This is a genomic window from Marinobacter sp. CP1 (assembly GCF_001266795.1).
Classification (GTDB): Bacteria; Pseudomonadota; Gammaproteobacteria; order Pseudomonadales; family Oleiphilaceae; genus Marinobacter; species Marinobacter flavimaris.
This window is the reverse complement of sequence record NZ_CP011929.1, coordinates 3,373,501-3,429,719: the sequence shown is the minus strand read 5'-3', so window position 1 is coordinate 3,429,719 and position 56,219 is coordinate 3,373,501. Positions and strand designations below refer to the sequence as shown.

52 protein-coding genes and 1 pseudogene (2 of these 53 only partly in view) are annotated in these 56,219 nt (G+C 58.0%); 19 read left to right on the top strand and 34 right to left on the bottom strand.

The genetic code is table 11. The features are described 5' to 3' along the window. A protein-coding gene (locus tag ACP86_RS15840) for an SGNH/GDSL hydrolase family protein (protein ID WP_053114728.1) crosses the window boundary here: on the top strand, window positions 1-167 show its final stretch. 559 nt of this gene lie to the left of the window's left edge; 167 of the gene's 726 nt are visible here — the last part of the coding sequence; its start codon lies off the left edge, out of view; it ends in the stop codon at window positions 165-167. Between the two features lie 15 nt (window positions 168-182). Here ACP86_RS15840 and ACP86_RS15835 read toward each other — a convergent pair whose 3' ends face one another. Then, window positions 183-1,841 (bottom strand): acetolactate synthase large subunit, encoded by a 1,659-nt coding sequence (locus tag ACP86_RS15835; protein WP_053114727.1) that lies wholly within the window; start codon window positions 1,839-1,841, stop codon window positions 183-185. A gap of 58 nt (window positions 1,842-1,899) precedes the next feature. After that, on the bottom strand, window positions 1,900-3,513 hold the full coding sequence (locus tag ACP86_RS15830) for an FAD-dependent oxidoreductase (RefSeq protein ID WP_053114726.1): 1,614 nt from the start codon (window positions 3,511-3,513) through the stop codon (window positions 1,900-1,902). Between the two features lie 88 nt (window positions 3,514-3,601). On the opposite strand from ACP86_RS15830, the gene ACP86_RS15825 reads away from it, so the two are divergent. From ACP86_RS15825 to ACP86_RS15810, 4 genes are all read left to right on the top strand, one after another. Beyond that, the gene (locus tag ACP86_RS15825; protein WP_053114725.1) at window positions 3,602-4,612 is read left to right on the top strand and encodes an AraC family transcriptional regulator; all 1,011 of its coding nucleotides are present in this window, start codon (window positions 3,602-3,604) and stop codon (window positions 4,610-4,612) included. A gap of 107 nt (window positions 4,613-4,719) precedes the next feature. After that, entirely contained in the window at window positions 4,720-5,328 is a 609-nt protein-coding gene (locus tag ACP86_RS15820) for a sigma-70 family RNA polymerase sigma factor (protein ID WP_053114724.1), read from the top strand. Continuing rightward, window positions 5,325-6,053, top strand: a complete 729-nt coding sequence (locus tag ACP86_RS15815) for an anti-sigma factor domain-containing protein (RefSeq protein ID WP_053114723.1) — start codon at window positions 5,325-5,327, stop codon at window positions 6,051-6,053. The genes ACP86_RS15820 and ACP86_RS15815 overlap by 4 nt, the downstream gene beginning before the upstream one ends. A 118-nt stretch (window positions 6,054-6,171) precedes the next feature. Then, window positions 6,172-6,600: a hypothetical protein gene (locus tag ACP86_RS15810; RefSeq protein ID WP_053114722.1), complete on the top strand. Its 429-nt coding sequence runs from the start codon at window positions 6,172-6,174 to the stop codon at window positions 6,598-6,600. Window positions 6,601-6,682: 82 nt separating this feature from the next. Here the strand turns inward: ACP86_RS15810 and ACP86_RS15805 are convergent, their stop codons facing one another. The 3 genes from ACP86_RS15805 to ACP86_RS15795 form a co-directional block, all read right to left on the bottom strand. Then, a complete protein-coding gene (locus tag ACP86_RS15805) occupies window positions 6,683-6,919 on the bottom strand; it encodes a hypothetical protein (RefSeq protein ID WP_053114721.1) in 237 nt (78 codons plus the stop codon). Between the two features lie 89 nt (window positions 6,920-7,008). Further along, complete coding sequence (locus ACP86_RS15800) at window positions 7,009-8,442, bottom strand: fibronectin type III domain-containing protein (RefSeq protein WP_227507734.1); 1,434 nt, start codon at window positions 8,440-8,442, stop codon at window positions 7,009-7,011. Between the two features lie 363 nt (window positions 8,443-8,805). After that, window positions 8,806-10,089: an NAD(P)/FAD-dependent oxidoreductase gene (locus ACP86_RS15795; protein ID WP_053114719.1), complete on the bottom strand. Its 1,284-nt coding sequence runs from the start codon at window positions 10,087-10,089 to the stop codon at window positions 8,806-8,808. 181 nt (window positions 10,090-10,270) lie between these two features. Here ACP86_RS15795 and ACP86_RS15790 point away from each other — a divergent pair, with 181 nt between their 5' ends. Then, window positions 10,271-11,788, top strand: coding sequence for an aldehyde dehydrogenase (locus ACP86_RS15790; protein ID WP_053114718.1), 1,518 nt, complete (start codon window positions 10,271-10,273; stop codon window positions 11,786-11,788). Window positions 11,789-11,863: 75 nt separating this feature from the next. Here ACP86_RS15790 and ACP86_RS15785 read toward each other — a convergent pair whose 3' ends face one another. Further along, window positions 11,864-13,240, bottom strand: a complete 1,377-nt coding sequence (locus ACP86_RS15785) for a glutamine synthetase family protein (protein WP_413771716.1) — start codon at window positions 13,238-13,240, stop codon at window positions 11,864-11,866. Window positions 13,241-13,573: 333 nt separating this feature from the next. Here ACP86_RS15785 and ACP86_RS15780 point away from each other — a divergent pair, with 333 nt between their 5' ends. Genes ACP86_RS15780 through ACP86_RS15765 form a run of 4 tightly spaced genes read left to right on the top strand, consistent with a single transcriptional unit; the run spans window position 13,574 to window position 17,556 of the window. After that, window positions 13,574-14,680 carry a polyamine ABC transporter substrate-binding protein gene (locus ACP86_RS15780; protein ID WP_053114716.1) on the top strand — a complete coding sequence of 369 codons (1,107 nt, stop codon included), beginning with the start codon at window positions 13,574-13,576 and terminating at the stop codon, window positions 14,678-14,680. Window positions 14,681-14,683: 3 nt separating this feature from the next. Continuing rightward, window positions 14,684-15,802, top strand: coding sequence for a polyamine ABC transporter ATP-binding protein (gene potA, locus ACP86_RS15775; RefSeq protein WP_053114715.1), 1,119 nt, complete (start codon window positions 14,684-14,686; stop codon window positions 15,800-15,802). A 4-nt stretch (window positions 15,803-15,806) separates the two neighbouring features. Next, the gene (locus ACP86_RS15770; protein ID WP_053114714.1) at window positions 15,807-16,736 is read left to right on the top strand and encodes an ABC transporter permease subunit; all 930 of its coding nucleotides are present in this window, start codon (window positions 15,807-15,809) and stop codon (window positions 16,734-16,736) included. Next, window positions 16,729-17,556 carry an ABC transporter permease subunit gene (locus ACP86_RS15765; RefSeq protein ID WP_053114713.1) on the top strand — a complete coding sequence of 276 codons (828 nt, stop codon included), beginning with the start codon at window positions 16,729-16,731 and terminating at the stop codon, window positions 17,554-17,556. The genes ACP86_RS15770 and ACP86_RS15765 overlap by 8 nt, the downstream gene beginning before the upstream one ends. A 23-nt stretch (window positions 17,557-17,579) precedes the next feature. On the opposite strand, the gene ACP86_RS15760 is transcribed toward ACP86_RS15765, so the two are convergent. Next, window positions 17,580-18,470: a LysR family transcriptional regulator gene (locus tag ACP86_RS15760; protein WP_053114712.1), complete on the bottom strand. Its 891-nt coding sequence runs from the start codon at window positions 18,468-18,470 to the stop codon at window positions 17,580-17,582. A gap of 106 nt (window positions 18,471-18,576) precedes the next feature. On the opposite strand from ACP86_RS15760, the gene ACP86_RS15755 reads away from it, so the two are divergent. Next, window positions 18,577-19,350, top strand: a complete 774-nt coding sequence (locus ACP86_RS15755; RefSeq protein ID WP_053114711.1) for a DODA-type extradiol aromatic ring-opening family dioxygenase — start codon at window positions 18,577-18,579, stop codon at window positions 19,348-19,350. Window positions 19,351-19,362: 12 nt separating this feature from the next. Here ACP86_RS15755 and ACP86_RS15750 read toward each other — a convergent pair whose 3' ends face one another. Next, a complete protein-coding gene (locus ACP86_RS15750) occupies window positions 19,363-22,467 on the bottom strand; it encodes an efflux RND transporter permease subunit (RefSeq protein WP_053114710.1) in 3,105 nt (1,034 codons plus the stop codon). Then, a pseudogene (locus ACP86_RS15745) lies at window positions 22,464-23,393 on the bottom strand (efflux RND transporter periplasmic adaptor subunit); the annotation flags it as partial. The pseudogene ACP86_RS15745 and the gene ACP86_RS15750, both read right to left, overlap by 4 nt. A gap of 108 nt (window positions 23,394-23,501) precedes the next feature. Between ACP86_RS15745 and ACP86_RS15740 the strand changes: the two are divergent. After that, window positions 23,502-24,029: a hypothetical protein gene (locus ACP86_RS15740; protein ID WP_008175906.1), complete on the top strand. Its 528-nt coding sequence runs from the start codon at window positions 23,502-23,504 to the stop codon at window positions 24,027-24,029. Window positions 24,030-24,110: 81 nt separating this feature from the next. Here ACP86_RS15740 and ACP86_RS15735 read toward each other — a convergent pair whose 3' ends face one another. The 11 genes from ACP86_RS15735 to ACP86_RS15685 form a co-directional block, all read right to left on the bottom strand. Beyond that, window positions 24,111-25,106: a branched-chain amino acid ABC transporter permease gene (locus ACP86_RS15735; RefSeq protein WP_008175909.1), complete on the bottom strand. Its 996-nt coding sequence runs from the start codon at window positions 25,104-25,106 to the stop codon at window positions 24,111-24,113. A gap of 2 nt (window positions 25,107-25,108) precedes the next feature. Continuing rightward, a complete protein-coding gene (locus ACP86_RS15730) occupies window positions 25,109-25,996 on the bottom strand; it encodes a branched-chain amino acid ABC transporter permease (RefSeq protein ID WP_053114709.1) in 888 nt (295 codons plus the stop codon). Window positions 25,997-26,102: 106 nt separating this feature from the next. Then, a complete protein-coding gene (locus tag ACP86_RS15725) occupies window positions 26,103-27,314 on the bottom strand; it encodes an ABC transporter substrate-binding protein (RefSeq protein WP_008175914.1) in 1,212 nt (403 codons plus the stop codon). A 72-nt stretch (window positions 27,315-27,386) separates the two neighbouring features. After that, window positions 27,387-28,109, bottom strand: coding sequence for an ABC transporter ATP-binding protein (locus ACP86_RS15720; RefSeq protein ID WP_008175916.1), 723 nt, complete (start codon window positions 28,107-28,109; stop codon window positions 27,387-27,389). Next, window positions 28,106-28,909: an ABC transporter ATP-binding protein gene (locus ACP86_RS15715; protein WP_008175919.1), complete on the bottom strand. Its 804-nt coding sequence runs from the start codon at window positions 28,907-28,909 to the stop codon at window positions 28,106-28,108. Before ACP86_RS15715 ends, ACP86_RS15720 begins: the two co-directional genes overlap by 4 nt. A gap of 78 nt (window positions 28,910-28,987) precedes the next feature. Then, the gene (locus ACP86_RS15710; protein WP_008175921.1) at window positions 28,988-29,791 is read right to left on the bottom strand and encodes an alpha/beta fold hydrolase; all 804 of its coding nucleotides are present in this window, start codon (window positions 29,789-29,791) and stop codon (window positions 28,988-28,990) included. A 4-nt stretch (window positions 29,792-29,795) separates the two neighbouring features. Continuing rightward, window positions 29,796-30,212, bottom strand: a complete 417-nt coding sequence (locus ACP86_RS15705; protein WP_008175922.1) for a PaaI family thioesterase — start codon at window positions 30,210-30,212, stop codon at window positions 29,796-29,798. Beyond that, the gene (locus tag ACP86_RS15700; protein WP_014576407.1) at window positions 30,209-31,858 is read right to left on the bottom strand and encodes an AMP-binding protein; all 1,650 of its coding nucleotides are present in this window, start codon (window positions 31,856-31,858) and stop codon (window positions 30,209-30,211) included. Before ACP86_RS15700 ends, ACP86_RS15705 begins: the two co-directional genes overlap by 4 nt. A 173-nt stretch (window positions 31,859-32,031) precedes the next feature. Continuing rightward, a complete protein-coding gene (locus tag ACP86_RS15695; RefSeq protein ID WP_014576406.1) occupies window positions 32,032-33,093 on the bottom strand; it encodes a proline racemase family protein in 1,062 nt (353 codons plus the stop codon). After that, a complete protein-coding gene (locus tag ACP86_RS15690; protein WP_053114708.1) occupies window positions 33,093-34,235 on the bottom strand; it encodes a zinc-binding dehydrogenase in 1,143 nt (380 codons plus the stop codon). Before ACP86_RS15690 ends, ACP86_RS15695 begins: the two co-directional genes overlap by 1 nt. A 100-nt stretch (window positions 34,236-34,335) precedes the next feature. Beyond that, complete coding sequence (locus ACP86_RS15685; protein ID WP_008175930.1) at window positions 34,336-35,439, bottom strand: AI-2E family transporter; 1,104 nt, start codon at window positions 35,437-35,439, stop codon at window positions 34,336-34,338. Here ACP86_RS15685 and ACP86_RS23505 point away from each other — a divergent pair. Further along, entirely contained in the window at window positions 35,438-35,563 is a 126-nt protein-coding gene (locus ACP86_RS23505; RefSeq protein ID WP_264752422.1) for a hypothetical protein, read from the top strand. The genes ACP86_RS15685 and ACP86_RS23505 overlap by 2 nt on opposite strands. An 18-nt stretch (window positions 35,564-35,581) precedes the next feature. On the opposite strand, the gene ACP86_RS15680 is transcribed toward ACP86_RS23505, so the two are convergent. Then, window positions 35,582-36,280, bottom strand: a complete 699-nt coding sequence (locus ACP86_RS15680; protein ID WP_053114707.1) for a DUF3592 domain-containing protein — start codon at window positions 36,278-36,280, stop codon at window positions 35,582-35,584. 211 nt (window positions 36,281-36,491) lie between these two features. On the opposite strand from ACP86_RS15680, the gene ACP86_RS15675 reads away from it, so the two are divergent. Next, a complete protein-coding gene (locus tag ACP86_RS15675; protein WP_053114706.1) occupies window positions 36,492-37,343 on the top strand; it encodes a formylglycine-generating enzyme family protein in 852 nt (283 codons plus the stop codon). Here ACP86_RS15675 and ACP86_RS15670 read toward each other — a convergent pair. The 9 genes from ACP86_RS15670 to ACP86_RS15630 all read right to left on the bottom strand — a co-directional run bounded on the left by ACP86_RS15670 (window position 37,340) and on the right by ACP86_RS15630 (window position 49,022). Then, a complete protein-coding gene (locus ACP86_RS15670) occupies window positions 37,340-40,009 on the bottom strand; it encodes a LysM peptidoglycan-binding domain-containing protein (RefSeq protein WP_053114705.1) in 2,670 nt (889 codons plus the stop codon). The genes ACP86_RS15675 and ACP86_RS15670 overlap by 4 nt on opposite strands. Beyond that, on the bottom strand, window positions 39,996-40,856 hold the full coding sequence (locus tag ACP86_RS15665; RefSeq protein ID WP_053114704.1) for a DUF4123 domain-containing protein: 861 nt from the start codon (window positions 40,854-40,856) through the stop codon (window positions 39,996-39,998). Before ACP86_RS15665 ends, ACP86_RS15670 begins: the two co-directional genes overlap by 14 nt. After that, complete coding sequence (locus tag ACP86_RS15660; RefSeq protein WP_176443090.1) at window positions 40,825-42,939, bottom strand: type VI secretion system Vgr family protein; 2,115 nt, start codon at window positions 42,937-42,939, stop codon at window positions 40,825-40,827. Before ACP86_RS15660 ends, ACP86_RS15665 begins: the two co-directional genes overlap by 32 nt. Before the next feature lie 132 nt (window positions 42,940-43,071). Further along, on the bottom strand, window positions 43,072-43,404 hold the full coding sequence (locus tag ACP86_RS15655; RefSeq protein WP_053114703.1) for a hypothetical protein: 333 nt from the start codon (window positions 43,402-43,404) through the stop codon (window positions 43,072-43,074). 3 nt (window positions 43,405-43,407) lie between these two features. After that, on the bottom strand, window positions 43,408-44,295 hold the full coding sequence (gene mmsB / locus ACP86_RS15650) for a 3-hydroxyisobutyrate dehydrogenase (RefSeq protein ID WP_053114702.1): 888 nt from the start codon (window positions 44,293-44,295) through the stop codon (window positions 43,408-43,410). A 27-nt stretch (window positions 44,296-44,322) separates the two neighbouring features. Further along, window positions 44,323-45,393, bottom strand: a complete 1,071-nt coding sequence (locus ACP86_RS15645; protein WP_053114701.1) for an enoyl-CoA hydratase/isomerase family protein — start codon at window positions 45,391-45,393, stop codon at window positions 44,323-44,325. Window positions 45,394-45,426: 33 nt separating this feature from the next. After that, window positions 45,427-46,206 carry an enoyl-CoA hydratase gene (locus tag ACP86_RS15640; protein ID WP_008175944.1) on the bottom strand — a complete coding sequence of 260 codons (780 nt, stop codon included), beginning with the start codon at window positions 46,204-46,206 and terminating at the stop codon, window positions 45,427-45,429. A gap of 62 nt (window positions 46,207-46,268) precedes the next feature. Beyond that, window positions 46,269-47,435, bottom strand: coding sequence for an acyl-CoA dehydrogenase family protein (locus ACP86_RS15635; protein WP_053114700.1), 1,167 nt, complete (start codon window positions 47,433-47,435; stop codon window positions 46,269-46,271). Between the two features lie 93 nt (window positions 47,436-47,528). After that, on the bottom strand, window positions 47,529-49,022 hold the full coding sequence (locus ACP86_RS15630) for a CoA-acylating methylmalonate-semialdehyde dehydrogenase (RefSeq protein ID WP_008175948.1): 1,494 nt from the start codon (window positions 49,020-49,022) through the stop codon (window positions 47,529-47,531). 162 nt (window positions 49,023-49,184) lie between these two features. Between ACP86_RS15630 and ACP86_RS15625 the strand changes: the two genes are divergently transcribed. The 3 genes from ACP86_RS15625 (at window position 49,185) to ACP86_RS15615 (ending at window position 51,540) form a co-directional block, all read left to right on the top strand. After that, a complete protein-coding gene (locus ACP86_RS15625) occupies window positions 49,185-50,060 on the top strand; it encodes an AraC family transcriptional regulator (protein ID WP_053114699.1) in 876 nt (291 codons plus the stop codon). 103 nt (window positions 50,061-50,163) lie between these two features. After that, window positions 50,164-50,592 (top strand): SRPBCC family protein, encoded by a 429-nt coding sequence (locus ACP86_RS15620; protein WP_008175952.1) that lies wholly within the window; start codon window positions 50,164-50,166, stop codon window positions 50,590-50,592. A 147-nt stretch (window positions 50,593-50,739) separates the two neighbouring features. Beyond that, on the top strand, window positions 50,740-51,540 hold the full coding sequence (locus tag ACP86_RS15615; protein ID WP_008175954.1) for an MBL fold metallo-hydrolase: 801 nt from the start codon (window positions 50,740-50,742) through the stop codon (window positions 51,538-51,540). Here the strand turns inward: ACP86_RS15615 and ACP86_RS15610 are convergent. After that, the gene (locus ACP86_RS15610) at window positions 51,537-52,160 is read right to left on the bottom strand and encodes a tetratricopeptide repeat protein (protein WP_227507733.1); all 624 of its coding nucleotides are present in this window, start codon (window positions 52,158-52,160) and stop codon (window positions 51,537-51,539) included. The genes ACP86_RS15615 and ACP86_RS15610 overlap by 4 nt on opposite strands. 204 nt (window positions 52,161-52,364) lie before the next feature. Here ACP86_RS15610 and ACP86_RS15605 point away from each other — a divergent pair, with 204 nt between their 5' ends. Beyond that, on the top strand, window positions 52,365-53,090 hold the full coding sequence (locus ACP86_RS15605) for a YebC/PmpR family DNA-binding transcriptional regulator (RefSeq protein ID WP_008175958.1): 726 nt from the start codon (window positions 52,365-52,367) through the stop codon (window positions 53,088-53,090). Window positions 53,091-53,127: 37 nt separating this feature from the next. After that, window positions 53,128-53,874: a glutamine amidotransferase gene (locus ACP86_RS15600; RefSeq protein ID WP_008175960.1), complete on the top strand. Its 747-nt coding sequence runs from the start codon at window positions 53,128-53,130 to the stop codon at window positions 53,872-53,874. 21 nt (window positions 53,875-53,895) lie between these two features. Here the strand turns inward: ACP86_RS15600 and ACP86_RS15595 are convergent, their stop codons facing one another. The 3 genes in view from ACP86_RS15595 to ACP86_RS15585 are tightly spaced (at most 10 nt apart) and all read right to left on the bottom strand, a layout consistent with a single transcriptional unit that may run on beyond the window. Beyond that, window positions 53,896-54,246 (bottom strand): FHA domain-containing protein, encoded by a 351-nt coding sequence (locus ACP86_RS15595; RefSeq protein WP_008175962.1) that lies wholly within the window; start codon window positions 54,244-54,246, stop codon window positions 53,896-53,898. 10 nt (window positions 54,247-54,256) lie between these two features. Next, the gene (locus ACP86_RS15590; protein ID WP_008175964.1) at window positions 54,257-55,012 is read right to left on the bottom strand and encodes a protein phosphatase 2C domain-containing protein; all 756 of its coding nucleotides are present in this window, start codon (window positions 55,010-55,012) and stop codon (window positions 54,257-54,259) included. Then, window positions 55,012-56,219: the 3' portion of a serine/threonine-protein kinase gene (locus ACP86_RS15585; RefSeq protein ID WP_053114697.1), read on the bottom strand. The gene runs 445 nt beyond the window's last position; only the last 1,208 of its 1,653 coding nucleotides appear in the window; its start codon lies off the right edge, out of view; it ends in the stop codon at window positions 55,012-55,014. The genes ACP86_RS15590 and ACP86_RS15585 overlap by 1 nt, the downstream gene beginning before the upstream one ends.

The following is a 56,219-nucleotide window of genomic DNA, read 5'->3' as shown; positions in this document are numbered from 1 at the left end:
TCCGGCTGGCGCGCCAGTTTCCTGAAGACTTCCGTTACGTGAACTACCCGGTGGTTACCGATCCTGAGCTTCTTGCCAGGGATGGCTATCACCCCGGCCAGAAGGGCTACCGCTATATTGCCGAGGCACTGGCAGACAGGGTCAGCCCCACCAATCGGTCAGGCTAACCCTTCCTTCCCGCCTCAGGGCGCCAGCTTGCGCTTCAGCGCCTTGGAAACCGACAGCGGCAGGCTCGGCAGTGAGCGCAGCATCCAAGGCAGTATCCGGCGCTTTACCCCGCTCAGGGATTCCGGGATCACGGCTTCAATAAGGTGTGGGCCCGGCATTCTCTGGGCGTATTCCAGGGCTTTTGCCATTTCCTCAGCGGTGTGCACCCGCACGCCGTGAACGCCCATGCCGTTGGCCATTTCCGCAAAGTTGATCACCGGGCCCCGCAGGTCCAGCTGGGACTTGGCCTTCTCTCCGGCCTCTTCGGCACCGACCCGCTCCAGCTCGATGTTGAGCACGGAGTAGGAGGCGTTGTTGAAGATGATGGAGGTTACATTCAGCTGTTCCCGGGCCATGGTCCACAGGGCCTGAATGGTGTACATGGCGGTGCCATCGCCGATCAGGGCGATAACCGGCCGGTCCGGATAGGCTACGGCAGCACCCACTGCATTGGGCAAGCCCTGGCCGATGGCGCCGCCGGTGAGGGTAATCATGTCGTGGCGGGGTGCACCGGCGGTCATGACCGAAAGCATCAGGCTGGAGGTGATGCCCTCGTCCACGATGATGGCGTTCTCGGGCATCAACTCGCCTACCGCTTTGCAGACTTTCTCGGCAGTCAGCTTGCCCCGTGGCCGGCCCGGTCGCTTCTCGGGCTGGAGCTTCGGCTGCGCCTGGCTGGCACCAACGGCGGCGTTGAGTTTGTTAAGGCTGGCCAGAATATCCTGGTCCGGGGCGGCCAGGGTGTGTACCTGGCAGGTATCCGGCACCAGGTAGCTCTTCTTGCCGGGATAGGCGAAGAAGGAAACCGGCGCCTTCGAATCCACCAGGATCAGCTGTTCGATGTCGGTCAGCTGCACCGTGGCGAGTTCCGCCAGGTAGGCGATCCGTTCGATGTAAGGCAGGCCGGCACCCCGCTCCATGCGGGTGGGGAAGGTTTCCGCCAGCAGGGTAACGCCGCTGTGGGCGGCCAGTTTGGCGGCCGCCAACATGCTGGGCTCTCGCAGGGAATGGCCGCCCATCAACAGGGCGGTTTTCTTGCCGGAGCGGATAGCCTTGGCAATGGCTTCCACGGTGGCATCGTCTGCCGGCTCCGGTGTCGGCGGTGCCATGGGCGCACTGGGCACACCGCCCTCGCCCCAGGACACATCGGCCGGCAGAATCAATGTAGCTACCTGCCCGGGTGCCGTACGGGCCGCCGCGATGGCTTCGGCGGCATCCTGGCAGAGGGTTTCCGTGCTCTTGGCGGTGCGCACAAACCCCGGGGACACGTTGCGGGCTACGGTCTCGATATCCGACTGCAACTGGGCATCGTACTTCACGTGGTAGGTGGCGTGGTCGCCCACAATGTTCAGCACCGGCACCTTGCCCTTGCGGGCGTTGTGCAGGTTGGCCAGGCCGTTGCCCAGCCCGCAGCCCAGGTGCAACAGCGTGGCGGCAGGTTTGTCGGCCATGCGGGCGTAGCCGTCAGCGGCGCCGGTGGCCACACCCTCGAACAGGGCAAGCACCGCCCGCATTTTGGGCTCGTCATCCAGGGCGGCCACAAAATGCATCTCGCTGGTGCCGGGGTTGCTGAAGCAGACCTCAACGCCGGCATCCACCAGGGTTTTCATCAGGGCTTGAGCGCCGTTTGTCATTGTTGTTCTCCAAGCTTTCCGGGTTCGGGGTTTTGGTTATGTGTTTTGCCCACAGGATTCAGCCTCCGGCCACGATGGCCCGCACCGCCGCCCGGGCTGTCATGATGCAGCCGGGCAGGAAGGTACCTTCCAGGGAACGTTTTCCGTTCGCACCGCCGCCACCAAAGCCTGCCGCCTCGCCGACACAATAGAGGCCGTCAACCGGCTGCCCGTGGGCGCCCAGGACTCGACTCTGCAGATCGGTTTGCAGGCCACCCAGGCTTTTGCGGGTAATCAGCTGCATGCGGATGGCGATAAAGGGGCCAGCGCCGGATTTCTGCAGCGGGGCCGGCTTGCAGGTGCGCAGGCGGTCCGGCTTCCATTCCCGGGCATGCTGGATCATCCGGATCTGGGGGTCGTCGTGAAGGCTGGTGCCTGCCGCGAAGTTGGCATCAAAGGCATCCGCGGTGGCCTTGAGTGTTGCCGGGTTGATGTCGTTCGAGCAGGTCAGCGCGTTCATCTTGCCGGCCAGATCCGTGAGGCTGTCGGCGACCAGGAAATCCCGGCTTTCATGCTGCATCTGCCGAATCAGGGCGTGGTTGCCCAGCAACAGCTCTTTCACAAACTGGGGGAACTGTTTATCCCGGATGCGGGCATTATGCTCGGAGCCCGAGATGGCAAATTCCTTGGCAGCGATGCGCCAGTTGAGCAGGTGCCAGGTCCAGGGTTTTTCCTGTTCGGCCACACGCTGGCACAGCCAGTGGGTATCGAAGCCGGTCACAAGGGGTTCCGGGCCAATCCGCTCGCCACAGTGGTTCAGCCACAGGGCCGACTTGCAGGGAATGGTGGACAGGCCGTGGCCCGGAAAATGGGGGTACGGATGCGGGAAGCCGGCCGCGTAGTTCCACATTTCGCCGGCGTGGGTAATCCGGCCTCCGAGGGTGTCGGCCACCCAGTGATGCATGCGGCCATCGGCATAGGGGTGGGCACCATTCAGCATGCGGGTGGGTTGCGGGCGATCAACCGGCCAGTTCGCGCGGCATTCCTTGTGGCTGCCGTTGATGCCGCCAGTGGCCAGCACCACGGCCGACGCCGCGAAGCGAACTTCCTCTCCCGTGGCCTCGTTGATAGCCAGGGCGCCGCTGACTTTTCCCGCTTCGTGGTCCAGTTCGGTAATGCGATGCTGGTGCAGCAGCGTGAGCTTGCCGCTGGTGTTCTCCCGGTGCAGCGCGGTCATCAGGCAGCGGACCAGTTCCCGGGCGGTGCCCCACACCACATGGTACCGGGGCAAACGATTCCCATCGCCGAAACGGCCGCGCTCAACCCAGTTCACGGCGGGCAGAAATTTGATGCCTTCGTTGCTGAGCCAGTCGTAAACCTCGGAGCGTGAATGCTCAACGTAGTAACGGGCCCATTGCAGGGGCAATTCATCGTCGGGGGCCAGCTCGCCAAAGCTCAGCCAGTCTTCCAGGGCAATCTCTGGTGTGTCTGCAATCTTCATACGCTTCTGCAGCGGCGTGCCCACCAGCATCATGCCACCAAAGGCCCAAAGCGCCAGGCCACCCATCCGTTCTTCGGTGTCCCGGTCTGCCAGGGTTACGGACTTGCCGGCGCGCAATCCTTCCAGAGCCGCGACAATACCGGCCAGCCCGCCGCCGACCACCAGAATGTCTGAGGAAATCACCTTGGCCATATCGCATCCGACCCGATTGCAATGAGTTGTCAGGTTTAAAGATATACCGGTACCATGGCTTTAAAATTGACTTTAGAGGCCAACAAAATTGACATTAGAGGCCACGGTTTCCATTGGCTGGGTTAACACCGTCATCGGTGCTGCCGAGAGGCTGTCTTTAAGCGCCAACCAACTGCTGGCAGAAGCCGGCATTCCGGAAGCCGCCTGCGAACTGGAACGCTGGCCGATCGACGATATTACCCGGCTCTGGCACGCCGCCGAACGCTGCACCGGCGACCCGGGCTTTGGTTTGAAGGTGGGAGCGGAGTTCTCCCCGATGAGCATCAGTGGCGTGGGGTTTGCGCTGCAATCTGCCGCAACCCTGCGGGAGGCCATCGTGATGGTGCAGCGTTTTCAGCGGCTGATCTCCGATGGCGGGCGGTTCCAGATTGTTGCCGGCAACACAGCCACCTGGCTGGTCTACCACCCCAGGCAGGGGCAGCTGGCCTTCAGCCCGCACCAGATCGAAGCGGTGCTGGCCTCGGTAGTGGGGTTCGGAAGCTGGGTTACCGGCACCCGGATGCAACCATCCCGGGTGCAGTTCAGCCAAGCCCGGTTGGGGCCGATGGCCGGTTACCAGACCGTATTCAATTGCCCGGTGGAGTTCGAGCAGGCGTTCAGCGGTGTACAGATCGACAACGCCGTTCTGGACCAGCCCCTGCCCCAGGCGGACCCCCAGCTTGCCCAGGTGCACGAGCGCTACACCAATGCCCGCCTTGCCGCCCTCTCCATCAACAGTGCCTCAGTGCCGGAAATACGCCGATGGCTGAACGCCCGGATAGGACCGGTTCTGCCCCGCCGGGCAGACGCAGCCGAAGCCCTGGGCATCAGCGAACGCAGCCTGGCCCGGCGGCTCCGGGAACAGGGCCAGACCTTTGATGGGCTGGTTGACGACGTACGCCGTGAAAAAGCCCTACAGGCGGTCGCCGATTCCAGCGCCTCCCTACCTGAAATCGCCGAAGCGCTGGGGTTTGCCGAGGTCAGCACGTTTTACAGGGCATTCCGGCGTTGGACGGGCATGCCACCGGTGCGGTGGCGCAAGCAGCAGTATTCGGGCTGACTGCGGCCCAAACTGACATGCAGGGCAACACCGCCAGCGTAATTTCATGTTGAGCATTAGCAGTCCAAGCAGTAACCTGCTGATCAGACATTAGAGCCTGAGGCCCCATGAAGCCTGACCCCGATCAGCTCCCAGACAATGCCAATGATGCGCAGAGTTTTCAGGCGCCCCCAGACACCCCGGAGCGTATTGCTGAGCTGATTCACCGCGTGGCTCAGAAAGACCGCCAGGCTTTCGCCCTCCTCTACCAGGCAACTGCCCCGAAACTTCTGGGCACCGTGTTGCGTATCCTCAGAGACAGAGGGTGGGCAGACGATGTTATCCAGGACAGTTATCTCAAGATCTGGCAAAAAGCCGAGCAGTTTCAGGACGGCAAATCCTCGCCAATCACCTGGCTGGTATCGATTGCCCGCAATAGTGCCATTGATGAGCTGCGCAAACACCCCGCCGGACGCACCACGAACAGCGACGAGCTGGATGAGATGCCAGGCCGGCAGACATCGGCGCAGGAACAGCTGGAAGACCAGCGGGCGGCAAATCAACTGAATCACTGCATCGACCAACTGGAAAAAGACCGACAGGACATGGTGCGCCTGGCCTACCTTAACGGATGGTCCCGGGAGGACCTGGCAAGCCAGTTTGAACAGCCGGTCAACACGGTAAAGACCTGGCTTCACCGCGCCCTGAAACAGCTCAAAAGGTGCCTCGAATCATGACTGAACGCGACGACCTGGACATGCTGGTTGCAGAGTTCGTTCTGGGCACATTGCCAGCCTCGGAGCGGGCCTATCTTGAAAGCCGGCGCAATGAGGACCCGGAGGTAGATGCGCTGATTCTTCAATGGGAAGAGCGCCTGGGTAAGCTGGCCGAGGAAACCGAGCCCGTTCAGCCCTCACCGGCGTTGTTCGCAAAAATCGAGAAGGCTCTGGACCGGGTGGAATCGACGCCTCGAGAGGCTGCCGAAACGTCCAACGTGGTTGCTCTGCGCAGCCAGCTGAACCGCTGGCGCTGGAGCACGGCGATTGCCTCGGCGGCCGCCCTGGTTCTCGTGGCCATTCTGGCGTTCCAGCCGCAGCCCGAGCCCCAAGCCCAGTCGTTTGTTGCGGTTTTCCAGAACAACGATGAGCAGCCGGCCTTCCTGCTGACGGTGGACCTGAAGGAGCAACGGCTCAATATCAGGCCGGTAACTGCCGAGCCAAGACCCGGAAAATCCTATCAGTTGTGGATCAAGGCCGACGAGCTGGGCCCAAACCCTCGCTCCGTGGGCGTTCTGGGTAACGATTTCGCGCTGGATGAGGGGGCATTGCGCAATTACGACCCTGCCCTGCTCAAGGAGGCCACGTTCGGCATCAGCGTCGAGCCAGAAGGGGGCTCACCCACCGGACAGCCCACGGGACCGGCGATTCACGGTTACCTCTACCCCACCGACGGAAACAATTAATAGGCAGGTGCAAAAAATCTTCCGTGCCTGAAACTTTGCGCACCGGCTCCCGTAGCTGCAGTTAACCCGCCCAAAAACAACCCAGCGGGCGGGAAACACTGACACTCAGGAGAACGCAATGAACAAGCACGCAAGAACATCCGCACTTCTCGCCGCCCTGGTTTCCGGCGCTTTCGCAACCGGTTCTGCATTGGCCGCTGAACACAAGGCCGGTGTCTGGACCAACGATCAGTCTGTTGCCAACGGCGTTGTATCCGCCAGAAAGGTGGTTGCCGAACAGAATGGGTGGCTGGTGGTTCACCGCACCGACGAATCCATGAAGCCGGGCCCTGTTGTCGCCCACGCGCCGTTGCGCAAAGGCATGAACATGGACGTCGCCGCCATCCTGACCGAGGAAGTGCAATCCGGTGACATGCTGATGCTGATGGTTCACAGCGAAGACGGCGGGATGAAAACGGGTATTTTTGAATACACCCTGGGCGCCAAGGAAGACGGCCCGATCAAGAAAGATGGCAAGCTGGTGATGCAGACTATTACCGCAAAATAATCGCTGGCGATAGTGCCGGCTGCTGCGCTGACTGGCGAATGCAGCCGGCATATCAAACCGGATTAATTACCCACGGCCAACCCTATCTGCCGTCTCCCTTCACGCCCAGGCGGTCCAGATAGAGATGAAGATCCGCCTCGCTCATGTCCACATATTCCAGCACCCTGCCATACAGCATGGCGGTCGGGACATTGCGGCCCTTCAGCTCTTTCTGAGTTTCATGCAGGACGTAAAGAATGATTCTTTCAGTGCGGGTAAGGCCGTCTCTGGCGTCAGGGATCACTTCAAGGAGAGTGCGAGAGTAGTCTGAACCGGCCATGATGTACCTGGTATGGAGCAATGGACCAGCACATAGTAGCAGGCTGGCAGCGAAGCCCCCAGTGGGGGTCGCTGCCTTTAACCGCCAAATCAGATCTGTTTATAGACCACTTCAGACAGCCGGCTGCGATTACCATCGGTGTCCAGGGTACGGATAGCAAAGTACCAGGTGCCTTCAGTCAGCTCATCAACCAGCAGCTCGTCGACGGAGGCGTCACCAATGGCCAGGCTCTGGTCGAGGTTTTCAGCGCTGGTACCGTAGACCACCTCGAAGCCTGCAATTTCACCCATGGCCAGGCTGTCGCCATTTTCGCGGGTCAACGGCGCGGTCCAGCTCAGCAGTGCTGTGTTTGCAGGAGCGGTTTCCTCAGGCGTCGTCTCGGTGACGGGCTCGCTGGTTTCAGTGTCTGTTCCTGTGTCCGCTACGGTTTCGTCGGTGGTTGTATCGGGCTCAGTTGTACCGGCAACCTGCTCGTCGGTTGAACCTGTTGAGGTATCGGTCGAGGTATCGGTGTTGGTGTCGGTTGAGGTGTCAGTGGTGCTGCCGGAATCAGTTCCAGCGGTTTCATCGCCGCCAGTGGTTCCGTCGGTGGTATCACCGGAATCGGCAACGTCGGCATTGCTTTCTTCGTTAACATCGGCAATGGTTTTGAAGCGCTGTACATTGCGGTGTTCAACAACGGCCAATCTCTGGCTAATGACGCTTGAATCCACTGCATTCTGAAGCTCGGAAGATTGCAATGCGGCGGCGCTAACCAGATCCGCCAGTGCCACGTTGGTTCCATCGCCCATAACGCTGATCTGGCCGTTGGCACTCACCTGCGAGCTGACATCAGCCAACACATCAGAAATCGAATCCCATTGGGCGTTATCGTTGACCAGTGCCAGGAACGCCGCGTTGGCAATCGCCACCTGAATGGCGTCAGCGGATACGCCGGTCATCTCATCCAGATTGGTGAGATCCGGCGGTGTCAGACGCAGGGCGCCAGCCGGAAGGCCGAACCAGGTTTCGACTGTGGTGTAGGCATTGGAAATGGCAACCGGTGAAAGACCGTCACCACTGCGCTCCGCCAGAGTTACAGCCAAGTGGGTCAGTGGCGTGAGGTTTACGGTTTCCATGCGCAGGTCGCCAGCACCACGTAAGCTGAAATTGCTATCAAGGGGCATGCTCTGTCCAAACGCCACAGCCGCGCCGCCAGCCTGATCGCACTGGGGAACAACGTCGCAGATCATGCGGGTACCACCATCAGCGGTGAGCTCAACCAGCGCCCAGCCCTCGGCCTTGCCGCGGAGCTGCCACTCGTAACTGCCATCGTCTGCCGTCAACACCGGTTTCGCTGCCTGGCGTTGAGGCGCGTAAATGCCGTCCTTGTCCGCAATCAGGCGGTTGGCAACAACCAGCCCCTGCTGGATGACGCCCTTGACCGCTGCGCCGGCAATCTGGACCGTCGGCTCGGCAGTGACCGAGGGCTGTGTGGCGGTGTCTTCGTCACCTGAAATGTCCAGACCGCAGCCCGAAAGCATAACAACCGCAGGTAAAATCAGCAGTCCTTGCTTCGTTAGTTTTTTGCCGCAATATGACATTGTTTCGCACCAATTATTTGACGAATTTGAGCGAATCTTACAGCGGCAGTTTTCGGTTATATGCGGCCCAGTTCCGGATTTTTCGGCCGGATTACGTCAGAAAATTGGCGTTTACGGAGGGATACACGTTGTGATGGAAGGTTACAGCATGGAGCCCGGACTCCCGAGCATAGGTCATTGTTTTAGGTCCGCTTTTCACAATTCGCTTAAATCCCGGCTGTGGGCCGGGAGCGAATAGCGGGCCGACTGATTACAAATTTAAACGTTGATGAAACGGGTACCGTTTCACAGTTTTCCGGTGACTCAAACGCCCAACCTGTCCCGCAGCGCATAGTACCAGGCTCCCATCGCCGTCAACGGCACCCGGAAGGCGCGGCCACCCGGGAACGGGTAATGCGGCAGGCTGGCGAACGCATCAAACCGTTCCGCCTGATCCTGGATTGCCAGTGCCAATGCCTTGCCTGCCACGTGTGTGAAGGTAACCCCATGGCCGGAGCAACCCTGGGAGTAGAACACGTTCTCGTGCAAGCGCCCGAGCTGTGGCAGGCGCGACAGGGTCAGCAGGAAATTGCCGGTCCAGGCGTAATCGATCTTCACATTCGCCAGTTGCGGGAAGGTTTTCAGCATATTCGGGCGAATCAGCCGTTCGATGTTAGCCGGGTCGCGGGCGCCGTAGACCACGCCACCGCCGTAGATCAGGCGGTTGTCACCCGACAGCCGGAAGTAGTCCAGGAGGTAGTTGCAGTCTTCGACGCAGTTGTCGTTCGGCAGCAACTGCCTGGCAACGGCCTCGTCCAACGGTTCGGTAGCAATAATCTGCGAGCCGCAGGGCATGGATTTGGCCCCAAGCTCCGGCACCAGGCCGCCAAGATAGGCGTTGCCCGCCAGGACAACCGTTTGCGCCCTCACCTCGCCCATGTCGGTTTTAACGGTTACGGTTTTACCGGGGGCGATGCTCGCTACCGTGGAGTGCTCGTGAATCACGCCGCCACGCGACTCGAGGGCCGCGGCTTCGCCGAGAGCCAGATTGAGCGGATGAATGTGGCCGCCGGTGTGATCAATGGCGCCGCCGACATACCGTTCCGTGCCAACCCGGGAACGGATGGCACTCCTATCCAACAGTTCCAGTTGGTCGTAACCGAACCGGCGCCACAGCGCTTGCTGAGACTCCAGGTGCCTGAGCTGCTTTGGATTGAGCGCTGCGAAAATACCGCCTTCTTTCAGGTCGCACCGAATGCCGTAACTCTTCACCCGCTGGCGAATGATCTGGCTGCCCTCAAAGGCCATCTCGGACAGCAGTTTCAGGTGGTCTTGAGAGGTCTGTCGTTCGATGCTGTCCAGATCCCGGCTGAAGCTGTTAACGATCTGGCCGCCATTGCGCCCCGAAGCACCCCAGCCGACCGTCGCTGCCTCCAGAACCACCACCCTGAAGCCAGCTTCCGCCAGGAACAACGCTGTCGAAAGGCCGGTGTAGCCGGCACCGACGACGCAAACATCGGCCTCGCAAGACCCTCGCAGCGCCGGGCGCACAGGGGCCGAGTTGGCGGAAGCTGCGTAATACGAGGGAACCGGGGGATACTCGATCATTATGTGACGCCAGAAAAGGTGATAGAGACGTTCAGGATCAGGCTGCAACGATGCGCGCCGCAGGAAGTCTATGCCAGCGCCGCGCGTTCGGAAAGACACGTTCTTATACCTATATCGCGGGCGGCGCCTGGGGATAAAAGTGCTGCTATGATTGCTCAACTCTACAGCCTGCGAGGCGTCCATGAATCAACCCGTCAGCTCTTCCACACCGACCAGCCAGGCCGAATGGCAGGCCCTGGCCACAAACCTCACTCTGGAGGGCCGCTCCTATCTGAACGGCGCCTATCAATGGGCGGCCAACGGCGAGACGTTTACCTCGGTCAGCCCGATTGACGGGCGCGAGCTGGCCTCTATTGCCAGTTGCGATCAGAGCGATGCCGACCAGGCCGTTAGGGCTGCAAGGGCCGCCTTTGAGGCGGGCATCTGGAGCCAGCTGGCACCGTCAAAACGCAAGGCGGTGCTGCTCCGGTTCGCTGAGCTTATCGAAGCTTACGGCGACGAGCTTGCCCTGCTGGAAACCCTGGACATGGGCAAACCCATCAACCACGCCAGGAATGTGGATGTACCGGCCACCGCCCGGGCAATCCGCTGGACCGCCGAGGCCATCGACAAGGTCTACGGTGAACTTGCCCCCACGCCTCACAACCAGATCGGCATGATCTCCCGTGAGCCGATGGGTGTGGTGGCGGCCATCGTGCCCTGGAACTTTCCGATGATTATGGCGGCCTGGAAAATTGCCCCGGCCCTGGCTACTGGTAATTCCGTCATACTGAAACCCTCCGAGAAATCGCCCCTGAGCGCCATTCGCCTGGCCGCCCTGGCCGGGGAAGCGGGCGTTCCCGCCGGCGTTTTCAATGTGCTTCCAGGCTATGGTCACACCGTGGGCAAGGCCCTGGCGCTGCACATGGACGTGGACTGCCTGGTGTTTACCGGGTCCACGAATGTGGCCAAGCAACTGATGATCTACGCCGGCCAATCCAACATGAAACGGGTATGGCTGGAGGCCGGTGGCAAGAGCCCCAACATTGTCTTTGCCGATGCGCCAGACCTGAAAAAGGCCGCTGCCGAGGCGGCCAGTGCCATAGCCTTCAATCAGGGCGAAGTGTGCACTGCCGGCAGTCGCCTGCTGGTCGAGAACAGCATTCGTGCCGAGTTTGTAAGGCTGATATGCGAGGCCCTGAAAACCTGGCGCCCCGGCCATCCGCTGGACCCGGCGACTACCTGTGGCGCGATCGTGGATCAGGCCCAGCTTGATCGGATCATCGACTACATCGGCATCGGGCAGTCTGAGGGCGCACGCCTGGTGGAAGGTGGGCAGCGGATTCTGGAAAACACGGGTGGCCTGTTTGTTCAGCCCACGGTGTTTGACGGGGTGAATAACCAGATGCGCATTGCCTCGGAGGAAATCTTCGGGCCGGTGCTTTCTGTCATCGGGTTCAATACCGCAGACGAAGCCGTCGCCATTGCCAACGATTCCATCTACGGCCTGGCCGCAGCCGTGTGGACCTCCAATATCAATACCGCCCATAAGGTAGCCAAGGCCCTGCGGGCCGGCAGCGTGTGGATTAACCACTATGACGGCGGCGATATGACCGCACCCTTCGGTGGCTTCAAGCAGTCCGGCAACGGGCGCGACAAATCTGTGCACGCCTTCGACAAGTACACGGAACTGAAGGCCACCTGGCTGGTGCTGGAGTAGTTCGGAACAGTTCGGCGCAGTCCGGCAAATGAAAAACGGCGCCCTCAAGGCGCCGTTTTTTTATCCCGGAATTGATCAGACCGTGTGCAGGTACCAGAGATATTCGAGATCGGAGATGGTCATCTCGAATTCGTTCAGTTCATGCTCCTTGCAGGCGACGAACACATCCAGAAACTGGCTGCCGAGATAATCGGCCATCACTTTCGATTGCCCCAGCTCCCGCAAGGCATCCCGCAAGTTATTCACCAATGAGGCTTCGTGCTGTTCATGGGCATTACCCACGGTGACCGGTGGTGGCTCTATCCTGTTGGAGATGCCGTAGTGAATACCCGCCAGCACCGCAGCCATCAGCAGATACGGATTGGCATCGGCACCGGCGACCCGATGCTCAATCCGCAGGGCCTCCGGATCACCGCCCGGCAGACGCAGCGATGCAGTGCGGTTGTCCACGCCCCAGGTGGCAGCACTGGGCACGTAGTACTCCGGGCTGAACCGGCGGTAGGAATTGATATTGGGGCAGAACAAGGCCATGGCGTCGTTCATGGTAGCGACCAATCCACCCACGGCCCAGTGCAGCATGTCGTTTGGCTGCTCGGCGTCGCCGGCAAACACGTTACGGCCTTCGCCATCCACCAGGCTCACGTGCAGGTGCATGCCACTGCCGGCCTGGTTGTGATAAGGCTTGGCCATGAACGTGGTGTCCATTTCATGGTCGTAGGCCATGTTCTTGATCAGACGCTTCAGCAGAGTGGCGTGGTCGCAGGCCTGCACGGCGTCATCCACGTAGTGCAGGTTGACCTCAAACTGCCCGGGCGCTGACTCGGCTACCAGCGCATCCGCCGGCAATTCCTGCTCATGGGCGGCATCCAGCACGTCCGCCAGGAATTCTGCGTATTCGTCCAGATCATCAATGGAATAGGCCTGCGTGCCCGCCGGGCGTTTGCCAGAGAGGGGCGATTTGGGTGGCTGAGGGCGACCGGCGAGGTTTTCCTGGTCAATCAGGTAAAACTCCAGCTCAAAGGCCGCCACAGGAGTCAGCCCCAGTTCCTCGAAGCGCTTGATGATGTTCTGCAAAACCACCCGCGGATCTGCGAAAAACGGTGTCTCGCGATCCAGCTCATACATGGTCAACAGAAGTTGCGCAGTGGGCCGCTTCTGCCAGGGCTCCATAGTGAGGGTATTTTCAATGGGCAGACAGACACGGTCTGCCTCGCCAATATCCAGGCCAAGGCCGGTTTCTTCCACCGTGGTGCCCTGAATGTTCAGGGCAAAGATGGAAGCCGGCATGGCCACGCCACGCTCAAACACCTTCGCCAGCGCAGACGGATCCACCCGCTTGCCGCGAACAATGCCATTCATATCCGGGATCAGCAGATCAACAAACTGCAGTTCGGGGTGTGCCTGAAGGAACGAGTCGGCACTCGTAGAACCAGAAGCCATAAGGGGAGCCATCCACAACGCAAACAGGCCTGGTGCCGAGGAGCCGGCGCAGGGGTTTCAACACTCCTTTATCCCGCTTTCCGGGGTGTTTGGCAAGATAGGGACATACCACAAATCCCGGAGTAAAATTTTTATAGCGCAACCCCGCATCTCATGATAAATATCGCGAGAATTCGGCAGGTTCCCCACCGCCGTTTCCAGGACAAGCCTTAAAGGAGTCAAAAGGCGGCGACCGGTTCTTCCCGGGACAACAGCCACCTGCGGCCACCCTCAGCAGACCTGCACAACACCGCGTGCGTCCTGCACGTTTTGTATTTATCCCTTTTGAGTGAGGGACATCATCCAATGTTGAAGTTGTGTAAGCCACAGGCGCTGGCCGCCTCTGTTGCGTTGTCTCTGTGTGCCTCTTCCGCGTTTGCCGCCGAGGAAGTGCGTGTCTACAACTGGTCCGATTACATCGCCGAGGACACCCTGGCGAAGTTCACGGAAGAAACCGGCATCAAGGTGATCTACGACGTTTACGACAGTAACGAGATCCTCGAAGCCGCCCTGCTTTCCGGTCGTTCCGGCTACGATCTTGTTGTGCCGTCGAACCACTATGTGGCCAAGCAGATTTCTGCCAACGCCTTCGTAGCGCTGGACCACAGCAAGCTGCCGAACATGAGCAACCTCAACCCGGATCTGATGGACGATCTGGAAAAGGTTGACCCGGGTAGCCAGTTTGCTCTGCCTTATCTCTGGGGCACCAACGGCTATGGCTATAACGAAGGCCGTATCCAGGAAATCCTGGGTGACAGGGCTCCCACCGATTCCTGGGCCCTGGTATTCGATCCTGAAGTCACCGGCAAGCTTGCCGCCGGCGGCTGCGGTATTGCCATGCTGGATTCTGGCGAGGAAATGGTTCGTGCTGCCATGGCCTACATTGGCCTGGACCCGAACAGCAACAACGCCGACGACATCAGGAAAGGCGGCGAGGTGATCAAGGCCATTCGCCCGAACATCACCTACTTCCATTCGTCGCGTTACATTGGTGACCTGGCCAACGGTGACCTGTGTGTGGCTGCCGGTTACTCCGGCGACATCCTGCAGGCCGCCGCACGCGCCGAGGAAGCCGAGAACGGCAACGTGATCCGCTACACCATTCCCAAAGAAGGTGCAGTCCTGTGGTTCGACATGATGACCATCCCGGCCGGCGCACCGAACGTTGAGAACGCCCACAAGTTGATGAACTTCCTGATGCGTCCGGAAATCATCGCGGACGTGACCAACTATGTGTGGTACGCCAACCCTAACAAGCCGGCCAACGAATTCGTTGATCCGGAGATTCTGAGCGATACCAGCATCTACCCCACCGATGAGGTGATGAAGAAGCTGTACATCATGGAAGGCCGGCCTCAGGACGCCCAGCGTCTGATGACCCGCACCTGGACCAACGTGAAGTCTGGTCGTTAAGCGGTGGAAAACGGCAACAACACCTCCGCGCAAGCGGAGGTGTTACTCAGCATTCGGGGCATCTCCAAAAGCTTTGATGGCACGCTGGCCGTGGACAATGTGAACCTGGACATCCACAAAGGCGAGATCTTTGCCCTTCTGGGTGGTTCCGGTTCCGGCAAGTCCACCCTGCTGCGCATGCTCGCAGGTTTTGAAACGCCCAACGCCGGCTCCATCATGCTCGACGGCCAGGACGTTACAGCTCTGCCCCCGTTCCTGCGCCCGACCAACATGATGTTCCAGTCCTATGCCCTGTTCCCCCATATGACGGTGGAGCAGAACATTGCCATGGGCCTGAAACAGGACAAGTTGCCGAAAAGCGAAATTCGCGACCGGGTGGCCGCCATGCTGAAGCTGGTCAAGATGGAACCCTATGCCCGGCGCAAACCCCAGCAGCTTTCCGGTGGTCAGCAGCAACGCGTTGCCCTGGCCCGCTCACTGGCCAAACGTCCCAAGCTGCTGTTGCTGGACGAGCCCATGGGCGCCCTGGACAAAAAGCTGCGTACCGAAATGCAGCTGGAACTGGTGGAAATTCTGGAAAACGTGGGCGCCACCTGCCTGATGGTGACCCACGACCAGGAAGAGGCCATGACCATGGCCAGCCGCATCGCCATCATGGCGCAGGGCCGGATTGCCCAGATCGGCTCGCCCATCGACATCTATGAGAGCCCGAACAGCCGCATGACGGCAGAGTTTATTGGCTCGGTGAACATTTTCGAGGCCCACATCCGGGAAGACGAGGCCGACAGCGTTACTTTGACCAGCGACCTGCTGGATGCCCCGGTTTTTATTGATCGCGGCGTGACCACGCCGGCGGAAAGTACCGCAACACTGGTAGCCCTTCGCCCAGAGAAGATCTACCTGACCCCGGACAAACCGGACGGCGAGCACAACTGGAGCTGCGGAACGGTGGACAACATCGCCTATCTGGGCGACATCACGTCCTACTACGTAAAGCTGGCCAGCGGCAAACGCGTTCAGGCGACCATGGCGAACGTGGAACGCCGTGGCGAGCGGCCGACCTGGGGCGACAGGGTATTCGTATCCTGGGAAGCCTCCAGCCCCATCCTGCTCTGGAACTGAGCCAATGAGACGGAAGCTTTTACCCACCCCTCTGACCGAGCGGGTGCGTGCAGTGCTGTTTAATCGCCGGGTGGTGTTCGGTATCCCGTTCCTGTGGCTGCTGCTGTTCTTCCTCCTGCCTTTTGCGCTGGTGCTGAAGATCAGCCTGACCTCGGCGGTCATGGCCATCCCCCCTTACGAGCCCGTATTCCGGTGGGTGGACAACACCCTGTCGGTGGTGGTGAACATTGGCAATTACCTGTTCCTTCTTTCAGACAGCCTGTATTTCGCCGCCTATTGGGGGTCGGTGAAGACAGCATTCCTGGCAACGGTGGTGTGCCTGCTCATTGGCTACCCCATGGCCTATGCCATGGCCCGGGCTCCAAAACACTGGCAACTGGTGTTGCTGTTGATGGTAATGCTGCCCTCCTGGACCTCGTTCCTGATCCGGGTTTATGCGTGGATGGGCATCCTCGGCAATCAGGGGCTTCTGAACAGTTTTCTGATGTGGCTGGGTTTTATCGATCAGCCGCTCAAGATGCTGAACACCAACTTCGCGGTGGTGCTGGGCATTGTCTACGCCTATCTGCCATTCATGGTGCTGCCCATCTACACCAACCTGGTGAAGTTGGATGTACGCCTGCTGGAGGCGGCATCAGACCTTGGTTGCCGCAGCCTGACCACCTTCTGGGCCATTACCCTGCCCCTGTCGAAGGCCGGCATTCTGGCCGGTTCCATGCTGGTGTTTATTCCCGCGGTGGGCGAGTTCGTGATCCCGGAACTGCTGGGCGGGCCGGATACGCTGATGATCGGCAAGGTGTTGTGGGAGGAGTTCTTCAACAACCGCGACTGGCCGGTGGCGTCTGCCCTCGCGATCGTGATGCTGCTGTTACTGCTGGTGCCGATCGTGCTGTTCCATCGGTTCCAGGCCCGGGAGATGGAAAAGCATGGTTAAATCGCGTTCGTTCAGTTTCTCGAAAGTGATGCTGGTTCTCGGCCTGCTGTTCCTTTATCTGCCGATGTTTGTGCTGATCGTGTATTCGTTCAACGCGTCCCGGCTGGTGTCGGTTTGGGCCGGATTTTCCACCCATTGGTACGGTGAGCTGTTCCGGGATGAACAGATTCTTTCTGCTGTGTGGATGAGCCTGCGGATTGCCTTCTACTCCGCCAGCATGGCGGTGTGCCTGGGTACGCTGTGTGCGTTCGTGATCACCCGCTTCAAGAAGATGCGAGGGCGCACACTGCTATCCAGCATGATTACCGCACCGCTGGTTATGCCGGAGGTGATCACCGGTTTGTCACTGTTGCTGCTGTTTGTCCAGATGGCCCAGACCATCGGCTGGCCAGTGGATCGTGGCATGGCTACCATCTGGATTGCCCACACCACGTTTTGCAGTGCTTACGTGGCAGTGGTGGTATCCGCCCGGTTGCAGGAGGTGGATCGCTCCATCGAGGAGGCGGCCATGGACCTGGGCTGCACGCCCCTGAAAACCTTCTTCGTAATAACGCTACCGGTGATTGCTCCCGCGCTGGTATCTGGCTGGCTGCTGGCGTTCACCCTGTCTCTGGATGACCTGGTGATTGCCAGCTTCGTGTCCGGCCCGGGTGCAACCACGCTGCCGATGGTGGTGTTTTCCTCCGTACGGATGGGGGTTTCGCCGAAGATCAACGCGCTCGCTACGCTGATCATTCTGGCAGTCTCGCTGATTGCGTTTATTGCCTGGTACCTGATGCGCAGGGCGGAGCGTAAGCGGCTTCAGACACCGGACGCCTAGCGTCCGGGAGCTCGCCCCTGCCTTCACAGGGAATCGGGAAAGGCAGAGACCAGGTAGTCAACCAGAGCACGGACTCTGGGTGTGACGAACTTGCGGGTGGGATAGACGGCGTATACGCTAAGCTCAGTGGAACGGTACGCCGGCATCAGCTCCACCAGCCGCCCGGCTTCGAGATCTTTATGCACTAGAAAGCCGGGCTGGAGAACAATGCCCTGGCCGGCCAGGGCAGCACCGCAGCAGGTTTCACCGTTGTTTGCGTACATCCACGGCCTCACCCCCACGCTGGTGGCGCCTTCCAGGCCTTCAAAGGGCCAGTCATTGCCGGTAGTGAAGTTGCTATAACCGATGATCCGGTGGCTGGCCAGATCTTCTGGTTTGTCTGGGGAGCCATGGGTGGCGATGTAATCCGGAGAGGCGCAGGCAATGAGCCGGGTGGAGGTGATCCGTCGGCTGACCAGCGTGGAGCTTTGCAGTGTGGCAATCCGGATGGCCAGATCAAAGCCTTCCTCGACGATGTCTACCAGACGGTCTGAGAGATCAATCGACAACTCCACATCGGGATAGCGGGCGTGAAACTCTCCCCACAAAGGCGCCAGGTGGCTGATTCCGAAGCTTACTGGCGCGTTCACCCTTAACGTGCCTCTTGCGACATCATTGCGGGAGGTAATTTCCGCTTCTGCCTCCTCAACGCCGGCCAGTAACTCCCGGCACCGGACATAGAACACTTCGCCCTCCCCCGTCAGCGAGAGGCGGCGTGTGGTCCGCTGCAGCAGCCGAACCCCAAGACGACTTTCCAGCTCGCTGACATAACGCGAGACAGCGGCCTTGGACATCCCCAGATTCTCCGACGCAGCCACGAAGCTTCCAGCCTCAACCACGTTGCAGAACGTCTGCATCTCGAGCAATCGATCCATTGTCTCAAATTCCGAAACAGTTAATTCATTAAAGCTACGTTTATCCTCCATTTCGACAATTGTAAAGTGGCCGTATCAGGCAAGGCAGATTCAGGTAATTCAACTTATGAGCTTATTCATCTCCCACGGCGCTCCCACCTTCGCACTGGAGCCGGGCCTGGCTGGCCCGGCCCTGACGGAGCTGGGCAAACGCCTGACCAGGCCCGAGGCCGTGCTGGTGGTTTCACCCCACTGGATGACGCCGAAAATCCGGGTAGGCGTTTCCGGAACACCCGAGACTATTCACGATTTTCGCGGTTTTCCGGCTGAACTCTATGACCTCGATTATCCGGCAGCCGGCCACCCGGAACTGGCGCGAACCACTCTGGCATTGCTGGAGGCAGGGGGCTGGAGCGCCCGGGCTGACGAGACCCGGGGGCTGGATCACGGCGCTTGGGTCCCGATGATGCACCTTTTCCCCGATCACTCGGTTCCGGTATTCCAGGTTTCGATGCCAACGGATCTTGACCCTGAGTCAGCCTGGCGGTTGGGCCAGACCCTGCAGCCGCTCGAGCATGAGGGTGTGCTCATCATTGGATCAGGCAGCCTTACCCACAATCTGTATGAAGTTCGCTGGGGGGACGAGAACGCCTCTCGATATGCTCGGGAATTTACGAATTGGGTCCGTGCCAAAGTGCAGGACGGCGACCATCAGCAACTGATAGCAGCGTTGGAGGAGGCCCCCCATGCCAGGCGGGCGCACCCAACCACCGAGCATTTTCTACCTTTGCTGGTGGCCGCCGGTGCGGCCGGGGAGCAGCAACCCGGCGTGCTGATTGATGGCGGGATCGAACACGGTGTTCTGGCCATGGATGCCTTTGTTTTCCGGCATTCGGCCTGAACTATCAGCGGACTATGCCGCCGGTTGGCGGCGATCCCGAACAGACTGGATCCACTTGTAAAACACCGGTACCAGCAATGTGCCCAGAACGGTGGCGGCAACCATGCCACTGAGAACCGTGATACCGAGGCTAACCCGGCTTGCCGCACCAGCGCCGCTGGCAAAGACCAGCGGCAGCACGCCAAGCACGAAAGACAGAGCTGTCATCAATACCGCCCGGAAGCGAAGGACAGCGGCTTTCTGGGCCGCCTCCGCGGTTGACATGCCCGATTGGCGCAACTGCATGGCGAATTCCACAATGAGAATCGCGGTTTTGGTGGAGAGTCCGATCAGCAGCACCAGGCCCACCTGGGCGTAGATGTTGTTGGCGAGCCCCACCAGCCAGAGTCCCGCCATGGCGCCGGCAAGGGCAAGTGGCACTGCACCGAGCACCGCCACCGGGAGGGTCCAGCTTTCGTATTGCGCCACCAGGAACAGGTACACAAACACCAAAGCCAGCAGGAAGATCACCCCCGCCAGGTTACCCGCCTGAATCTCTTGCAGGCTCTGGCCGGCCCAACTGAACTCATACCCCTGAGGCAGGCTCTGTGACAGCTCTTCCATGGTCGCAATGGCGTCGCCACTGGCAAAGCCCGGCGCCGCCTCCCCGGAGATGGTTACCGAGCGCTTCAGGTTAAAATGCTGGATGCTTGAGGGCCCGAGCACGGGTTTGAGCGAGGCCAGCGTGGTCAGCGGCACCATGTCGCCATCCCGGTTGCGGACAAAGTAATGGGAGAGGTCTTCGGGGCGCTGTCGGAACTCGCCTTCGGCCTGCAGAAGCACACGGTAGTTCTTGCCGAAACGGGTAAAGTCGTTCACGTAAAGCGAGCCAAGCTGGGTCTGCAGGGTAGAGAAGATATCGGAGAGCTCAATACCCAGAGCCTTGGCCTTGTTCCTCTCGACTTCCAGCAGGTACTGCGGAATGTTCGCGCGATAGGTGCTGTATACCCGGGAAAGCGCTTCACTCTGGTTGGCCTCGTAGATGAGGCCGTTCATAACCTGCGCCAGCTCCGAGACGTCCCTGCCCTGATTATCCTGAAGGCGGAAGTCGAAGCCGGATGAGGTTCCCAGCCCGGGGATCGGAGGCGGATTGAAGACCATCACCTGTGCCTCGGGGATTGTCCAGAGCCTGGAATACAGTCTGGGAATGACCGCCCCCAGACCCAGACTGGCATCCTCCCTTTCTTCCCAGTCTTTCAGCATCACAATGCCAAGACCATTGTTTGAAGATGCGCCACCCAGCAGCGAGAAGCCGGATACCGTAATGAAGTCAGTTACTGCCGGGTCTTCCAGAACCATGTCCGTTACTTTGGTTAGCACGGCTTCCGTGCGCTCCAGGGAAGCAGCATCGGGCAACTGCACATCCACAAACAGGAAGCCCTGATCTTCCGGCGGGACGAACGCCGAAGGCACTGATTTGAACAGGCCGGCACCGGCAACCAGGATCACCACCAGGGCAACGCCCACGAGCGCCCCTTTGCGCAGGAGCTGCACAACCAGCTTCGAATAGCCACTGGTGGTTCGCGTGATCGCCACTTCGAACGGCCGGAGCCAGCCAATGGCCTTTTCCCCGCTCCTGCCAAGGAGCGCAACACACAGGGCCGGGCTCAGTGTGAGCGCATTGATTGAGGAGATGATCACAGCAACCGAAATGGTGACCGAAAACTGCTGGTAAAGCTTGCCGGTTATTCCGGGCATGAACGCAACAGGCACGAACACCGCCAGCAATACCAGCGTGGTGGCAATTACCGGCCCTGTGACTTCCGCCATCGCCTTGGTGACCGCCTCGCGGATGGGCAGCTTTTCTTCCGCAAGGATGCGTTCCACATTCTCGATAACCACAATGGCGTCATCCACCACGATGCCGATCGCCAGCACCAGCCCGAACAGCGTGATGGTGTTGATGGAATAGCCAAGCACTGACATAACCGCAAAGGTGCCGATCAGGGAAACCGGGATGGCAATACTCGGAATCAGCGTGGCACGCCAGTTCTGCAGGAACAGGAACACCACCAGGATCACCAGGCCAACGGCCTGGAACAGGGTAACGATGACTTCACTGATGGAGCGGCTGATGAATTCGGTGGTGTCGTACAGGACGGTGTAATTCACGCCCGCCGGAAAACTGCCTGAGGCCTCTTCAACCAGGGCCTTTACCCGCTCCGCGACCTCCAGCGCATTGGCATCGGGCAGTTGGTATATCACCAGGAATGCCGTGTCCTGATTGTTCAGTTTCGCGGTGGAGGTATAGGAACGGGAACCCAGCTCGATACGCCCCACATCCCTCAGGCGCACAAATCCGCCATCGGGCCTGGAGCGGAGAATAGTCTGGGCGAACTCGTCGGGATCTGACAGGCGTTCCCGGGTCTGGATACTGTAGACAAACTGCTGGCCCGCAGGCACGGGCGGCTGGCCGAGTTTGCCGGCCGCGACAATCTGATTCTGCTCCCGGAGCGCAGCGGCAACCTCCGCAACGGTCACATCCAGCGAGGCCATCCGGCGGGGATCCAGCCAGACTCGCATGCTGTAGTCTTTCGCGCCCATCACTTCCGCCGACCCTACCCCTGGCACCCGACCAAGGGCTTCGACAAGGTTATTGGAGGCGTAGTTGCTGAGGAAGACGCCGTCGAGATCCGGTCGTTCGGAGGTCAGGTTTATACCCATCAGCATGTTGCCAGCCTGCTTGCTGACCACCACGCCCTGTCGCCGGACTTCATCGGGCAGAAACGGTTCTGCCAGGGCAACGCGGTTCTGGACGTTTACCTGGGCAATGTCTGTATCGGTGCCGCTCTCGAAGGTAAGGGTGATTTTGGCCGTGCCATCGCTGGACGCGGTGGATTCAATATAGATCATGCCCTCCACGCCGTTCAGTTGCTGCTCTACCGGCCGGATAACCGCCTCTTCCACCACCTGGGAACTGGCGCCGGGAAGCGAGGCGTTCACCTGGATCTGGGGCGGGGCCATGTCCGGATACATGTTGACCGGCAGAATGCGTAACGCCAGCAACCCGGCCAGGGTGATCAGGATGGAAATAACAAACGCAAACTTCGGTCGATGAATAAAAACCCGGCTGATCATTGGCCAGCCCCACCCATCTGTATGAGCGCTCCGGTTTGCTGATCAATCTGTTTTTCAACGGGACTGACCGTAACCCCGGGTCTCACTTTCTGCAGGCCCTCGACAATCACCCGGTCACCGGCTTCGAGCCCTGAACTAACGACCAGCAGCGCGCCCTCCCGGGAGCCGGTCTGGATAAAATGCTGGGCAACCTGGTTCTGGTCATCAACCACCAGAACAAACTTGCCTTCAATGGTTTCCTGAACCGCCACTTGAGGAACGAGCACCTGCGGCTCTCCCGACTGCCCCTCAACCCGGAGCGTTACGTAGAGGCCCGGCACGAGCACCGCGTCGGGATTGGGAAAGACCGCTCGCATCGCAACGGTGCCGGTGCTGGCGTCCGTCTGCACGTCGGCGAAATCCAGCACACCAGCCTGCTCATAGCGTTCGCCGTCTGGCAGGGTAAGATAAAGCCCCAGGGATCTGGATAGCGCTTGAGCAGATTCCGCTCCCCTGCGGCGGAAGTTGATAAAGTCAGCCTCGTTGATCTGGAATTCGACGTAGACAGGGTCGGTCACCTGGATAGAGGTTATTGCTCCAGAAGAAGGACTGACCACGGCTCCTACGTCATAGTTCAGGCGGCCGATCCAGCCATCAAAGGGTGCGCGTATTTCAGCGTACTCGAGGTTACTTCCTGCCTTCTGAACGGCCGCCTGGGCAGCCTGGAGGCGGCTTTCAGCTGCGCTGAAGCGGTCTTTGAGTTTGTCCAGGTCCGCAGCCGACAGGAAGCCTTTCTCCGACACTTCTTCCCCTCGTTTCAGATTTCGGCTCGCAGAATCCACTTCGGCGCGGGCCGCAGCCAGTTCAGCATCAGCTTGTTGGAGATCAGCGCTTGCGCGAGTGTCCTCAAGCCGGATCAGGAGCTCGCCCTGGCTGACTTTCGCTCCCTCGGTGAAAAGAAAGCAGTTTGCTGGCGGGGTTCAATCAAGTCGAAAATAAGATTAGTCGAATCTTTGCTATATTTCCCTGAATCGTTCGTTTCAGAGATCCACTCAATGAAAATCCCCAAAACCGTAAAATTTACCTCCGTCATCATCGGGCTTTCCCTGGCGGGATGCTCAATTCAGAACACGCTGTCACTGGGCGTTGACGATCCCTGCGCCTCACTGAAAGGCATCGTTGCTGATTACCCCTCTGGTTTTGAGGCTTACCGTGGCAGCTCCAATAGTTTCAGCTCGGTAACTGTCTACAATGCCAAAGAACAGATAATCCGCGGACACTGCGAAGTCTGGAGCTGGGCCAATAACGACAGCGCCTACGTCTGCTCCGGCAATACTCCCAACGACGAGGTGGCGACCACCAGGTACAACACGGCTGTAAACTGGATGGGGCAGTGCCTGGGTGATAGCTGGTCAAGCACTGAAGGGGAAAGAACGAGGGATGGGATGAATGCAGGAATGGTCACCCGGTTCAGCGCGGCTGAGGCTGGGAAACCGAATGTATCGGTTCACAAGGTGGCCTTCCGCGGCGATTCAGCGGTTTATGTGTATGTGGGTACACCCAGTCGTTTGGCGGAGTTCTAACCCGAGAAACCCTGCCAGTTGAACAACAAAAAGGGCCACCCCCAGAGGTGGCCCTTTTTGTTTTCCTGGCTAAAGCAGGCGTCAGCCCAGGTTCTTTTTCACGAACTTCTGGATCTCTCCCACGATACCGCTACGGAATGCCAGTACCGTCAGGACGAAGATCCCGCCGAGGATTGGGTCCACCCAGTCACGCAGGGCACCCTGGGACAACTGGTACTCGATGTTCACCACGAAGGTGGCACCAACCACCGGGCCCAACAGTGTTCCCATACCACCAACCAGGGTCATCAGGATGACCTCGCCCGACATATGCCAGTGGGCATCGTTGAGGGAGGCAAGCTGGAACACCACAGACTTCATGGAACCGGCCAGACCGGCCAGGGCCGCAGAGATGACGAACGCAAGCACCTTGTAGCGATCCACGTTGTAGCCCAGGGAGACGGCACGGGGTTCGTTCTGCTTGATCGCCTTCAGCACCTGGCCGAACGGACTACCGACGATACGCTGTACCAACAGGTAGCAGGCGATGAACACCGCAAGTACGAAGTAATACATGTTCAGGTTGTCTTCAAGATTGATGAAGCCCAACAACTCGCCACGGGGAATGCCGTGCATACCGTCTTCACCACCCGTGAATTCAGACTGGACGAAGAAGAAGAACACAAGCTGGGCAAGCGCGAGGGTTACCATCGCGAAATAGATACCCTGGCGACGAATCGACAGCAATGCAAAGCCAGTACCGAGCACTGTGGCCGCCAGCGTACCGGCGATGATGCCCATCTCGGTGCTGAGCCCGCTGTAATTACTGAGCAGGTAACCGGTGGTGTAGCCCCCTGTGGCCAGGAAGGCTGCGTGGCCAAATGACAACAGGCCGGTGAAGCCGAACAGAAGGTTGAACGCCACCGCAAACAGCGCGAAGCACAGGATCTTCATGAGGAAGACCGGATAGATCATGAACGGTGCCGCTAGCAGGAGGAGCAGCAGGACACCGTTCAGCATCATCTTTTTGCGATCCTGAGCGGCCTGTTCCTGAACGATAGCCTTGTGAATGTCGGCGGAATTGACTGGCTGATTCATGGTTATGCCTCCTTACCGAACAAGCCACTGGGCCGGAACATAAGAACCAGAACCATGACCAGGAAGATGATCGCCGAGGATGCCGGCGGATAGAAGGTTTTGGTGAACCCTTCAATCACGCCCATCAGAATACCGGTGATGATGGCGCCGCCGATGGAGCCCATACCGCCGATAACCACCACGGCGAAGACCGTAATCAGTGTGGCCGACCCCATGACCGGTGTCACCGAGTAGATGGGCGCGGCCAGAACACCTGCAAAGGCTGCCAGCGCAACACCAAACCCGTAGGTGAGGCTGATCAGAAGAGGCACGTTAATACCAAAACCCTGCATCAATTGAGAGTCTTCCGTGCCGGCCCGCAGGTAGGCGCCCAGCTTGGTTTTCTCAATCACGAACCAGGTTGCAAAGCAGACGACCAGCGCCGCTACGATGACCCAGGCCCGGTAGTACGGCATGAACATGAAGCCGAGGTTTACGCCACCCTTGAACATGTCCGGCATGGTGTAGCGAAGCCCGGAAACCCCGAACCAGTTCACCAGAACACCCGAGATGATCAGCGCGACGCCGAACGTCAGCAGCAGACTGTAGATGTGGTCCTGCCCCGCAATGCGACGCAGAAGAAAATATTCAATGGCGACACCGAAGGCACCAACCAGAAGTGGCGCCAGCAATAAGGCGACCCAGTAATTCACGCCCAGATAGTCGAACATCAGGACGGTGGTCATGGCGCCGAGCATATACATGGCGCCATGGGCAAAATTGATGATCTTCAGCAGACCGAAGATGACCGCGAGCCCAAGGCTCAGAAGGGCGTAAAAGGCGCCGTTGATTATTCCGATCAGGAGCTGGCCGGATAGCACAGCTAAAGGGACGCCGAAAATCATGGACATTGGGCTAACTCCAGAAGCAGCACAGGGATTGTTTTTTGGCTTTATTCTTTTCCGTTTTCATGGGTTCGCCCTGCCCTGTTGCAGGACGAACCCATAACGGTCGCTTTTAGTTATTGACCAGCTTGCACTTGCTCTCGGAGAGCGGACGGTAGGACTCTTCGGCCGGGATGGTCCGCAGAATCTTGTACAGATCCCACTCGTTCTTGGACTCGGCCGGGGTCTTCACTTCCGCCAGGTACATATCGTGCACCATGCGGCCGTCAACGCGGATCTTGCCGTTCTTGGCAAACATGTCGTTGATCGGAGTGTCCATCATCTGCTTGCGCACAGTCTGGGCATCGTCAGAACCGGTGGCCTCTACGGCTTTCAGGTACTGCATGGCGCTGGAGTAGATGCCAGCGTGAACCATGGTCGGACGCACGCCGGTTTCTTCCATGAAGCGATCAGACCACTCACGGGTTTCATCGTTCATGTCCCAGTACCAACCGGTGGTGAGCTGGATACCCTGGGCCGTCTGAGCGCCAAGCGCATGCACGTCAGTCAGGAACAGCAGCAGTGCCGCCAGAGTCTGGCCGGACTGGGTTACGCCGAACTCACTGGCGGTGGTGATGGCGTTAGTTGTGTCGGCGCCGGCGTTTGCCAGACCGATAACATCAGCACCGGATGCCTGAGCCTGCAGGATGAACGATGAGAAGTCCTGAGTGGGGAACGGATGACGCACTGAACCGATGATTTCACCACCGTTGGCTTCGACCACGCGAGTCACGTCGCCTTCCAGGGCATGACCGAAAGCGTAATCGGCAGTCAGCATGTACCAGGTTTTGCCACCTTCTTTAACGACCGCACTGGCGGTGCCGTTGGCCAGCGGATAGGTGTCGTAAACGTAGTGGATGTGGTTCGGGGTACAGTGCTCGTTGGTGATGCTGGAAGCCGCTGAACCGGAAATGATACCGAGGCGATCGTGCTCTTCCAGAATCTTGCTCACGGCGATGGAAACAGAGGAAGCCACCATACCGGCTACGAGATCGACATCCTCGTTCTCAACCCAGCGACGTACGGTGCTGGATGAGGTATCCGGGCTGTTACGGTCATCGGCGCTCACCACTTCAATCTTGGCGCCATTTACCTGGCCACCAAAATCGGCAATCGCCATTTCCAGGGCTTTCAGCCCGTTGGGGCCTGCCAGGTCACGGTAGGTGCCGGACATGTCCGCCAGATAACCGATCTTGACCGTGTCGTTGGAAATGGCCGCCTGGGCTCCACCTACCATCATGGCTGATGCAACGGCTGATGTCAGAAGCTTTTTCATCATTGTCATTGTTGTATCTCCGCTACTGTCTTGCGTTGGTTCGGGTTGTTGTTACTTTTCTTGCTCTCGTCCTATCCGGGATCAGACCCCCAAATAGCCATCCAGCACCGACTGTTTTGCACTCAGTTCGTTGGCGCTGACTTCTTCCACAATCTGACCGTGCTCAACAACGTAATGACGGTCGGCTAACGGTGCTGCGAAGTGGAAATTCTGTTCAACCAGGACAATGGTCAAGCCCTTGTTTTTCAGGGCAATCAGGACCTCTCCCAGCTTTTCTACAATAACCGGGGCCAGGCCCTCTGTGATCTCGTCCAGCAACAGCATGTTGGCGCCGGTGCGCAGAATACGCGCCATGGCCAGCATCTGCTGTTCGCCGCCGGACAGCTTGGTGCCCTGGCTGAAGCGACGTTCATAAAGGTTGGGGAACATGTTGTAGATTTCTTCCAGGCTCATGCCGCCGCTACGCACAACTGGCGGTAGTGTCAGGTTTTCCTGGACACTGAGTGAGGAAAAAATGCCCCGATGTTCGGGGCAATACCCGACACCCAACCTGGCAATATGATGAGGTGCACAGGACATTGTCTCCTCACCATTGATCATAATGGAGCCGGTGCGCCGGCCAACCATATTCATGATGGCTTTGAGCGTTGTGCTACGGCCCGCGCCATTGCGACCCAACAAAGTCACCAGTTCCCCGCGGTTCACCACCATGTCGATGCCGTGGAGGATGTGAGACTCGCCGTAAAAGGCGTGCAATCCGGACAGTCGCAGCTGTTCGTACTCGCGGTCGGATTTCGTGGTCATTGCGCTGCCTCCGCCTGATCATTGTCGGCGGTGGTGCCGCGCTCGCCGCTACCATCACTGCCCATATACACCTCGCGAACCCGTGGATCGCCGGAAACCGTCGCGTAATCGCCTTCGGTCAGAACAGCGCCCTGAGCCAGTACGGTGATGCGATCACAGAGTTTGCTGACTACGCTGAGGTTGTGCTCAACCATCAGGACAGTTCGTCCTTCGGCAGCCTTGCGTACCAGTTCCACAACGCGATCAACGTCTTCCGAACCCATGCCCTGGGTTGGCTCGTCCAGCAACAAAAGTTGGGGCTCCATGGCAAGCGTGGTGGCCAGTTCCAACGCCCGTTTGCGCCCGTACGCCAACTCAACCGTGGTGGTGTTGGCGAATTCAGCCAGGCCCACGGCGTCCAGGAGCTCCATGCAACGCTGGTTGAGCTTGTGCAGGGAGTTACCGGATTTCCAGAAACTGAAGGAGGTGCCCTCGAACGTCTGCAAGGCTACCCGGATGTTCTCCAGCGCGGTCATGTGTGGAAATACGGCTGAGATCTGAAACGAGCGAACAATGCCCTGGCGGGCGATGGCGGCGGACTTCATGGTGGTGATGTCCTGATCCTTGAACAGGATCTGGCCCCGGGTCGGGATCAGGAATTTGGTGAGCAGATTGAAGACCGTGGTCTTGCCGGCACCATTGGGGCCGATCAGGGCGTGAATGTGGCCTTTCTGGACCTTCAGGTTCACGTCGTCGACCGCAACAAAGCCCTTGAATTCTTTGACAAGGTTACGGGTCTCCAGAACGTACTGTTCACTCATGAGCCAATCTACCTTTGTTATTGTTGTGCGTTTTATCTGACTACCAGATTAGATTGACGTATACGTAAACGTCAACACTTAATTGCAGTTTTTAAGTACACTCTCGCTACGCAAAAAGTCGTATAGGAGTTCTACTACCTGGTCCTGCTTTTCCAGGTGTGGCGAGTGCCCCGCATCCTCGAGAAGAACGCCGCGGGCCTTTGGTCCGATGCCGGCAACGATATCCGTGACCTGCTCCGGCACTCCGTATTCGTCGTTTTCTCCCTGAATGATAATAGCCGGACATTCAATTGCCGCCAGCCAGCGACTGAAATCCATCGCCGCCTGAAACCCTTCGTCACGCCAGACTGTCTGCCAGGCGTTGAAAAGATCGTCAGTCCGGTTGCCGTGATAGCGCGCCAAACGATCCCGGATATCCGTCTCCCGGTAACGTACAGCCATTTCCTCGATACCAGCGAGGGTCAGGTGATCGGCATAGATGTGCGCCGCCATGGTCGCCAGCGCCTTTACACGGCCCCCCATGGTGCCGGCAGTCACGAGGGCAATGGAACCACCGTCGCTGTGCCCTATCAGCACCACATCCCTGATTTCGAGCTTGTCCAGGAGACGGGGCAACCACTGTTCGCCAGCTGTCTCAAGGTAATCGTGTGGGCGCGGGAGCTCTTCATCGGAAGAATGGCCATAGCCCTGACGATTGTAGATCAGCGCGTCGCAGCCGGTTGCTTTCGCGAGCTTTTCCGGAAACTTACGCCACAAGGCGATGCTGCCCAGGGACTCGTGGAGAAAAACCAGCACCGGCCCTTTCGGTTCCGCGTGCTGGATTCGCCTGACTTCCAGCTCAATACCGTCGCCTATCGGCACCATCATGTCACGAATCTGCATGGGATTACCGGTTTGGCGGAATTGAATAGGTCATGGTGGAGTGGGCAACCGGCTCTTCGGCACCTTCCGAGTAAACGAACACTTCGCCCACGCCCATGGTACGGCCGACTTTCAGCATGGTGGCACGGGCCCAGATAGGCTGATGCGCCACCGGCTTGCGCAGAAAATTAATGTTCAGATTAGTGGTCACCGCCAGGGGAACCAGGCCAATCTTGCTCAACAGCGCCGCATAAAGGGTGACATCCGCCAGCCCCATCATGGCCGGCCCGGAGACGGTGCCCCCGGGCCTGAGATGCGCCTCATCCACTTCCAGTTTCATTTCTGCCCAGCCATCCCCGAGCTTCTGCAGGGTGCCGTAGGCCTCCCCCTGCGGAAACTGCTCGTCAAGGAAGGCCTGCAGCTCTTCGAACGTAATGATCATGCTCCGATTTCTTCCTTGGCCTGATTACGCAGGACAAACCGCTGGATCTTGCCGCTGGGAGTCTTCGGCAGCTCATCAACAAACTCAATCTCCCGGGGGAAGGCGTGGGTCGAGAGCCTGCGACGCACCAACTCCTGCAGTTCGTCTTTCAGGGCCTGTTCGTCTCCAAGAGCGTAATCGCCCTTGATCACCACATAAGCCTTGATGATGGAACCGCGCTTTTCGTCCGGCTTGCCGACAACGCCGGACTCCGCCACAGCGGCGTGCTCGAGCAGTGTGCTCTCGACGTCTGCCGGTCCCACCCGGTAGCCGGCCGTGGTGATGATGTCATCATCCCGGCCACTGAAGGAGAAGTTGCCATTGCCGTGGTTGATGACCATGTCACCGGTGAGGTAGTAGCCGTTAACGAACGGGTCCTTTTCACCCCAGGTGTAACCGTCGAAGTGGAAAAGCGGGGACGCTTTTACGTCAACCGCCAGTTGACCAACTTCACCCTCGCCTACAACCTCGTTTTTCTCGTTCAGCGCGACCACCTTGTGGCCAGGAGAGGCATAGCCCATGGAGCCTTCACGGACCGGATGCGCCAGACCGTGGAAGTTGCAGCAGGTCATGCCAGTCTCGGTCTGGCCGTAATGATCTTTAACCGGGCAGTAGTGACGGTTGCGAATCCAGTTCACCACTTCCGGGTTCAGAGGCTCGCCGGCACTGCTGGCAACCCGAAGGCCCAGGTTCTCGCCTTCCGGCAGCACGTGATCGTTTGCCTTGAGCAAACGGTAAGCCGTAGGCGCCGCAGCCAGGTTGGTGATCTTGTACTTGCGGATCATGTCGTAGGTGGATTCCGGGGTAAAACCACCCGGGTTGAAGTGCGTGGCGTGGCCCATCAGCAGCGGCCCAACCACGGCATAGTAAAGACCGTAGGCCCAACCGGGATCGGCCACGTTCCAGAACCTGTCACCATCCTGCAGATCAATGGCGTATTTCATGTAAACGTAGAACGCCAGCAGCGCTTTGGCCGGTACCGCAACCCCCTTGGACTTACCCACGGTGCCAGAAGTGAACATCTGCAGGAACGGATCGTCGCCCTTGATCATGACAGGCTCGAAATCGCTCGACTGGGCCGCCAGGGTCTCTTCGAAGTCAGGGATGTCCGCGCCAATCTCACTGGCGTTTACACCCACAACCGGCGGGCAGACTTTGACATCGTTCAGCTTGGGATAGTTCTCCGGGTTGGTAACCACCAGCTTGGTGCTGGCTCGCTCGAACCGGTACTCGATGGCCCCGGAACCAAAGGCCGTGAACAGCGGCTGATACACGGCACCAGCACGCAGGGTTCCGGCGATAACGATCAGCAGCTCCGGAGTGCGCGGCAGGAGTGCAGCCACCCGGTCGCCCTTTCCGATGCCCTGGGATTTCAGATAATTGGCAAAACGCGCAGAGGCCTCTTTCAGCTCGGCGAAAGTCAGAGTGCCGTCACCGCCATCTTCGGTTTCGTAGTAAAGTGCAACCCGACTCGGGTCATCTGCCCATTTGTCGCAGATTTCGTGACATACGTTGAGCCCGCTATCCAGACGTCCATCCAGGATGTCCGCTTCCAGAGCAGCAGGATCGAAGTTGTTGTAAACGTCGGTATATTCCGGAAGGCTCATTCTCAACTCCTGTTGTTTTTATCATTGAAAGCACGGGTCAAGGTTTAGCACAGGCTTCACTTTACGTAAAGGTAAACTTTAGACCAAAAAGGAAGAAATCTGCGGGGCTTTATGAGCAGGAAAAGCGGGTGCGACAGGCCTGCCGCACCCTTAGAAGGGATCAAACACAAAAATCAGGATTTCGGTGTGATCTTTCCGGGATGGCGGCTTGAAAGTATGTGGTGCAGGGAGCCGCACTCCACCATGGGATCATCGCAATTAACCACGATGTCGGAGCGGGCAATGACATAGCCCTTGCCGGTGATGCTGTTTTTGATCACCTGGTACTCACCCTCTTCCTCAACCGAAGTGAATTCACCGATAAAGCCCGTCTCTCTGAGGGAAACGGTTTCCAGCTTGTCGCCCGGCTTGATGCTGCCTTCGTAGTTCATCAACGCCAGACGGGCGGAAGTGCCGGTGCCCGTTGTGCTCCGACAGATCACACCGGGATGCACATAGGTTGCCGAGCGGGACCGGTAATAGCCCTCTGCCACATGTTCCACAGGGCCCATGAAGTGCAGGAACGGCAGTGGCCCTACGTCGCCAAGCGTATAATGGGAAAAGCCCCGCTCTGCCTGAATCGCCTCGACAATGGCGTGGGCGGTTTCAGCGAGTTTGCGTTCTTCGTCCAGGGTCAGATCGAAGCCCATGCTGGCTGCATCAACCAGGGCATAAAAGCCGCCGCTGTATGCAACGCTGTAGGTAATCTCGCCCAGCGAAGGCACGTCGATGGTGGCCTTGTAGGTGTGGATATAGCTGGGCAGACCTTCACAGGTGATGGCTTCTACCACTCCGTCGTGCACCGTCGCCTCAATCTGGACCAGTCCGGCGGGCGACTCCAGTATAAAACTCTGCTGGCCTTCCTGTTTGGGCACAATGCCCGCTTCCAGCACCGCCGTAGCCGTGCAGATGGTGTTGGAGCCCGAGTAGATAGGGTAGCCCATGACTTCCATGATGATGTAACCGGCGGCAGCTCGCGGATCCGTGGGCGGCACCAACAGATCCACAGACATTTCCGGTATCCCGTAGGGCTCTTCCAGCAAAAGCCGGCGTAGACCGTCGGCGTCATCCCGCAGGTACTCCATCTGCGCTCGCACGGTATCGCCGGGCAACAGATCAATGCCACCGGTCACGATCCGGCTGACATCACCGCCGGCATGGGTATCCATCAACTGAATGGTAAGTTCCGGTTTCATCAAGCGCTCTCCAGTGACCAGGGTTGGCCGTGTTCTTCCCATTGTGAGTCGGGAACGATCACGATCTTGCCGAGATAATTACTACCCCGGTTCACAAAATATTCTTCTGCCCGGTGCAGATCAGAGAGCCGAAACGCACCGTGCAGAACCGGTTTCAGTTGCCCTCCCCGGATCCAGGCCATTAGTTGTTCCGCCTCTTCGCGGGTGCCATGAGACACCCCGAAAATCTGTACCTGATAGAGGTAGATCCGGGTCCACAGGATTTCGCTTATGTTGCCGCCACTGGCCCCGGCAATACTCAGGCGCGGGTAGGTGCTGCGGGCGTTCATATCGAAGATCATGGTGTCGATGAACACATCGGTCATCTCTCCGCCCACCAGATCCATCACCGCATCAATGGGCTTGCCCCCGGTTTCCGCTTTCACCCGATCTACAAAGCTGTCCATATCGGAGCGATCCAGCACCGCCTCGGCGCCCAGTTCCAACAGCGCTGCCGCTTTGTCCTGTTTACTGAGAGCATAGGGAATAGCCCCCATAATTCGGCAAAGCTGGATCAGGGCCGTGCCAACGCCCCCGCTCGCGCCGGTCACCAGGACCCGCTCTCCGGCCTTGATGTTGGCCGAGGTAAGCATGTGCATGGCGGTCTGGTAGGAACACATGCCCATGGACGCCACTTCGGCATCCGCCAGTTCGGCATTGGGTATGTGATGGAACTGGTCAGCCGGCAGCGCTACGTATTCCGCGTAACCGCCGTCGGCACCGTGGCCGTAGTAATCGGGCGTGAGATTGATGTCTCGGCGGTCATTGGCGTAGATGTTGAAATCCAGAAGGCCCCGTTCTCCAATGCGGGACCCATCCACACCATCACCAACAGCCACAACGCGCCCGGCGATGTCTGCCCCCTGGATCCGCGGAAAAACCAGCGTGGGCTTGCCGCCCATCTGGAAGGATGTCATTTCGCCTTTTTTGGTGGGATACAGCCCTTCCCGTGCCTTGCGGTCGGTGTTGTTCTTCGCCGTTGCCGTAACCTGAACAAGCACCTGACCGGCTCCGGGCGCAGGAACAGGCACGTCCTGGTACTCCAGTTTATCGACATCACCGTGACCGGTAAGAACCATGGCTTTCATGGTGTTCGGGATCATGGGCTGACGATCCTCCCTGTTTGCTGAATTTCGGGTATTCAAAGAGGATAGGTGAGTTTACCGGGCGTGTCAGTGCGTGTTGCGGGTATCCATTATCAGACTACCGGGCAATCACTTTATAGACAGGACGCAGCTTGGGAATCTGCTTGAGTACCACCTGGATGACCGTCATCAGAGGCACCGCCAGTAGCACGCCCACCGGCCCCCAGAGCCAGCCCCAGAAGAAGATCGAGACGAAGATGATCACCGGATTGATCGCCATCCGAAAGCCGTGAATCCAGGGTTCGATAAAGAATCCGACCAGCGTGGTCAAACCGAGGAAGCCAAGTGGCGCAATGGCCATCATCCAGAACTCATCAAGGCTAATGGCAGAGACAATCGTCAGCATGGAGATAGAGAGAATAACCCCCAGATAGGGAATGAACCGGGCAAGCCCGGCGACCAGTCCCCACACAGCCGGATCCGGCAGCCCGACGGCCCAGCAGATCAGGCCCGTTGTGGTGCCGACGGCCAGATTACTCAGGCCGAGAACGCCCAGGTACTGGGCAATCTGATGCTGAGAATCGTGGGTAATCCGAAGCACAGTTTTCCGCTGATCAATGGGCAACTGACGGACAAAGTTCTTGATCAGACGATCACCGCTCACCAACAGGAAATAGGTCAATGCGAGCGCCAAAGCCAGACCAGCGATGCCGTTCCGGGCTTTGGTCATCAACTGGTTGCGCCAGGAATCCGTCTGCAGAACAACCGTCGTTGGCTGTTGCCTTTCTGACTCCGAGAGCTCCTCAACGGACTTTTCAACCTGTTCCGCAGACTCGGAGACTCTGGCGATCTGGCGACTGATTTCGCTCTCGCCCACCAGCAGCCTCGATATCCCCTGGGGCACTTCCTCAACCCATTTGAGGGCAGGCGTCGCGACGGCCAGTGTAATGCCGACGATGCCGGCGAGCACCAGGAGCACAAACACCAGGGAGCTGATCATCCGGGGAACCCGCCACTTAACGTATGCCTTCTTGACCAGGGGCGAGAGCAGCAGGCTCGTCATTACCGCAAGAATGATGGGCAGGACAATCTGATGAGCCACGTACAGGGTGTACAGGATTCCCAGGCCGAACAAACCGTATATCGGCGTGGCAAGATCCGATGAAATCAGCAGGCGCTTGTTCTCACCCGCCGGTTCCTTATTTGTGGATTGGTCTTCCATGATGAAGCCTGTATACCGTGAAAAAAAGCTGGCCCGGAAAATCCAGGCCAGTGTTAAAAACGGTCAGTCTACCTTCACCATGGCGCGAGCGCACCCGGGAGAGGGTTACGCGGGGTTCACTTGAGTCGTATTCAGCGCCCGATCAGCTCGCCATCTTTGGCAAAAAGGAGGTGTCCACCCAATACCGCTTGGGGTTTGTGGGATTGATGTAAACGGGAATGGACTCGCTCTGGATATGGTCCGAAGGATCAAACCAGAGGTTGCCGCTCCTGAAGACATGGATATCGGAGGTGACCGGATTCTGCCACTGGCAAACGATCTGATAGGGGCTCTTACCGTTCATGACGATCATCTGGTTCTTTTCGACACCCTGAAACATACCCTGAACCCGTTGCCCGGTTTTGCGAAGTTTGGCAGCCCCACTGTTCCTGACAGCGGGCACAACAAACATACCGGCTCCAACCATAAAGAAAACACCGCCCAAACCGCCTACGATCAGGGTGACTCCCCACAGCGAAAAGAATCCATCGATTCTTGCAGACTCAGCATTGCCGGGCATGAACAACACACGAACCGTCTCTCCGCGACTGTAACTCGGAGGGTTGCTGCCGCTGGATGAGAGGAACTCTGTGAGCCTGCCTTTTTCGTCTTCAAAACGGACGAGAGGATAGTAGGTATTGGAATCACTGGATCGTGATCGAATCAGGTCGGTTACAACGCCCGGCTTGGCTGTCGCGGTTTCAAGAAAGGTTGAAGTGCTCTGGAAAGAGAAAAAGGCGCCGACAAGCATGCCGACACCCACGAGTGAAAAAATCACCCGCAGCGTATTGAAGGTTTTCATATCAGTTCCCTTGAAGATTGCTTCCTTGCCCGAAAACACCCTGTTTTCGGAACTCGGAATTATACTCGATTCAACAAGGCTTGAAAGTCACAAGATGAGACGCGGTTCCTCCAATCCATACAAACTATCTCTATGGTAATTCTGTTGCTCCAAGCAAGTTGATAGAATATTCCCAACACATGGAGTGTTAACCCCATTGCACGGAGCAAGCATGCGTTACCTCGTTTTTTCTTCTCTTGTTGTCACTTCTGCCCTTTCCGGTTGTAGCCTTTATTACGAGTCCCAGGCAAAAGACATGATTCAGCGTCAGATGGACGCCATGGTTTTTGTGGAAGGTGGGGAGTTTATGATGGGGAACCCCGGGGGGTGGAGTGTTCGCAGCGATACCATTCCGGCACACCGTGTCATCGTTGATGATTTTTATATTCAGAAATACGAGGTGACACAAGGGGATTTCGAGTTGTTTATGGATGTGACTAACTACAAACACTCGAACAATTCTTATGAAATTCTCAGGGAAGAACATCCAGAACGCTTCCAGCCGAACCTACCAGCGGTGGTATCGTGGACGGATGCATCGGAGTTTTGCAGGTGGCTGGGGTCTCAAGCTGATAGCAATATTCGACTTCCGACCGAGGCGCAATGGGAATATGCAGCCCGGAGCGGCGGCAAAATGTTGCGTTATGCAACTGCGAACGGACATGCAGAGGAAGGAGTAACCATGGCGGCACTCCCGACTCAGTATCGAGAGCAGAGAAAAACGCTCCCAAAGCCGCCAGGAACCTTCCCTGCGAACCCACTTGGCCTTTACGACATGTCGGGTAATGCTGCTGAATGGGTGAGAGATTATTATCGCGCCGATTACTATGACCGCTCGCCCATAAATAACCCAGAAGGGCCCGAGAACCCAATCATAGAAAGCTGGAGCAACGAGCCCTTCAGGGTCCTTCGAGGCGGCGATTTTAGAGACTTCTCAGGCAACACAACCGTAACAAGGCGCAAAGCCATAGAACGGGTAACAAACGAGTCCACTGGTTTTCGCTGCTCCTTCTCGGGAAATTAAACTACTGAAGCGAGCCAACTCTCAACCCTTTCAGATTGCGTCGATTGAAACAATCGACGCGGGAAGAACTTGTAATAGTTGCTCATTAAATCTTGGAGCGACCCCTTTCCTGACTCATTCCCAATTCGCTTGAGAACTTCTATGAGCTCTCGGTGACTACTAATTGTTTCAAAGACCTCAATCATAGCTTGCGTTGCGATGTCACGATGCGGATCCACTTGACCAAAAACCGGCTTACTATCTCGGATCATTATCGTCAGCAATTGTGATTTGGCAGAAGGAGTCAGTACCCCCAGTCGATTATTTTTCAGCACACGCTGTGCGACTTTTCGTACCTCTTCATCTGCTTGATGAAGCGAACGCCAGAATTCCGATAAAGTATCTGCTCCCTTCGCAACTAGCGACGAAAAAGCATCTTCACTGCAAGCAAATATACCCAAGAGTCGAGATAAACTGTCAAAGGCTTCTTCCGAAATCCAGTCTAAAAAGCGAAAATCGCTCTGCTCGAGCGACCACCTGACAAACTTAACCAACTCCCATATCTGCTCAGCATTCAGTTCCGCAGCAATGCCCCCACTCCCGCCGGGGCCAAGAACCAGACTACCTTTGAAAAAGGCCACAAGCTTGCTCTCGCGAAGTTCAATTTTGTAATCAAAACCAAAACCGATTCCGGATGAAACCGCAATTTCTGGCTTTACCTCAGCCAACAATTCAAACTCAGGATCCCCCCCTGTTTGATCATCAGTCGCTCCATCAACTTCCTCATAAGCAGCCTTCCACTTAACCCCAAATCTGGCTTCATTACTTACGGTTGCGCCAGCAAAAGCTTGCCCGTTGGTCTGGCCAGAGACACCAACATCCCCGGGTGCGCTGGACAACTTTGCATTTGCTGCGAGAGACAGACAGGCACCCGCAAACCCCTGAATCCGGTATTCCGCGTCTGCCCTGAAGTATCCACAATGGAGCTTTATCGAGTTTCCCTGATGATTTTCGTACTCGAGGAGCACCTTTGCTCCGGTCTCATCCGGCAGCCTGGCGGCAAAGGTCGCCTCACCCTGCAGGAGACTGTACGTTCCTTGCATTTGGGTACCAATATAGGCTTGGCCCTTTTCGGGCTCGTAGTTGGCCTCCAGGCTGCACTGCGCGGCAAACCGGAACATCTGTGCTTCGGCACCTGCGGCGAAACGACCATCTTCGGTTGAAGCTTCTTTTTTAAATAATTCAATTTCCAACTGGTTAAAGAAGTTGTCCTCTTTGCTCTTCCACTCAGCAAACTTCACCTTGAGCGACCGGTCGTTCTTCAGGCCGTTTTTCGCCTCGTCCCAGGCCCGCTCAAAGTCAGCAGCACTCATAACTGCTCGAACATCCGAAGCCCTAAGCGGCTTCCAGTTAGTGCGTAATTGATTCAGAACCTCTTGGCGGGCGTAGCGGTAACCTGCGCCACCAGTGTGCTTAAGTTCAACTAGAGGCTGGGACTTCATAGAACCGAGGTTCGGCTTTGCGAGAACATCGACAGCCGAAGGTGGACTGGTTTCCACCAAACGCCTCAGGGTTTTCTCTATATCCACGATGAGTTCTCGTCGCTCCTGCTGTTCCTTACGGTGCTTTTCAACTTCGTCGTGGTGGATTATGTTCCAAAGCCGGACAGCCCAGGACACTCTCGCGGCATATTCGCTGACGTAATCCATGTAGGGAATTAGCTCATCATCGAGTTCGTTCAGTCGCTTTTTTTTGTCTACCAAAGACTGAATATCAGCCTCTGCAATGAAATCTGGCCAGCGGGTGTATTTCTTCAGTTCCCGGGCTTCATGCCCGAGCCGTTGCACTCGGTGGCTATCTGCGTCCTGATCACTCTGAACCATCCGATACTGAAGCTCAGCCTCCAAAGCCGCCCTGAGGAACCTGAGCCTCTCATCCATTTCATCAAAGTCTTGCTTGCTGGCTTCGGTTATCAGCTCGTGAGCCTCAACCTTTGCCTTCACGCCAGGCAGTGTCGCTTCCAGTTCGGCACAAAGCGTTGTGAAAACTTTTACTGAGAGCAGGTCTTTCCTGTCTGTAAGGTTGGCTTGACTCGCGGGAAACAGAATCTGGCTTCGGATCTGATTGATCTCATATTCAATCCGTTTTTCTCTACGACGCTGATGCTCGAGTCGTTGTCGCTCTCGTTTCCAGCGGGCCTCGTAGTCATTGAGCAGCTCCTTTGCTGTCGAACTTTGCTCAGTTTCGGGGAGTGCCCCCAACTCTCGAAGGCTGTCCCACGCCTTTTCGCGCGCAGCAGGTATATCCTCTACGGGCCCCGCTTCCGCTTCCTTTAGCTCAATCAAGGGCTCGTTGAGAGTCTCAATCTCACCAATCAGATCCTTCAGCTGAGTGCGACTAAGCGCATAGACAGTGTCTTCCTCACCAGTGACGTGGACAAGCGCTTCGCACTCAATTGAACACTGAGAGCATTCAAGATGATCTTTCGTATCATCATTAGCCGATTGCGCTGCCGGAAAAGCCTTTTGGTCTACGGAGTTTTCAGGGACAGTGAGATTCCATCCAGCTTCAATGTGATTCACATCCTTGATGATCGGATTCTCATTTTTGATCGCACTCAACGAAACCTGATACTTCGAAGCAATAGCTGAAAGCGTTTCCCCTGACTGAACTTTATGCTGTGGCATCCGTGCCCTCCAATATACGTTCCATCGCGTTCATACGGTCCGCCGGCGTCATCTCCGGGGCTTTCATAACTTTCTGAAAATCTGACGTCCCAACCAGATCAGAGCCAATGCGGATGCAAAGTCGCAACCAACGCTCTTGTAAAGAAGCGCTTTCAAAACCAAGTTTCGAAGCTCTCTGAAGCTGCTCCAAAACCCAGACTCTTCGGTCTCCGCTTTCAGGCAAATAATCCCGATAGACTTGCTCATAAGCCATTGCACGATCAGCCAATCTATAGGGCGGCAACGCGGATAGTTCAGACTGAACCAACGAGGGTTGTTCGGGGAGTTCTGTCTTTCCGGCTTTATCAGGCGACTGGTATGCTTGCCACTCCGACCCGCTATGCCAGTAGATTGTTACTCCGGCATTCACGATCGGTTTTGCTCGTCCTGTAAAAGCCGCCAGCAATGGACGAAAAGACCTTGGATCGTAAAATCGAAACAGTCGCTCATCTGACTTTGCAAGTGCTAGCAACCATCCCTGAGCCCAATTAAAAACGCACGTCGAGCTTTCCGGCGAATCAATGAGGACTCCCAGCGGCACAAAGCTCAATCGCTCTTTAAGCTTTCTATGAAATCGGGTGTCTCCATTGAGCGCCAGAAGTATGGGTCCTTGCTTCCATGAGGCCTGCCATCGGGTATTCTCCAGAAGACTCCACCACTGAACCGATCCATGCTGGTCAGCTTCGTAAAGAAATCTGAGGAAGCTATCATCGACCGCGAGGTCAATGACGGCAAAGTCCGCGCTGGAGGGTTCCTGGGCCAACAAATCCAGGCTATCAAGCGTGCTGATGTAGTTTGCAGCGTCCATTCTCATCAAACTCACAATCGGAAACGACAGGCGCTCCCTGGTTGGCTGATTCCTTCAGCAATGTTGAGTGATCTGCCAAAACCTGCGGAGCACTCTTTCCGTTACCACGTTGGGTGGTTTCTTCAAGCTGCGAAACCTCCGAGCCTCCGGTTAAGCCAGCAATCACGGCAGGCAGCTCCGGGACTTTATATGCCACCCCACTCCCACTCGCAGGCCCACCGCCAGAGTTCATGCGCACCGAAGGCCCGGAGACCGTAACGCCACTGGGATCCAGCTTCAGAAAGCTACCACCTGCTTTGAGTGTGAGTTCGGCGCCAGCCTCGATTACGACTTTCATACCCGCTTTGTGGTGGATCTCGGTGCCAGCTTCAACGAGCTGGTTTTTGCCCTGTTTGCTGTGAAGACTGCCACCGATGGAGAGGCTGTAATCACTCCCGACCGACTCACGCTGTTCGCCATCGACAGTGCGGTGCTCATTGCCTTTGACGTGACTGAAATCGTTGTTTTCGACCGTGCGGTGACTGTCGTTCCGAATCACCTCCGTGCGGTTGTTCTCGGTGAGCAGGTCCAGGTCTTTCTGGGCGTGGACGTAGATCTGTTCCTGGTCCGCCTCATCCTCAAACCGCAGTTCGTTGCTGCCCTCGCCCTTGTGGGTTTTGGTTTTCAGGGTGGTGCGGGTTTTGTGCTCCGGCAGCCCATAGGGTGGCGTGTTGGTGATGTGATGGGTTCGCCCGGTGATGATGGGCTGGTCCGGGTCGCCGTCCAGGAAGGAGACAATTACTTCGTGGCCGATTCGTGGCAAGGCCATGAAGCCATACTGGCCGCCGGCCCAGCCCTGACTGACTCGGAGCCAGGCGCTGCTGTGTTCGTCGTTTTTCGAGTAGCGATCCCAAGGGAAACGGACTTTGACCCGGCCATGTTCATCGCAGTGGATCTCTTCGCCTTCCGGGCCTGTGACAATCGCAATTTGCGGGCCGTCCATCAGAGGACGATGGGGCGTTCGGGGACGCCAGGTCAGGTCTGCAGGTATGGCATTGAACCGGTTGTGATAGGTGGTGGGTTCGCTGCCGCCCTCCTCTTCCAGGGCCTGGGGCTGGGTGCCGGTGTGAGTGACTGCGGTCAGCAGCCATTCCCGATTCAGAGCGTCGCTGTCGTGCTCCTTCAGCTCAACCTTGGCGCCGGCGCTGAAGTCCGGGCGATTGCTCTCACCGGATGCGGTACTGGCATCATTGCGGAGGGATTGCAGTCTGGCTTCGGTAAACGGCTGGCCACTGGCATCGGCCTTGAAGCGGCCGGGGTAATCGTAGTGCTGGTAATCTTCACGGTGCTTCAAGTCGCCGGAAGCATGCTGATGCATCAAAGCATAGGCGGGATTCTTAAAGGTATAATCCTTCATGGCCACAGAGGCCACCCGCACCCGCTCTTCATATCGAAATCGGCACACGACCGGGCGCCTGCTGCTGCCGCCGGCTTTGGCGTTATATTCTGCCGGCTCCAGCTTCGGTGCATCGCCATGATGGTCGGCGATTACAAGCGCCGGCTGTGTGTCTGCGTCCACGCTCCCGTGTTCATACCTGTAATGCCAGCCCTCTTCAGCCGCGAGACGTTCGAGGAAGGCCAGGTCGCTTTCTCGATGCTGAACACAATACTCCCGCTGCTCTGGAGTGCGTTTCAGATCGAAAACCGAGTCGATAATGCCGCGCTCTTCCAGCAAGGTACCCACGATGGTATCGCTGCTTTGGGTCTGGAAAATCCGGCTGTTGTGCATCAGTCCCAGACGCCAGAGCGGCGACTGAATATTCAGTTCATAGCGGGTGCGCCGGTGACCGGCATCGCCCCGAACAAATTCGTTGACCACACCGGTGAAGCGCCTTAGAGGCTCGCCATCCTGCCAGACCACAAGATCCACCGGTTGCTCAAGAATTTCCGCTGCCTGAATTGAGGGATCGGTACTGGCCAGCTCAAGCCGACCGTGAAACACCTCGGACAGGCATTCGGTCAGGGTAAAACCGACGAGTGAAAAAATATCAGAGGGGAGACCGCCAACGCGGACGGTGAACTGCAATCCATTTGCCTGGGGCATGTCTTCAATCCTTTGAAGTCATCAATCCGGATGATTCTGCTACAAAAACTGCACTATCCCTGGCAGTTCTTCCATCGTAGCGGGTGAAACATTAACAGCGTAGTCGCGGTTATTCAACGAAAAGACCGAACGTTACTCACTCGCCTCCTGGAGCGAACGATACCATTCGGCGTACGGCGTGTTCTCGATCTTGCACTGGGTATAGTCAGGTTCGTCATCAGACCACCAGACCGGCCCGCGCTCACCCAGGGCGCGCTTGGCGTGATCCACCTGTTGCCGGGCATCACGCTCCTGGCTCTCATCGCCGGACGCTTTCGCATCACGCACCATCCGGCGAGCAGCCATCAGGCGCTTGACCTGTTCCTGATACACCGATTCCGGGAGACTGGGATCCGAACAACGCCAAAGGCGCCCCTTGATCACAAGGTAGCGCTCGTCTGGCGTTTTAATCGTTTCCTTGGTCAACCTTTATTCAGGCTTGTAAAGCCGCTGAATGCTGGAGAAATCCAGGCCACCATTACCCTGCCCGGCGTGCAGCTGGAACAGGTTACGGGCGAGAGAGCCCATAGGAATGGAAGCCTGGTTCTTCACGGCGTTGTCGAACGCCAGCCCCAGATCCTTTGTCATCAGATTGACCAGGAAGCCGCCCTCGTAGTTACGTGACGCGGGTACGCCCTCCATCACACCTGGCCAGGGGTTGTAGACGTTCAACGCCCAGTTGCCGCCAGAGCTCTGCTTCATGATTTCCGAGAGCACCGCCGGATCCAGACCGTTCTTCACGCCGAGCGCAAGTGCTTCGCTGGTGCCGGACATCAGGATAGCCAGCAGCATGTTGTTGCAGATCTTGGCCACCTGGCCGGACCCATGATCACCGGCATGGAAGATGTTCTTGCCCATGGCGTCAAGAATCGGCTTGGCCTTGTTGAAGGCCTCTTCCGAGCCGCCGCAAATGAAGGTCAAGGTGCCGGCCTTGGCACCGCCAACACCGCCGGAGACGGGCGCATCGAGGAACGGGATATCCTTGGCTCGTGCAACTTCGGCAACGCCCCGGGCTGTTTCCGGAGCGATGGTGGAAGAATCAATCACCAGGGTGCCGGCCGGCAGTTTTGCCAGCAGACCATCGTCTCCCAGGTATACCGCTTCCACATGCTGGCCGGCAGGCAGCATGGTGATGACACACTCCGCGCCACTGGCTGCTTCGTGGGCGGTGCCTGCTGTTTTCGCGCCTTCGGACACCAGGGCAGCAACAGCGTCTTTGGACAGGTCGAATACGGTGACCTCGTGGCCGGCTTTTACCAGGTTTCCGGCCATTGGGCCGCCCATGTTACCGAGACCGATAAAGGTAATCTTTGCCATGTCTTTTCTCCTTGTTCTTGTAATAGATCAGCTAAAAAAATCGTCGATCCAGGCGCTGTCCATTTCGGCAAGGGACGCATAGCGCCAGCGGGGCTGCTGGTCCTTGTCGATCAGAAGCGCGCGGATGCCTTCGGCAAACTCGCCCTTGGTCAGGCACTTGGTGGAAAGCACCAGTTCCTTGTCGAGCACCTCTTTCAGGCTGTCGTGTTTACAGCCGTGCAGGTGCCGCCAGACCAAAGCCAGGGATGTGGGTGACGCACCAGCCAGGGAGCGGGTCGCTTTCGCCACCCAGCCTTCGCCACCGGACAGTTCTTTCAACTGGTTAACGGTCGCTTCCAGGGAGTCAGCATCGGTAACCCGATTGATCTCATCGAAATGAGTGCGAACCGGTGACTCCGGCATGGCGTCGGCGCTCTCACGCTCGTATTGACGCAACACACTACCGACCACTGCATGAGGATCTTCGCCCTGCCAGTTACGCTTGCACAGCTCGGCAACAACATCGGCCTTCAGATCATGCCGGATGAAGCGGTCGGCAAGGCCAGTGAAGATTGCGTCAGCGCCGTTCAGGCGAGCACCGGTCAGACCCAGGAACAAGCCGGTGCGCCCGGGGGTGCGGTTCAGGAACCAGCCCGCCGCAACATCGGGGTAGAGGCCGATGGTGATCTCGGGCATGGCAAGCTTCGATCCTTCTGTCACCACCCGGTGAGACGCGCCCTCCATAATGCCCATACCGCCACCCATTACGATGCCGTGTCCCCAGCAAACGAGCGGTTTCGGGAAAGTATGGATCAGGTAATCCAGCTCATATTCCTCGGTGAAGAATGCCTCACCCTCACTGGCACCCTGTGGCTCGGTCATGCTGCGATACAGGGCAACGATGTCGCCACCGGCACAGAACGCCTTGTCGCCCTCGGATTCCAGCCAGACGGCCTGGATTACAGGGTCCTCCACCCAACGCTTCAGTTGCGGAGTCAGCAACCGGATCATTTCCAGAGACAGCGAGTTCAGCGCTTTGGGCGTATTCAGCCGGGCCACGGCGATCAGCGCGCCATCGCCCGTCTTCCATTCTTCGAAGATAATGGGTTGATCACTCATAACAGGTCCTTGAGCCAGCCTTCAAAGCCGGCTTCAGCGGTTTTTCCATTCCGGCTTGCGCTTTTCGAGAAACGCGTTTACGCCTTCTTTCTGGTCTTCGGTAGAGAACAGCTCAACAAACAGTTCCCGCTCCATGCGCCAGCCGTCGTCGTGGCTGCGGCCATCGCGGGCGCTCATCACCAGGGTCTTGCAACGAGCCGTTGACGACGGGCTCTGCTGGCACGCCATTTCCGCCAGCTCCAGCGCCTTATCAAGGCTCTGTCCGCTCGGCACCACTTCCTCAACCAGGCCGATTCGCAGTGCCGTATCGGCCTTTACCCGCTCACCGCACAGAATCATCCGCTTGGCCCAGCCCTCACCCACCAGCCAGGGCAGGTTCTGGGTGCCGCCGGCACAGGGCAAAAGGCCAACGCCTGCTTCGGGCAGTGCCATCTGGGCATGCTCTTCGGCAATGCGGATGTCACAGGCCATGGCGCACTCCAGGCCGCCACCCATGGCGTAGCCGTTCACCGCCGCGATAGAAACACCGCGGAACCGCTGCAGCGTGGAGAAGGCCTCGCCAAAAAGCTGGCCCATCTCATTCGCCCGGGCCTTGTCGCCATCGGCGAAGGTTTTCAGATCGGCGCCGGCGGAATAGAACTTCTCGCCCTGCCCGGTCATTACCAGGGCAAAGATGTCCCGGTCTTCGTTCAGTTCCTTGACGATGTTCGTCAGGGCAATGAGGGAATCCTTCGTCCAGGTGTTGGCCGGTGGATTGTTGATGGTCAGTACCGCGATATGTCCGCGTTTTTCGAGCTGAATCAGGTCACTCATTTGCTATTCCTCATACTGAAAATGGGGTCGGATGACGATTTCATCAGACCCCATTTCTATGCTTATTGAATTGCCTCAGCCACGCCGTCATCGAGCAGGCGACGGGCAACAATCAGACGCATGATTTCGTTGGTGCCTTCCAGGATCTGGTGCACACGCAGGTCACGCAGATAGCGCTCAAGCGGGTATTCACGAATGTAGCCGTAGCCGCCGTGAAGCTGCAGGGCCTCGTTGACCACTTCGAAACAGGCATCGGTGGCGAACCGTTTGGCCATGGCACAATGCAGTGTCGCTTCCGGATCGGCGTTATCAAGCTTGAACGCGCCCAGACGAACCATCTGCCTCGCGGCAACCAGGTTGGTGGCCATGTCAGCCAGCTTGAACTGCAGAGCCTGGAAAGCCGCCAGCGGCTTACCGAACTGTTCCCGCTCGTGCATGTAGTTACGGGCACGGAGAAGAGCCGCTTGGGCACCACCAAGGGAACAGGTGGCGATATTCAGACGCCCGCCATCGAGCCCCTTCATGGCGATGGCAAACCCGTCGCCCTCGTCACCAACTCGGTTGCTGGCCGGAATACGGACATTCTCCAGGCTGATCATCCGGGTAGGCTGACTGTGCCAGCCCATTTTTTCTTCGTTCTTGCCGTAGGAAATGCCGTCGGCATCTGCGGGAATCACGAAGGTGGAAATGCCTTTATAGCCGGAATCCGGCGCTCCGGTTCGGGCCATCAAGACCAGAATATCGGTGGCCCCAGCGCCGGAAATGAATACTTTACTGCCGTTGATTATGTAGCTGTCGCCATCGCGCACGGCCTTGGTGCGAAGACTGGCCGCGTCTGAGCCGGCACCCGGCTCGGTCAGGCAGTAGGATGCGAGCCATTCGCCGCTGGCGAGTTTAGGCACGATTTCCTGCTTGAGATCATCCGACGCAAAGCTGGCGACCATCCAGGTAGCCATGTTGTGGATGGTGATAAACGCGGCGGTTGAAGGGCACGCAGCAGCGAGCTCTTCCACGATGACCGAGGTGTCCAGCCGGGACAGCCCCATGCCGCCAAGCGCTTCGGGCGTGTACATACCCATGAAGCCCATTTCGCCGGCTTCCTTCATCACATCGACCGGGAAAATATGCTCGTTGTCCCACTTCGCAGCGTGGGGCGCCATGGATTTTTCCGCGAACGCCCGCGCGGCCTTGCGAAACGCCAGCTGATCTTCGGTGAGGTTAAAGTCCATCGTTACGCTCCAGATAGAGAGGGCTTGGCATTGGGCGGGGAAAACAAGGGGCCGGAAACAGGTTCCGGCCCAAATACCCCACCTTCAACGCAATTAACGCAACTGGATAGAGAAGTTGGCTTCCGAGCTGGTCGCTTCACTGGAGAACCAGCGGGAGGTAACCGTTTTGGTTTCGGTGTAGAAGCGAACCGCCTGCTTGCCGTAGGCATGCTGGTCACCGTAGAAGGAACCCTTCCAGCCGGTGAACGAGAAGAACGGCAGGGGCACAGGAATGGGGATGTTCACGCCCACCTGGCCTACGTCGATCTCATGCTGGAAGCGACGCGCGGCACCACCGGAACTGGTAAAGATGGAGACGCCGTTGCCGTACGGGCTGTTATTTACCAGCTCGATGGCATCACCGAGGGTGTCGGTTTCCATGCAAGAGAGCACGGGACCGAAGATTTCCTCGTTGTAGATATCCATCTCGGTGGTAACACCGGAGAACAGCGTCGGGCCAACCCAGTTGCCATCGGGCAGTCCGTCTACGGTGCAGCCGCGACCATCCAGCAGAAGGTTAGCGCCCTGCGCTTCACCGGTCGCGATCAGAGACTCGATACGGTCTTTCGCTTTCGCGGAGATGATCGGGCCATAGCTGGCACCGGAATCGTTCCACGCGCCTGGACGAACTTTCGCCATGGCTTCTTTCAGCTCCGGAATCCACTGCTGGGCTTCGCCCACAAAGACCGCGACCGAAATTGCCATGCAGCGCTGGCCGGCAGCACCAACCGAGGCGCCAACCAGGGCATTGATCACCTGCTGTTTGTCAGCGTCCGGCAGGATCACCATGTGGTTCTTGGCACCGGCGAAACTCTGCACACGTTTCATGTTGCGGGTGCCGGTCTCGTAGATGTAACGACCAACAGGCACAGAACCTACAAAAGAAACGGCCTTGATGGCGGGATCAGTCAGCAGTACGTCAACCTGCTCCTTGCCACCGTGAACCACCTGCAGAACGCCCTTGGGCGCACCGGCTTCTTCAAACAGCTCGGCAAGGCGCATGGGGGTCAACGGATCCTGCTCGGAAGGCTTGAGGATAAAGGTGTTACCGCAGGCAATCGCCATTGGGAACATCCACAGCGGAATCATGGCCGGGAAGTTGAACGGCGTAATACCGGCGCACACACCCAGCGGCTGGATCCAGGAGTGGGTATCCACTTCACGGGCAACGTTCTCAACCGTCTCGCCCATCATCAGAGAAGCGACGTTTCCAGCGTGCTCAACTACTTCAATACCGCGCCAGACATCCCCTTTGGCGTCTTCAAACGTTTTGCCGGTTTCCTGCGAAAGGATTTCAGCAATCTCGTCATGATGTTTTTTCAGAAGTGCCTGATAGCGGAGCATAACCCGGGCGCGCTCGGAAACCGGCACTTCCTTCCAGGTCTTGAATACTTCACCGGCATACTTGATGGCCTGCTCCATTTCCGCATGAGTCGTGTTCGGAGCCTTGGCGATCACTTCGTTGGTGGCGGGGTTGGTAACTTCAATCCAGTCCTTGGTCTGGCTCTGGATGAATTCACCTGCAATATACAACGGTACATTTTTCATGTTGATGTCCCTGTTTGTTGTTGTGCGGGAAGCCGGCCGGAACCTGAGGGTTCCTGGCCACGTTTACCCAAAGGCTAGCACGGGATTGACCAATGGGTGATTGACTAAATTTCGCCCGTAATGGACTATCTTTCGATAAAGCTCAAAAAAACAAGACCAGAAATGACCCAAACCTCACAGTGGCCGGTGCCCAAAGACAGCATTCGCTACGTGGTGCCTGAGCCGATCATTCGACTGCTCGCGAGCCATCCACTGACCCGGGATCTCTATCCGCTGGCGTTCGGCCACTACCGGCGCGCCGTCGGCCATCACATGCATCGGGAACACCATCACGACAATCTTTTGATCTACTGCACGGAAGGCCGTGCGTTCCTGAACGTAGGCGGGGAGCCCTACACGGTGGAGGCTGGCGATCTGCTGCTTCTGCCGGCCGGTGCCAACCATCGGTATACCGCCGATCCGGACAACCCCTGGACCATTCACTGGGTGCACTACACCGGACCACTGGCAGCAGATTTTCAACACTACATGGGGTTCGCCGGCCCGACCCGGATTCGTCATTTGGGCCGGCAACCCCGGCTTCTGGTTGACTTCAATGGCCTGCTATCGGTGCGACAGACCGGTTTCCGGGCCCGCGGCCTGATCCACGCGGCCAACCGGCTTCGGCAACTGTTGGCTGCGGTTCCGATCAACGCCGACGAAACCGGGCACGAGCGGCAGGCCGAACTGGAAACCATTCACAATTATATGAGGGAGCATCTGGATGAGCGTATCAGCCTGGAGCAACTGGCCGATCTCGCCGGCCTCTCACCGGCTCATTTTGCCACCCGCTATCGGGAACAGACCGGCACCTCCCCGATCCAGCACTTCCTGCACCTGAAGGTGGAACGCGCCTGCCAGATGCTGGACACCAGCAGCCTGAGCTTCGCAGACATAAGCCGACGCCTGGGCTATGACGATGCTTACTATTTTTCGCGGCTTTTCAAAAAGGTAATGGGCCAGTCACCCCGGGACTACCGGCATACCGCCCGACACTGAACGGTCAACCCGGGCCAGATTGAAACCTGCCGCCTTCTACGACTTTTGTTGTAGGAGCCAAGGGGTTAGGCTGGGGGCATCGAATGACAAAAAGAGTGAGCCCATGGCCATGTACACCATTGAAATTGATGAAACCTTTGACGTACCCCGACGACGGGTTTTCGCCCTGTTCGCCGACCATTACCGTTTCGGAAAACTGCTGGGAGCACCGGTCAAACGAATCAAGGACAGCGATCAGGCTGATCCCAACGGCATCGGCTCCGTTCGCAAAATCGGCATCGGGCCGGTCGGTCTGGAAGAAACGGTGACCAGCTTCGAGCCGGATTCACTGATCGAATACACCATCACCAGCATGAGCCCGATCCGCAACCATCTGGGAAGAATCCGTTTCGAGGACACACCGGAAGGTCACACCCGGGTGAACTACACCATCACCTTCGAAGACATCGTACCGTTCACCGGGAAGGTCGTCAGCAGCGCCCTTGAACAGGGTATTCGCCGCGGGATCAAACGGGTACCACAGCTGGCCTGAGAGCCGGCAACAACAAATCGTTACTTGAGGAATATCAGAGAATTGACCTGAGGCAAGAGTTGGCTTTTGTCAATTTTGTAATCTCCGCGCAGCTTGCAATATCCGGCCATTCCGGCCGGATCAAACTGTATTTTGCGGGAGACCGAAATGGCAGCCGAACCCATTGTCCTGTTCGATAACGGACACCACAAATGCCTGATGTTCGATTCCCTGGTAACCGGAGAGGGCGTCCAGTCCAACCAGTTCCTGATTGTCGACGGTAAACATGAAGCACTGATCGACCCGGGTGGTGACCTCACCTACACCCCGCTGTCGGTGGCGGCATCACGCTACATGAACATCCGCGACATGGATTACGTGTTCGCCTCTCACCAGGACCCGGACATCATCGGTGCCATCGACCGCTGGATCGTTCATACCCGCGCGAAGATCGTAACTTCGAAACTCTGGGCCCGGTTCCTTCCGCACCTGGTTTCCAGCTACGTGACCAACCAGCTCAGCGGCAGCGTATACGACCGCATCGTTAGCGTTCCAGATGCCGGCGCCAATGTGAAGTTCGGGGAATCCTATCTGCAATGTCTGCCAGCCCACTTCATGCATTCGGTCGGCAACCTGCAGTTCTATGATCCGGTCTCGAAGATTCTGTTCTCGGGCGACCTGGGCGCCTCCATGGGTGGCGAGGACGATCACCTGCCAGTAAAGGACTTCGACAAGCACATACCGAGCATGATCGGCTTCCATCGGCGCTACATTGCCTCCCGGAAGGTTTGCCAACTCTGGGCGAACATGGTCCGCGACATGGATGTTTCGATGATTGTGCCCCAGCACGGCAAACGCTTCGAAGGACCGGTGATGGTTGATCGCTTCCTGAACTGGGTCAGCGATATGGAGTGCGGCATCGACCTGATGACCCAGGAAAACTACCGGCGCCCGGTCGATTACGTTTAACTGCCGGAAGGCGAGCACCGAGACCGGGGCAATTTATTCTCCGGTCCGGTACTCGGCCCCAGCGCTGACAGGAACTGCTGTGCTGAGGGCTGGCCGCCGTCAACTGCCGCCAGCCGGATCAGACACAAGCCTTCAGCCATGCGGCCTTCGTCAAAAAGGCTTTTTCCCAGCCGCCAGCGGGCATCACTGTTTCCCGCTTCCGCAGCTCGGCGATACCAACTGAGTGCTTCGTCTTTATCCAGGACGGTTCCCCTGCCCTCTTCATAGGCCATGGCCACTTCGACCATACTGATGGAATCACCACTGTCGGCTGCCCGCAGGTACCACTGGAAGGCTTTCTCCTGGTTTTGTTCAACGCCCTGCCCCTGGGCATACATGTTGGCCACATTCAGCATGCCCTGGCGGCTGCCCTCCTCTGCCAGCTCCAGATACTGCTCGAAGGCCGATTCATATTGCCCCATCTTGTAGACGACATAAGCGTTGAGAACCCGGATCATGTCCCGTGCCACCTGGTCCTGATCGCCGTTCTCGTTACCCCCGGCACTCGCCAACGAGCATGAAAAGACCAGGCACAGAAACAGCATACGAACCATTGTCTGCGTTGCGCTTTGTCTTTGCATTCTGTTCCCCGACGCCTGCCAGTTGTCCTCTCACGCTAGCAGTGGCTTGCCTATAGGTCTGTGCATCAAAAGTGCTGTCCTGCTGGCACCTTGGTATTGGCGGATCGTGAAAACCATCCCGGAACAGGGGCCAAATAAGCCTGTCCCAAACCGGCAATGTTGAGTAAAATCCGGCCTTTTCCAGAGAACCAAGAGGCAGCGCAGATGGGCAGAGCCTACCAGAACCGCAAAGAATCCATGGCCAAGACGGCTGCGGCAAAAACCAAGGTCTACAGCAAGTACGGCCGCGAGATTTACATGAGCGCCAAGTCCGGAGGCCCCGATCCCCAGGCCAACCTGTCCCTGCGCGGACTGATCGAGCGGGCCAAGAAAGACCAGGTGCCTTCGCACGTCATTGAAAAGGCCATCGACAAGGCCAAGGGTGGCGCCGGCGAAGACTATGCTGCAGCTCGCTACGAAGGCTACGGACCGGGCAACTGCATGGTGATCGTGGACTGCCTGACCGATAACCCGAACCGCACCTTTGGCGACGTGCGCCTGGCCTTCACCAAGACCAAGTGCAAGATCGGCACGCCCGGAGCCGTGTCTCACATGTTCGACCACAGCGCTATTTTTGCGTTCAAGGGCGAGGATGAAGAGGCCGTACTCGAGGCGCTGATGGAAGCGGATGTCGATGTAACCGACATCGAGAACGAAGATGGCCTGATTACCGTGTTCACACCGAACACCGAATACGCCAAGGCTCGCCAGGCACTCGTGGACGCAATCGAAGACATCGATTTTGAAGTAGATGAAATCCAGTTCCTGCCCAAAACCACCACAATGGTGGAAGGCGACGACATCCCCATGTTCGAGAAATTCCTCGACATGCTGAACGAACTGGACGACGTGCAGAACGTGTTCCACAACGCCGAACTGCCAGAGCAGTAAACAACCCGGCCCGCTGGCCTCGCAGGAAGATAGCACCATGCAACAGAACGCTCCCACAAACCGCAAGGCGCGCGTGGTGGTCCTTAAAACAGGCACCACCTACCCGGACATTCGGGCAAGGTTTGGCGATTTTGACGAGTGGTTCCTGCGCGGGTTGTCAGACGAGCTGGATATCACCGTTGCCAATGCCGAGGCCGGTGAACTGCCGGGGAATCCTGAAGACTGGGACGGCATCGTGGTGACGGGCTCCCCTGCCATGGTGAGCGACCGGGCCGAGTGGAGCGAGAACGCGGGGCGTTGGCTGGTAAAAGCCGTCAGAAGCGAAGTGCCGGTGCTTGGTGTCTGCTATGGCCACCAGTTACTGGCCCACGCGCTGGGCGGGGAAGCTGGTTACCATCCGAATGGCCGGGAAACCGGCACCCACGAGGTTGAACTCCTTCCCGAGGCAGCTTCCGATGTCCTGTTCCGGGAGCTACCGGAAAAATTTCCGGCCCAGCTGACACACCGGCAGTCCGTGCTGCGCCTGCCTGAAGGCGCGGTGTTGCTGGGACGCAACCAGTTCGAGCCTCATCAGGCTTTCAGAATTGGTCCCTGCGCCTGGGGCGTGCAGTTCCATCCAGAGTTCACGGACGCCATTATGAGCGCCTACCTGAAGGTCCAGGCGCCCGACCTGACACGGGAGGGGCTTGATGCGGAGGCCCTGATCGCCGGCGTAAAGCCAGCGCCGGATGCGTCCTCGCTGCTTTCCCGTTTCAGCAGATTTGTTCAGGATCGGATCCGGTAATTCGCGGGCCAACCGTTAGGGTCAGTCGAGGATATAGGCGGTTTTTTCCATTGCCTGCTCTTCTTCATCGATGAAACGGAACTCATTCCAGCCAATGCGCACCATGTCGTTGCTGTTGAGACGCTGGCGGTCAGCAACCCGCAATTCGTTCACAAAAGTGCCATTGGTGCTGTTGCTGTCGGTAATGTAGTAATCCACCGTACCTTCCAGATAGGCATTGGGCACCGCTTCTATCAGGGCGTGCTGGCCGCTCACAGAAATTTCATCAATCTGGATATCGTTGTCCGGGCGCCGACCGATGCGCGTTTCCGGTTGACCGAGTTCAAAGGTGTTAACAACAACGTTATCCACCAGTTGCGAAAGCGAAGCCATGTCAGTTTCCTCAATACTCCAACGTCAGTAATACCACAGACACATTGTCACCCGCCTCGTTTGCCAGGCCGGCATCAATCATTGCCTGAACCGTGCGCTCCATGCCGTCACTTTCCTTATGGATTTCAAGCCACCGGTATTCCGGAACCGAATCAGTTAACCCATCGGAACACAGCAGCAGCACATCTCCTTCATCAAGCGTTTCACGCCGATAACTGGGGGCCGCCTGCTCCACCGTTCCCACGGCCCTGGTCAGGACATTCCGGAACGGCACATTGGGCACGTCGGCCCTGGTAATGCTGCCGTCTTCCAGCATGTTCTGGACCACGGTATCGTCCCGCGTGAGACACAGCGCCTGGCTGCCACGCAGGCTGTAGCAACGGGAATCGCCAATGTGAGCAATATGCGCCTGATTGCCACTCAACCAGGCCACCACCAGTGTCGTGCCCATTTTTTCAAGTCTTGGATCCCCGGAACGGCGGCTCACTATGCGCTCATTGGCCAACCTGAAGGCCCGATCCAGTTTTCCCCGGATATCCGCATCCGTGGTGCCGCTCGAGGCACCGGCGATTTCAGGCTCAAGGGATTCGATGATGGCATCAACCGCAAGGCGACTGGCAACCTCGCCTCCCTGGTGACCGCCCATACCGTCAGCAACCACCAACAACGCCTGGTCACCCGCATCATTGATCCGCCAGTCCACCACATCCTGGTTTGATTCCCGGACGGCCCCGCGATGACTCTGGCCGGCAACGTGATATCGCATCAGGACGACACCTCCTGGCCAGCCTCACGAACGGCCAGACGACGCACGGCCTCGGCCATGGTGGCGGCACTGGCAAAGCGCTTGTCCGGCTCGCGCTGGATAGCCTTGTTGATCAGACGGACCACCCCGTTTGGCAGATCCGCGTTGAACTCGCGGACGCTGCGTGGGCGCTTGTTAAGAATCTGGTAGGTCAGGTTGGCCAGGGTATCGCCCTGATAGGGCGTTTCGCCGCTCACCAGCTTATAAAGCGTTACGCCCAGGCTGTAGATATCGGAGGCACCGGTTACCTTCTGACCCTTCAACTGCTCCGGCGACATATACAATGGGCTGCCCATTACCGCGCCGGTGCGGGTTCGCGAGTCATCGGAGATCTTGGCAATGCCGAAATCGGTGATCTTTATATCGCCATTGTCGGGATTGAAGATGATATTCCCGGGCTTGATGTCGCGGTGGACGATTTTCTGGCTGTGAGCGTAGGCCAGAGCGTCCGCCACGCGGGCAACGATATCCAGAACCCTGGGCAGGGGCAGTAACCGTCCGGTTCTGCCGAATTCACTGAGCGGACGTCCTTTCGCATAGTCCATGGCGATATAGGCGAGGTCTGCCTCCTCGCCGACGTCATACACGGTGACGATAGCCGGGTGGCTCAGGCGGCCAGCGGCTTCTGCCTCCCGGAAGAATCGCTCCTTGAGATCCTGAAGCTGTCCATCATCAAACGCCTGGTAGCTGAGAGTCTTGATGGCAACGGTACGGGCAATCTTCGGATCCTTGCCCAGATAAACCACACCCATGGCCCCTCGGCCAATCTCCCGCTCGATTTCGTACCTTCCGAGGGTCGGGCGACTAACGGCGGGCTCGGGCATCAACAGGGTGCGGGTATTGTCGAAACTCCCTCCCTGCATCAACGAGTTATCCGGCGCGAGCTTTTCCAATGCCGACAGCCTCGCGGCGGTATCCCGAAAACCTTTCTTTCGCTCCTGAATACTGCGGTAGGTGCTGACCGCCTTGTCGTACTGGCGCTTGCGCTCCTGCTGGATGGCGGCGTCGTAGCGCAGCTCGATCTCGCTTTCACAGTCGGGGCAGCGATCCAGCGCTTCGAGGGCCTCGTCTGTATGACCTTGTTGCAGAAATACCTTGGCCAGCTTCAGCCGCGCATCCCGCACATTATCTGTCAGTGCACGGATGTGTTTGCGGGGCTGCAGCCAGA

What these genes read in the sequence shown, in the direction of transcription:
- ACP86_RS15755 (WP_053114711.1), top strand. Translation starts at nt 18,577, where the DNA reads ATGAGCTTATTCATCTCCCACGGCGCTCCCACCTTCGCACTGGAGCCG.
- ACP86_RS15750 (WP_053114710.1), bottom strand. Translation starts at nt 22,467, where the DNA reads ATGATCAGCCGGGTTTTTATTCATCGACCGAAGTTTGCGTTTGTTATT.
- ACP86_RS15600 (WP_008175960.1), top strand. Translation starts at nt 53,128, where the DNA reads ATGCAACAGAACGCTCCCACAAACCGCAAGGCGCGCGTGGTGGTCCTT.
- ACP86_RS15785 (WP_413771716.1), bottom strand. Translation starts at nt 13,240, where the DNA reads ATGGCTCCCCTTATGGCTTCTGGTTCTACGAGTGCCGACTCGTTCCTT.
- ACP86_RS15695 (WP_014576406.1), bottom strand. Translation starts at nt 33,093, where the DNA reads ATGAAACCGGAACTTACCATTCAGTTGATGGATACCCATGCCGGCGGT.
- ACP86_RS15730 (WP_053114709.1), bottom strand. Translation starts at nt 25,996, where the DNA reads ATGTCCATGATTTTCGGCGTCCCTTTAGCTGTGCTATCCGGCCAGCTC.
- ACP86_RS15605 (WP_008175958.1), top strand. Translation starts at nt 52,365, where the DNA reads ATGGGCAGAGCCTACCAGAACCGCAAAGAATCCATGGCCAAGACGGCT.
- ACP86_RS15765 (WP_053114713.1), top strand. Translation starts at nt 16,729, where the DNA reads ATGGTTAAATCGCGTTCGTTCAGTTTCTCGAAAGTGATGCTGGTTCTC.
- ACP86_RS15795 (WP_053114719.1), bottom strand. Translation starts at nt 10,089, where the DNA reads ATGATCGAGTATCCCCCGGTTCCCTCGTATTACGCAGCTTCCGCCAAC.
- ACP86_RS15720 (WP_008175916.1), bottom strand. Translation starts at nt 28,109, where the DNA reads ATGACCACGAAATCCGACCGCGAGTACGAACAGCTGCGACTGTCCGGA.
- ACP86_RS15620 (WP_008175952.1), top strand. Translation starts at nt 50,164, where the DNA reads ATGGCCATGTACACCATTGAAATTGATGAAACCTTTGACGTACCCCGA.
- mmsB (WP_053114702.1), bottom strand. Translation starts at nt 44,295, where the DNA reads ATGGCAAAGATTACCTTTATCGGTCTCGGTAACATGGGCGGCCCAATG.
- ACP86_RS15690 (WP_053114708.1), bottom strand. Translation starts at nt 34,235, where the DNA reads ATGATCCCGAACACCATGAAAGCCATGGTTCTTACCGGTCACGGTGAT.
- ACP86_RS23505 (WP_264752422.1), top strand. Translation starts at nt 35,438, where the DNA reads ATGATGAAGCCTGTATACCGTGAAAAAAAGCTGGCCCGGAAAATCCAG.
- ACP86_RS15710 (WP_008175921.1), bottom strand. Translation starts at nt 29,791, where the DNA reads ATGCAGATTCGTGACATGATGGTGCCGATAGGCGACGGTATTGAGCTG.
- ACP86_RS15645 (WP_053114701.1), bottom strand. Translation starts at nt 45,393, where the DNA reads ATGAGTGATCAACCCATTATCTTCGAAGAATGGAAGACGGGCGATGGC.
- ACP86_RS15830 (WP_053114726.1), bottom strand. Translation starts at nt 3,513, where the DNA reads ATGGCCAAGGTGATTTCCTCAGACATTCTGGTGGTCGGCGGCGGGCTG.
- ACP86_RS15675 (WP_053114706.1), top strand. Translation starts at nt 36,492, where the DNA reads ATGCGTTACCTCGTTTTTTCTTCTCTTGTTGTCACTTCTGCCCTTTCC.
- ACP86_RS15790 (WP_053114718.1), top strand. Translation starts at nt 10,271, where the DNA reads ATGAATCAACCCGTCAGCTCTTCCACACCGACCAGCCAGGCCGAATGG.
- ACP86_RS15715 (WP_008175919.1), bottom strand. Translation starts at nt 28,909, where the DNA reads ATGAGTGAACAGTACGTTCTGGAGACCCGTAACCTTGTCAAAGAATTC.
- ACP86_RS15700 (WP_014576407.1), bottom strand. Translation starts at nt 31,858, where the DNA reads ATGAGCCTTCCGGAATATACCGACGTTTACAACAACTTCGATCCTGCT.
- ACP86_RS15595 (WP_008175962.1), bottom strand. Translation starts at nt 54,246, where the DNA reads ATGGCTTCGCTTTCGCAACTGGTGGATAACGTTGTTGTTAACACCTTT.
- ACP86_RS15680 (WP_053114707.1), bottom strand. Translation starts at nt 36,280, where the DNA reads ATGAAAACCTTCAATACGCTGCGGGTGATTTTTTCACTCGTGGGTGTC.
- ACP86_RS15810 (WP_053114722.1), top strand. Translation starts at nt 6,172, where the DNA reads ATGAACAAGCACGCAAGAACATCCGCACTTCTCGCCGCCCTGGTTTCC.
- ACP86_RS15615 (WP_008175954.1), top strand. Translation starts at nt 50,740, where the DNA reads ATGGCAGCCGAACCCATTGTCCTGTTCGATAACGGACACCACAAATGC.
- ACP86_RS15770 (WP_053114714.1), top strand. Translation starts at nt 15,807, where the DNA reads ATGAGACGGAAGCTTTTACCCACCCCTCTGACCGAGCGGGTGCGTGCA.
- ACP86_RS15820 (WP_053114724.1), top strand. Translation starts at nt 4,720, where the DNA reads ATGAAGCCTGACCCCGATCAGCTCCCAGACAATGCCAATGATGCGCAG.
- ACP86_RS15725 (WP_008175914.1), bottom strand. Translation starts at nt 27,314, where the DNA reads ATGACAATGATGAAAAAGCTTCTGACATCAGCCGTTGCATCAGCCATG.
- ACP86_RS15800 (WP_227507734.1), bottom strand. Translation starts at nt 8,442, where the DNA reads ATGCTTTCGGGCTGCGGTCTGGACATTTCAGGTGACGAAGACACCGCC.
- ACP86_RS15640 (WP_008175944.1), bottom strand. Translation starts at nt 46,206, where the DNA reads ATGAGTGACCTGATTCAGCTCGAAAAACGCGGACATATCGCGGTACTG.
- ACP86_RS15760 (WP_053114712.1), bottom strand. Translation starts at nt 18,470, where the DNA reads ATGGATCGATTGCTCGAGATGCAGACGTTCTGCAACGTGGTTGAGGCT.
- ACP86_RS15740 (WP_008175906.1), top strand. Translation starts at nt 23,502, where the DNA reads ATGAAAATCCCCAAAACCGTAAAATTTACCTCCGTCATCATCGGGCTT.
- ACP86_RS15815 (WP_053114723.1), top strand. Translation starts at nt 5,325, where the DNA reads ATGACTGAACGCGACGACCTGGACATGCTGGTTGCAGAGTTCGTTCTG.
- ACP86_RS15780 (WP_053114716.1), top strand. Translation starts at nt 13,574, where the DNA reads ATGTTGAAGTTGTGTAAGCCACAGGCGCTGGCCGCCTCTGTTGCGTTG.
- ACP86_RS15610 (WP_227507733.1), bottom strand. Translation starts at nt 52,160, where the DNA reads ATGCAAAGACAAAGCGCAACGCAGACAATGGTTCGTATGCTGTTTCTG.
- ACP86_RS15660 (WP_176443090.1), bottom strand. Translation starts at nt 42,939, where the DNA reads ATGCCCCAGGCAAATGGATTGCAGTTCACCGTCCGCGTTGGCGGTCTC.
- ACP86_RS15665 (WP_053114704.1), bottom strand. Translation starts at nt 40,856, where the DNA reads ATGGACGCTGCAAACTACATCAGCACGCTTGATAGCCTGGATTTGTTG.
- ACP86_RS15685 (WP_008175930.1), bottom strand. Translation starts at nt 35,439, where the DNA reads ATGGAAGACCAATCCACAAATAAGGAACCGGCGGGTGAGAACAAGCGC.
- ACP86_RS15625 (WP_053114699.1), top strand. Translation starts at nt 49,185, where the DNA reads ATGACCCAAACCTCACAGTGGCCGGTGCCCAAAGACAGCATTCGCTAC.
- ACP86_RS15635 (WP_053114700.1), bottom strand. Translation starts at nt 47,435, where the DNA reads ATGGACTTTAACCTCACCGAAGATCAGCTGGCGTTTCGCAAGGCCGCG.
- ACP86_RS15835 (WP_053114727.1), bottom strand. Translation starts at nt 1,841, where the DNA reads ATGACAAACGGCGCTCAAGCCCTGATGAAAACCCTGGTGGATGCCGGC.
- ACP86_RS15590 (WP_008175964.1), bottom strand. Translation starts at nt 55,012, where the DNA reads ATGCGATATCACGTTGCCGGCCAGAGTCATCGCGGGGCCGTCCGGGAA.
- ACP86_RS15735 (WP_008175909.1), bottom strand. Translation starts at nt 25,106, where the DNA reads ATGAATCAGCCAGTCAATTCCGCCGACATTCACAAGGCTATCGTTCAG.
- ACP86_RS15670 (WP_053114705.1), bottom strand. Translation starts at nt 40,009, where the DNA reads ATGCCACAGCATAAAGTTCAGTCAGGGGAAACGCTTTCAGCTATTGCT.
- ACP86_RS15805 (WP_053114721.1), bottom strand. Translation starts at nt 6,919, where the DNA reads ATGGCCGGTTCAGACTACTCTCGCACTCTCCTTGAAGTGATCCCTGAC.
- ACP86_RS15705 (WP_008175922.1), bottom strand. Translation starts at nt 30,212, where the DNA reads ATGATCATTACGTTCGAAGAGCTGCAGGCCTTCCTTGACGAGCAGTTT.
- ACP86_RS15630 (WP_008175948.1), bottom strand. Translation starts at nt 49,022, where the DNA reads ATGAAAAATGTACCGTTGTATATTGCAGGTGAATTCATCCAGAGCCAG.